Annotated in this window: 56 protein-coding genes, 1 tRNA gene and 1 riboswitch (2 of these 58 cut by a window edge); of the genes, 19 read left to right on the top strand and 38 right to left on the bottom strand. The window is 64.8% G+C overall.

The window, feature by feature from the left end:
* The 3 genes from ACED67_RS08375 to ACED67_RS08365 all read right to left on the bottom strand — a co-directional run.
* A protein-coding gene (locus tag ACED67_RS08375; protein WP_395541114.1) for a hypothetical protein crosses the window boundary here: on the bottom strand, positions 1-149 show its 5' end (the start). The gene continues 202 nt to the left of window position 1, outside the view; the window shows 149 of its 351 coding nt (coding positions 1-149); it begins with the start codon at positions 147-149; its stop codon lies off the left edge, out of view.
* A 125-nt stretch (positions 150-274) separates the two neighbouring features.
* Positions 275-1147, bottom strand: a complete 873-nt coding sequence (locus ACED67_RS08370) for a 50S ribosomal protein L11 methyltransferase (protein WP_395541113.1) — start codon at positions 1145-1147, stop codon at positions 275-277.
* Between the two features lie 253 nt (positions 1148-1400).
* Positions 1401-3590, bottom strand: a complete 2190-nt coding sequence (locus ACED67_RS08365; protein ID WP_395541112.1) for a primosomal protein N' — start codon at positions 3588-3590, stop codon at positions 1401-1403.
* Between the two features lie 112 nt (positions 3591-3702).
* Here ACED67_RS08365 and fsa point away from each other — a divergent pair, with 112 nt between their 5' ends.
* Positions 3703-4356, top strand: coding sequence for a fructose-6-phosphate aldolase (gene fsa, locus ACED67_RS08360; RefSeq protein ID WP_395541111.1), 654 nt, complete (start codon positions 3703-3705; stop codon positions 4354-4356).
* A gap of 382 nt (positions 4357-4738) precedes the next feature.
* On the opposite strand, the gene ACED67_RS08355 is transcribed toward fsa, so the two are convergent.
* Positions 4739-5845 (bottom strand): hypothetical protein, encoded by a 1107-nt coding sequence (locus ACED67_RS08355; RefSeq protein WP_395541110.1) that lies wholly within the window; start codon positions 5843-5845, stop codon positions 4739-4741.
* Positions 5846-6017: 172 nt separating this feature from the next.
* Complete coding sequence (locus ACED67_RS08350; RefSeq protein WP_395541109.1) at positions 6018-6152, bottom strand: hypothetical protein; 135 nt, start codon at positions 6150-6152, stop codon at positions 6018-6020.
* A 323-nt stretch (positions 6153-6475) separates the two neighbouring features.
* Here ACED67_RS08350 and ACED67_RS08345 point away from each other — a divergent pair, with 323 nt between their 5' ends.
* The 3 genes from ACED67_RS08345 to ACED67_RS08335 all read left to right on the top strand — a co-directional run bounded on the left by ACED67_RS08345 (position 6476) and on the right by ACED67_RS08335 (position 8970).
* Positions 6476-7168 carry a DUF484 family protein gene (locus tag ACED67_RS08345; protein WP_395541108.1) on the top strand — a complete coding sequence of 231 codons (693 nt, stop codon included), beginning with the start codon at positions 6476-6478 and terminating at the stop codon, positions 7166-7168.
* Positions 7165-8088, top strand: coding sequence for a tyrosine recombinase XerC (locus tag ACED67_RS08340; RefSeq protein ID WP_395541107.1), 924 nt, complete (start codon positions 7165-7167; stop codon positions 8086-8088). Before ACED67_RS08345 ends, ACED67_RS08340 begins: the two co-directional genes overlap by 4 nt.
* Before the next feature lie 177 nt (positions 8089-8265).
* Positions 8266-8970, top strand: coding sequence for a CDP-alcohol phosphatidyltransferase family protein (locus ACED67_RS08335; RefSeq protein ID WP_395541106.1), 705 nt, complete (start codon positions 8266-8268; stop codon positions 8968-8970).
* Positions 8971-9004: 34 nt separating this feature from the next.
* Here the strand turns inward: ACED67_RS08335 and ACED67_RS08330 are convergent, their stop codons facing one another.
* The 3 genes from ACED67_RS08330 to ACED67_RS08320 form a co-directional block, all read right to left on the bottom strand.
* Positions 9005-9841, bottom strand: a complete 837-nt coding sequence (locus ACED67_RS08330) for an EamA family transporter (RefSeq protein WP_395541105.1) — start codon at positions 9839-9841, stop codon at positions 9005-9007.
* 103 nt (positions 9842-9944) lie between these two features.
* Entirely contained in the window at positions 9945-10385 is a 441-nt protein-coding gene (locus tag ACED67_RS08325) for a methylated-DNA--[protein]-cysteine S-methyltransferase (protein ID WP_395541104.1), read from the bottom strand.
* A complete protein-coding gene (locus ACED67_RS08320; RefSeq protein ID WP_395541103.1) occupies positions 10382-11278 on the bottom strand; it encodes a LysR family transcriptional regulator in 897 nt (298 codons plus the stop codon). Before ACED67_RS08320 ends, ACED67_RS08325 begins: the two co-directional genes overlap by 4 nt.
* Before the next feature lie 100 nt (positions 11279-11378).
* Here ACED67_RS08320 and ACED67_RS08315 point away from each other — a divergent pair, with 100 nt between their 5' ends.
* Positions 11379-11573, top strand: a complete 195-nt coding sequence (locus ACED67_RS08315) for a DUF1127 domain-containing protein (protein ID WP_395541102.1) — start codon at positions 11379-11381, stop codon at positions 11571-11573.
* A gap of 50 nt (positions 11574-11623) precedes the next feature.
* On the opposite strand, the gene ileS is transcribed toward ACED67_RS08315, so the two are convergent.
* Entirely contained in the window at positions 11624-14527 is a 2904-nt protein-coding gene (gene ileS / locus ACED67_RS08310) for an isoleucine--tRNA ligase (protein ID WP_395541101.1), read from the bottom strand.
* 228 nt (positions 14528-14755) lie between these two features.
* Here ileS and ACED67_RS08305 point away from each other — a divergent pair, with 228 nt between their 5' ends.
* From ACED67_RS08305 to ACED67_RS08295, 3 genes are all read left to right on the top strand, one after another.
* A complete protein-coding gene (locus ACED67_RS08305) occupies positions 14756-15595 on the top strand; it encodes a hypothetical protein (protein WP_395541100.1) in 840 nt (279 codons plus the stop codon).
* 48 nt (positions 15596-15643) lie between these two features.
* Positions 15644-16024, top strand: a complete 381-nt coding sequence (locus ACED67_RS08300; protein ID WP_395541099.1) for a DUF2237 family protein — start codon at positions 15644-15646, stop codon at positions 16022-16024.
* An 84-nt stretch (positions 16025-16108) separates the two neighbouring features.
* Positions 16109-16516 carry a group III truncated hemoglobin gene (locus ACED67_RS08295; protein ID WP_395541098.1) on the top strand — a complete coding sequence of 136 codons (408 nt, stop codon included), beginning with the start codon at positions 16109-16111 and terminating at the stop codon, positions 16514-16516.
* On the opposite strand, the gene ACED67_RS08290 is transcribed toward ACED67_RS08295, so the two are convergent.
* The 4 genes from ACED67_RS08290 to trpB form a co-directional block, all read right to left on the bottom strand.
* Positions 16424-17023 (bottom strand): helix-turn-helix transcriptional regulator, encoded by a 600-nt coding sequence (locus ACED67_RS08290; RefSeq protein ID WP_395541097.1) that lies wholly within the window; start codon positions 17021-17023, stop codon positions 16424-16426. The genes ACED67_RS08295 and ACED67_RS08290 overlap by 93 nt on opposite strands.
* Positions 17024-17071: 48 nt before the next feature.
* Positions 17072-17452 carry a hypothetical protein gene (locus tag ACED67_RS08285; RefSeq protein WP_395541096.1) on the bottom strand — a complete coding sequence of 127 codons (381 nt, stop codon included), beginning with the start codon at positions 17450-17452 and terminating at the stop codon, positions 17072-17074.
* Positions 17453-17580: 128 nt separating this feature from the next.
* Positions 17581-18054 carry a PepSY domain-containing protein gene (locus ACED67_RS08280; RefSeq protein WP_395541095.1) on the bottom strand — a complete coding sequence of 158 codons (474 nt, stop codon included), beginning with the start codon at positions 18052-18054 and terminating at the stop codon, positions 17581-17583.
* Between the two features lie 172 nt (positions 18055-18226).
* On the bottom strand, positions 18227-19459 hold the full coding sequence (trpB, locus tag ACED67_RS08275; RefSeq protein ID WP_395541094.1) for a tryptophan synthase subunit beta: 1233 nt from the start codon (positions 19457-19459) through the stop codon (positions 18227-18229).
* A 176-nt stretch (positions 19460-19635) separates the two neighbouring features.
* On the opposite strand from trpB, the gene ACED67_RS08270 reads away from it, so the two are divergent.
* Positions 19636-20412 (top strand): DUF4394 domain-containing protein, encoded by a 777-nt coding sequence (locus ACED67_RS08270; protein WP_395541093.1) that lies wholly within the window; start codon positions 19636-19638, stop codon positions 20410-20412.
* 95 nt (positions 20413-20507) lie between these two features.
* Here ACED67_RS08270 and ACED67_RS08265 read toward each other — a convergent pair whose 3' ends face one another.
* From ACED67_RS08265 to ACED67_RS08230, 8 genes are all read right to left on the bottom strand, one after another.
* A complete protein-coding gene (locus tag ACED67_RS08265) occupies positions 20508-20951 on the bottom strand; it encodes a GNAT family N-acetyltransferase (RefSeq protein ID WP_395541153.1) in 444 nt (147 codons plus the stop codon).
* Between the two features lie 2 nt (positions 20952-20953).
* Positions 20954-21625, bottom strand: a complete 672-nt coding sequence (locus ACED67_RS08260) for a phosphoribosylanthranilate isomerase (RefSeq protein ID WP_395541092.1) — start codon at positions 21623-21625, stop codon at positions 20954-20956.
* The gene (locus tag ACED67_RS08255; RefSeq protein ID WP_395541091.1) at positions 21625-21987 is read right to left on the bottom strand and encodes a LapA family protein; all 363 of its coding nucleotides are present in this window, start codon (positions 21985-21987) and stop codon (positions 21625-21627) included. Before ACED67_RS08255 ends, ACED67_RS08260 begins: the two co-directional genes overlap by 1 nt.
* A gap of 84 nt (positions 21988-22071) precedes the next feature.
* Positions 22072-22353: an integration host factor subunit beta gene (gene ihfB / locus ACED67_RS08250; RefSeq protein ID WP_395541090.1), complete on the bottom strand. Its 282-nt coding sequence runs from the start codon at positions 22351-22353 to the stop codon at positions 22072-22074.
* 187 nt (positions 22354-22540) lie between these two features.
* Positions 22541-24319 carry a 30S ribosomal protein S1 gene (rpsA, locus tag ACED67_RS08245; RefSeq protein WP_395541089.1) on the bottom strand — a complete coding sequence of 593 codons (1779 nt, stop codon included), beginning with the start codon at positions 24317-24319 and terminating at the stop codon, positions 22541-22543.
* 158 nt (positions 24320-24477) lie between these two features.
* Positions 24478-25107, bottom strand: a complete 630-nt coding sequence (locus ACED67_RS08240) for an NAD(P)H-dependent oxidoreductase (RefSeq protein WP_395541088.1) — start codon at positions 25105-25107, stop codon at positions 24478-24480.
* 191 nt (positions 25108-25298) lie between these two features.
* Positions 25299-27371, bottom strand: coding sequence for a CHAT domain-containing protein (locus ACED67_RS08235; RefSeq protein WP_395541087.1), 2073 nt, complete (start codon positions 27369-27371; stop codon positions 25299-25301).
* A gap of 56 nt (positions 27372-27427) precedes the next feature.
* Positions 27428-28021, bottom strand: a complete 594-nt coding sequence (locus ACED67_RS08230; protein ID WP_395541086.1) for a (d)CMP kinase — start codon at positions 28019-28021, stop codon at positions 27428-27430.
* Positions 28022-28119: 98 nt separating this feature from the next.
* On the opposite strand from ACED67_RS08230, the gene bchE reads away from it, so the two are divergent.
* Entirely contained in the window at positions 28120-29769 is a 1650-nt protein-coding gene (gene bchE / locus ACED67_RS08225) for a magnesium-protoporphyrin IX monomethyl ester anaerobic oxidative cyclase (protein ID WP_395541085.1), read from the top strand.
* A gap of 43 nt (positions 29770-29812) precedes the next feature.
* On the opposite strand, the gene aroA is transcribed toward bchE, so the two are convergent.
* Together aroA and trmB are read right to left on the bottom strand one after the other, a co-directional pair.
* Positions 29813-31159: a 3-phosphoshikimate 1-carboxyvinyltransferase gene (gene aroA / locus ACED67_RS08220; protein WP_395541084.1), complete on the bottom strand. Its 1347-nt coding sequence runs from the start codon at positions 31157-31159 to the stop codon at positions 29813-29815.
* 54 nt (positions 31160-31213) lie between these two features.
* Entirely contained in the window at positions 31214-31924 is a 711-nt protein-coding gene (trmB, locus tag ACED67_RS08215; protein WP_395541083.1) for a tRNA (guanine(46)-N(7))-methyltransferase TrmB, read from the bottom strand.
* A gap of 221 nt (positions 31925-32145) precedes the next feature.
* Between trmB and ACED67_RS08210 the strand changes: the two genes are divergently transcribed.
* A complete protein-coding gene (locus ACED67_RS08210; protein ID WP_395541082.1) occupies positions 32146-33318 on the top strand; it encodes an MFS transporter in 1173 nt (390 codons plus the stop codon).
* A gap of 102 nt (positions 33319-33420) precedes the next feature.
* Here ACED67_RS08210 and ACED67_RS08205 read toward each other — a convergent pair whose 3' ends face one another.
* The 11 genes from ACED67_RS08205 to miaB form a co-directional block, all read right to left on the bottom strand.
* A complete protein-coding gene (locus tag ACED67_RS08205; RefSeq protein WP_395541081.1) occupies positions 33421-33876 on the bottom strand; it encodes a VOC family protein in 456 nt (151 codons plus the stop codon).
* Positions 33876-34340, bottom strand: coding sequence for a preQ(1) synthase (gene queF, locus ACED67_RS08200; RefSeq protein WP_395541080.1), 465 nt, complete (start codon positions 34338-34340; stop codon positions 33876-33878). The genes ACED67_RS08205 and queF overlap by 1 nt, the downstream gene beginning before the upstream one ends.
* 78 nt (positions 34341-34418) lie before the next feature.
* On the bottom strand, positions 34419-34865 hold the full coding sequence (locus ACED67_RS08195) for a DMT family transporter (RefSeq protein WP_395541079.1): 447 nt from the start codon (positions 34863-34865) through the stop codon (positions 34419-34421).
* 19 nt (positions 34866-34884) lie between these two features.
* Positions 34885-36051: a methionine adenosyltransferase gene (gene metK / locus ACED67_RS08190; RefSeq protein ID WP_395541078.1), complete on the bottom strand. Its 1167-nt coding sequence runs from the start codon at positions 36049-36051 to the stop codon at positions 34885-34887.
* A 7-nt stretch (positions 36052-36058) separates the two neighbouring features.
* A riboswitch (SAM-SAH riboswitch) is annotated at positions 36059-36105 on the bottom strand.
* A gap of 39 nt (positions 36106-36144) precedes the next feature.
* Positions 36145-37629: an apolipoprotein N-acyltransferase gene (gene lnt, locus ACED67_RS08185; protein ID WP_395541077.1), complete on the bottom strand. Its 1485-nt coding sequence runs from the start codon at positions 37627-37629 to the stop codon at positions 36145-36147.
* Between the two features lie 2 nt (positions 37630-37631).
* Entirely contained in the window at positions 37632-38543 is a 912-nt protein-coding gene (locus ACED67_RS08180) for a transporter associated domain-containing protein (protein ID WP_395541076.1), read from the bottom strand.
* A 40-nt stretch (positions 38544-38583) separates the two neighbouring features.
* Positions 38584-39087, bottom strand: a complete 504-nt coding sequence (gene ybeY, locus ACED67_RS08175) for an rRNA maturation RNase YbeY (RefSeq protein ID WP_395541075.1) — start codon at positions 39085-39087, stop codon at positions 38584-38586.
* A 76-nt stretch (positions 39088-39163) separates the two neighbouring features.
* Positions 39164-40171 carry a PhoH family protein gene (locus ACED67_RS08170; protein ID WP_395541074.1) on the bottom strand — a complete coding sequence of 336 codons (1008 nt, stop codon included), beginning with the start codon at positions 40169-40171 and terminating at the stop codon, positions 39164-39166.
* A gap of 236 nt (positions 40172-40407) precedes the next feature.
* Positions 40408-40836 (bottom strand): hypothetical protein, encoded by a 429-nt coding sequence (locus tag ACED67_RS08165; RefSeq protein WP_395541073.1) that lies wholly within the window; start codon positions 40834-40836, stop codon positions 40408-40410.
* 5 nt (positions 40837-40841) lie between these two features.
* Positions 40842-41390, bottom strand: coding sequence for an OmpA family protein (locus ACED67_RS08160; RefSeq protein ID WP_395541072.1), 549 nt, complete (start codon positions 41388-41390; stop codon positions 40842-40844).
* 225 nt (positions 41391-41615) lie between these two features.
* Positions 41616-42926 carry a tRNA (N6-isopentenyl adenosine(37)-C2)-methylthiotransferase MiaB gene (gene miaB / locus ACED67_RS08155; protein ID WP_395541071.1) on the bottom strand — a complete coding sequence of 437 codons (1311 nt, stop codon included), beginning with the start codon at positions 42924-42926 and terminating at the stop codon, positions 41616-41618.
* Positions 42927-43060: 134 nt separating this feature from the next.
* Here miaB and ACED67_RS08150 point away from each other — a divergent pair, with 134 nt between their 5' ends.
* On the top strand, positions 43061-43930 hold the full coding sequence (locus ACED67_RS08150; RefSeq protein ID WP_395541070.1) for a glycosyltransferase family protein: 870 nt from the start codon (positions 43061-43063) through the stop codon (positions 43928-43930).
* Between the two features lie 94 nt (positions 43931-44024).
* Here the strand turns inward: ACED67_RS08150 and irrA are convergent, their stop codons facing one another.
* Positions 44025-44456, bottom strand: a complete 432-nt coding sequence (gene irrA, locus ACED67_RS08145; RefSeq protein WP_395541069.1) for an iron response transcriptional regulator IrrA — start codon at positions 44454-44456, stop codon at positions 44025-44027.
* A gap of 170 nt (positions 44457-44626) precedes the next feature.
* On the opposite strand from irrA, the gene fabA reads away from it, so the two are divergent.
* Positions 44627-45136, top strand: coding sequence for a bifunctional 3-hydroxydecanoyl-ACP dehydratase/trans-2-decenoyl-ACP isomerase (fabA, locus tag ACED67_RS08140; RefSeq protein WP_395541068.1), 510 nt, complete (start codon positions 44627-44629; stop codon positions 45134-45136).
* Between the two features lie 69 nt (positions 45137-45205).
* Here the strand turns inward: fabA and gdhA are convergent, their stop codons facing one another.
* Positions 45206-46561: an NADP-specific glutamate dehydrogenase gene (gene gdhA / locus ACED67_RS08135; RefSeq protein WP_395541067.1), complete on the bottom strand. Its 1356-nt coding sequence runs from the start codon at positions 46559-46561 to the stop codon at positions 45206-45208.
* Positions 46562-46831: 270 nt separating this feature from the next.
* On the opposite strand from gdhA, the gene fabB reads away from it, so the two are divergent.
* Both fabB and ACED67_RS08125 read left to right on the top strand, forming a co-directional pair.
* Positions 46832-48061 (top strand): beta-ketoacyl-ACP synthase I, encoded by a 1230-nt coding sequence (fabB, locus tag ACED67_RS08130; protein ID WP_395541066.1) that lies wholly within the window; start codon positions 46832-46834, stop codon positions 48059-48061.
* A gap of 25 nt (positions 48062-48086) precedes the next feature.
* A complete protein-coding gene (locus ACED67_RS08125) occupies positions 48087-48875 on the top strand; it encodes an enoyl-ACP reductase FabI (RefSeq protein WP_395541065.1) in 789 nt (262 codons plus the stop codon).
* A 270-nt stretch (positions 48876-49145) separates the two neighbouring features.
* Here the strand turns inward: ACED67_RS08125 and ACED67_RS08120 are convergent.
* Positions 49146-49219 (bottom strand) — tRNA-Gly (locus tag ACED67_RS08120).
* Positions 49220-49565: 346 nt separating this feature from the next.
* On the opposite strand from ACED67_RS08120, the gene ACED67_RS08115 reads away from it, so the two are divergent.
* From ACED67_RS08115 to ACED67_RS08105, 3 genes are read left to right on the top strand one after another with little or no spacing between them, the layout of a single operon-like run.
* Positions 49566-51251: an SIR2 family protein gene (locus ACED67_RS08115; RefSeq protein ID WP_395541064.1), complete on the top strand. Its 1686-nt coding sequence runs from the start codon at positions 49566-49568 to the stop codon at positions 51249-51251.
* A complete protein-coding gene (locus tag ACED67_RS08110; protein ID WP_395541063.1) occupies positions 51248-51835 on the top strand; it encodes a hypothetical protein in 588 nt (195 codons plus the stop codon). Before ACED67_RS08115 ends, ACED67_RS08110 begins: the two co-directional genes overlap by 4 nt.
* Positions 51832-54270 (top strand): AAA family ATPase, encoded by a 2439-nt coding sequence (locus ACED67_RS08105; protein ID WP_395541062.1) that lies wholly within the window; start codon positions 51832-51834, stop codon positions 54268-54270. Before ACED67_RS08110 ends, ACED67_RS08105 begins: the two co-directional genes overlap by 4 nt.
* A 138-nt stretch (positions 54271-54408) precedes the next feature.
* Here ACED67_RS08105 and ACED67_RS08100 read toward each other — a convergent pair whose 3' ends face one another.
* A complete protein-coding gene (locus ACED67_RS08100) occupies positions 54409-55122 on the bottom strand; it encodes a hypothetical protein (RefSeq protein WP_395541061.1) in 714 nt (237 codons plus the stop codon).
* A 114-nt stretch (positions 55123-55236) separates the two neighbouring features.
* Here ACED67_RS08100 and ACED67_RS08095 point away from each other — a divergent pair, with 114 nt between their 5' ends.
* Positions 55237-55690, top strand: partial view of a hypothetical protein gene (locus ACED67_RS08095; RefSeq protein WP_395541060.1) — the beginning only. It continues 563 nt past the right edge of the window; only the first 454 of its 1017 coding nucleotides appear in the window; its start codon is at positions 55237-55239; the stop codon falls past the right edge of the window.

Raw genomic sequence — 55690 nt, 5'->3', positions numbered from 1 at the left:
CGCAGCATGCGCCCCCAGGACCGCTCGCGCCGATAGGTGGCCGACCGGCCCAGCGTGCCCGCCGCCTCGAAACCATAGCCCTTGCGATGCAGACGCTCGATCCGCTTCACGCGGCCATAAAACTCATTGAGATTCGGGTCGGCCCACATCTCGTTCACCAATCATACTAAGGCCCCCGCCTTAAGGAATTGATGCGTCGAGATTGTGGCAAGAATGGGGCGAACGGCTTCGCAAGGCGATAAGCGCAAGGCATTTCCTGAGGATTTTCAGGCCCTTATTCTCGAACCAGAACCAATGCCGACCATTCCCCCAGATCGTTTCGATCCTGCAAACGGAAGCCCTCGGCCAGATAGGCGGCGATCACCGCCTCGGCCTGCACGACCAGCAGGCCAGAGAGAATCACATGCCCGCCCCTGGCGGCATGTTTTCCCATCGCCGGGGCCAGTTCGATCAGCGGCCCTTTCAGGATATTGGCGAAGATCAGGTCGAAAGGCGCCGCGTCGCCGATGCGGCGATGGGCAAAGCCCGCCGCCTCCAGGCAGACGATGCGGCCCTGAAGATCGTTGATCGCCACATTGGCCTCGGCCACATCCACCGCCACTCGATCGATGTCGCTGGCGATGATCTTTGCCTCGGGCAGAACCTTGGCCGCCGCCATGGCCAGAACCGCGGTGCCACAGCCGATATCGGCGATGTTCGTCGGGCGCAGCCCGTCGGTATAAAGCCGGTCGAAGGCCAGCAGACAGCCCAGCGTGGTGCCATGATGGCCGGTGCCGAAGGCCATGGTCGCCTCGACCTGCAGCGGGATGCGGCCCTCGGGCAGCTTGTCGGCATCATGGCTGCCATAGACGAAGAAGCGCCCGGCATCGACCGGGTGCAATTCGCGCTGCACCTTGGCCACCCAGTCGACCTCGGGCAATTCGCTGACCAGAAAGCTCTTGGCGCCAAAGGCGGTGGCCAGGATTTCCAGCACGATCTCGTCGGGCGCGTCGTGGAAATACCCGCCGACCTCCCAGATGCCCGACCCGTCCTCGACCTCGAAGACGCCGACGCCATAGGGCTCCGGATCCATGCGCTCCATCGCCTCGCCCAGAGCGCGCGCGGGCTCTTCGCCGGTCAGGGTGGTCAGGGCGGAATAGGTCGGCATGGCGGCGCTCCTTGGCTTATCCGGGCTTTAGGCCGTGGAAGCCTCATTCGCAAGCGCCGTGCCTTGCAGATCCCGCCGGGGCGCCGCCCCGGACCCCGGGATATTTGAGAACAGAAGAAGGGCGAAAGGCGTCTCGCCGCAAATCACCTGTTCCCAAATATCCCCGCCGGAGGCGCGGCCAAGCCGGCTGGCCGCGAGGCCAGAGGAGAGAGAAAAGACCCACGGCGAAGCCGCTCAATCTGACGCCGCGGCGTCAGTAGAAGCTCTGCGGGTCGATATCGACGGCAAGCCGGATCTGCGGCGGCACCCGCACCTGCCCGATCCAGGCCCGCAGCGCGGCCTGCAGCGGCACCGATTTCGCCGCCTTGACCAGAAGCCGCACCCGATGCCGCCCACGCACCCTTGCGATCGGCGCTGGGGCCGGGCCGAAAACCTGGGCGCCGGCCTCGCGCAGCGGCGCGTCGCGGCGGGCCAGCTCATTGCCCAGATCGAAGACCTGCGCCACATCCGGCCCCGACAGGATGATCCCCGCCATCCGGCCATAGGGCGGCACGCCCGCCGCCCGGCGTTCCGCCGCCTCGGCGCGCCAGAAGGCCTCATCCGCACCCGACAGGATCGCCTGGATCACCGGATGCTCGGGCTGGTGGGTCTGCAACCAGGCCTCGCCGCGCTTCTCCGCCCGCCCCGCGCGCCCGGCCACCTGGCGCATCAACTGGAAGGTCCGCTCCGCCGCCCGCAGATCGCTGCCCTGCAGCCCCAGATCGGCGTCGATCACCCCCACCAGCGTCAGCAGCGGGAAGTTGTGCCCTTTGGCCACGATCTGCGTGCCGATGACGATATCCGCCGCCCCCGCCGCGATCTCCTCGATCTGCGCCTTCAACGCCCGGGCCGAGCCGAACAGATCCGAGGACAGCACCGCCATCCGCGCCTCGGGAAAGCGCGCCGCCACTTCCTCGGCCAGCCGCTCCACCCCCGGGCCGACGGCATGCATCTTGCCCTCGACCTTGCAGGAAGGGCAGGCCTCGGGCACGGGCTTGGTCGCGCCGCATTGGTGGCAGACCAGCCGCTTGAGAAAGCGATGCTCGACCATCCGCGCATCGCAATGGTCGCAGCCGACCTGCCCGCCGCAGGCGCGGCACACCGTCACCGGCGCATAGCCGCGGCGGTTGAGGAAGAGAAGGCTCTGCTCCCCCGCCTGCAGCCGCGCCTCCACCCCCCGCGCCAGGGTCTCCGACAGCCAGCGCCCCGCCGGCAGGCTTTCCGCCCGCATGTCGATCGCCCGCATCGCCGGCATCTCGGCCACGCCGAAACGCGAAGTCAGGTCAAGCCGCGTATACTTGCCGCTTTCCGCATTCACCCAGCTTTCCAGACAGGGCGTGGCCGAGGACAAGACCACCGGACAGCCCAGGATCGAGGCGCGCAGCACCGCCATGTCGCGCGCATTGTACAAGACCCCCTCCTCCTGCTTGTAGGAGGTGTCATGTTCCTCATCGACAACGATCAGCCCCAGATCGCGGAACGGCAGGAACAGCGCCGAACGCGCGCCCACCACCAGCCCGACCTCGCCCTCCGCCGCCATCTTCCACAGCCGCCGCCGTTCCGTCTGCGTCACGCCGGAATGCCATTCCCCCGGCCGCGCCCCGAACCGCGCCTCGACGCGGGCCAGGAAATCCGCCGTCAGCGCGATTTCCGGCAGCAGCACCAGCGCCTGCCGCCCGCGCCGCAGGGCCTCGGCCACCGCTTCCAGATAGACCTCGGTCTTGCCCGACCCGGTCACGCCCTTCAGCAGAAAGGTCTGATAGGCCTCCGCCGCCACCGCATGGACCAGCGCATCCCCCGCCGCCTGCTGATCGCCCTCCAGCCGCATCAGCCCCGCAGGCTCCAGCCGCGGATAGGGCAGGTCTTTCGGCGCCTCCTCCTCGGCCAGAACCCCCAGCTTCACCAGCCCCTTGACCACGCCCGTCCCGCAGGCCGCCGCCTCGGCCAGTTCCCCCAGCGTCACCGCCGCCCCGCCATAGGCCCGCAAGGCCTCGATCACCCGATGCCGCGCCTCGGTCAACTGGTTCGGCACCGGCCCCGCCAGCCGATAGACCCGCCGTGTCGACGGCGCCTCGCCCAGACCCGGCGCCCGCGTCGCCAGCCGCAGCATCGCGGACAGCGGCGTCAGCGTGTAATCCGCCGCCCGCGCCAAAAGCAGCCGCAGCTCCTCGCGCATCGGCCGCGCGTCAAGCACCCGGTTCACCGGCCTTACTTTGGCCGGATCCCAGCCCCCCGCGCCCGGGCCCCAGACCAAGCCCAGCACCCGGCGCGGCCCCAGGGGCACCTCGACGAAATCCCCCGTGCCGCAACCGCCCTCGGGCGCCTTGTAGTCCAGCACCCGCCCCAGCGGCTCGGTCGTCAGAACCCCGACCAACTCGCCTTCGCTGAAGACCCGCTCGACCACTGTTAGCGCTCACATCTTTCGCCCGGCCCATCTTTCGCCGCGCTCCATTCTGGGGTAATACCCGCCCCACCCCTGCATCTCCACCCCTGCCATTCCCCGAAAGGACCCGGCCATGAAATTCTTCGTCGACACCGCCGATGTCGAGGCGATCCGCGAGCTGAACGATCTGGGCATGGTGGATGGCGTCACCACCAACCCCTCCTTGATCCTGAAATCCGGCCGCGACATCCTGGAAGTCACCAAGGAAATCTGCTCCATCGTCGCGGGCCCGGTTTCCGCCGAGGTCGTGGCGCTCAAGGCCGATGAGATGATCGCCGAGGGCCGCAAACTGGCCGAGATCGCGCCGAACATCACCGTCAAGGTGCCGCTGACCTGGGACGGGCTGAAAGCCTGCAAGACCCTGTCGGGCGAAGGCAAGATGGTCAACGTCACCCTCTGCTTCTCGGTCAACCAGGCCCTTCTGGCCGCCAAGGCCGGCGCCACCTTCATCTCGCCCTTCATCGGGCGGCTTGACGACATCAACCTCGACGGGCTGGAGCTGATCTCCGACATCCGCCAAGTCTATGACAATTACGCCTTCGAGACCCAGATCCTCGCAGCCTCGGTCCGCACCCTGAACCACGCCTCGCAATCCGCCCTGATCGGCGCCGATGTGATGACCGCGCCGCCGAACGTGATCAAGGCCATGGCGGGCCATGTCCTGACCGACAAGGGGCTGGAGCAGTTCATGAAGGACTGGGCGAAGACCGGGCAGAAGATTCTTTAAGCAATCGCCGCGCCTCCCCCCCATCGCCTCCCCTCCCCCTTGTGGGGAGGGGCTGGGGGAGGGGGGCGACACCGCCCGTAGGATGCGCATTCATTGCGCACCATCCCTGGCGCTTCCCCTCCGTCAGATTTGCCAAAGCAAATCTGACCGCGCCCGACCCGCCCCCCGGGGGCGGGCGCGGTCAGACTTGCGCGACGGCGGGCGAGGATGGAGCAGAAGTGTCTCTGACGCCCCCGAGATCCCGCGCCTCCCTTTTTGTCGGATTTGTCCAAAGCCCAGCTGACCGCGCCTGCCACCCGAGGTTTGCCCGCGGTCCACATTTGCGTGGTCAGACGCCAGATGGCAGTAAGATTGCCAATGCAGGAGGCCAACGCCAGAATGGCTATTTCGACTGCGGAGTCAGGATCGCAGCAATACCTTTTAGCGCTTCAAGGATGGCCTGATCCCGCGCCTGCTGCAGCCTCAGTAACTGTTCGATTGATTGTAGCAACGTGGAACTGGTGTCGCCACTCGACTGAACCGCATCCACGACGGCCACGGAAACACTTTGTAATGCGGCTTGCGAACTGCCTAGATCGCTTCCCAATGCCGTTTGGAGTTCATCTATCTCGCCTCTGATACTGGCAAGCGCAGCGTCCATGGCCACAGTATCTTGCGGCACTCGCCAATATTCGGTATATGCGATTTGCGCAATCGAGAAGACAATTGCGAAAATACCAACGAGGATGGCTTTGTTTGCGGCCTTGCTGTTCTTATCTGCTTCTGTCGAGAAATTATCAAGAAACTCCGCCGTCGCAATCTGCAGGCCATTCATTATCTTAAGCGCGTTTTCTCCGAAGCCAACGAGGTTTTCGAGCCTTTCGGTCACGTCGCCCAAGCGTTCATTGGTTTCGTGGATCGGGTTCGGAGGGAGGTCTATTGGTCTGAAGCTCGTCGGATCCCAATTCAAAGAGCTTATTTTGGGGGCGCGTTTTGAGCCGTAGAAGCTCTCCAGCCCTTCGTTCTGTTTTAGAAGTGCTTCGCTGACGTTTCTGATACCGGCATTTTGACTTCCAAGAAGTCCGCCAAGAGTGTCCTTGAAAGTGGCAAAAGTCTCGCGCAACCTCGCGCTCGTCCTATTATTCTCATCTTCTAGCACTCTCAACAAAAAATCCGAATCTGACTGATCTTCTCTTTTAATGATTTCCGGGTTCCGGTCGAATGATTTGTCATTCGCGAGAAATTCGCGCGAGAATCTATCGACATCTTCGCCTGAGAATGCGATGATTTCGGCTTCTGTTGGCTCGCGCGGCTTGTCGCCGTCTTGACCATCAACGCGGCTCTTGAGCATCAAGCCCATAATCTTTCGGATTGCCTCTATTGAGTTCTGAGTCTCACTCTTTAGGTGCTTCTCGATGGCGATGGCCGCGTTAACAGAATAGAAGTATACGTCCCAGTCGCCCACGGTATCTGAATGAAATACCCATTGGGGTTTGGTGATCTTAGACAAGTCCATTCGTTTGCTTCGCCTCTGGTTACTGGTGGTACCTACCGCCTTCCTATAGCTTACTTCACGTTTTGGGCTTGAAAAGCAACGAATACCGCTTTGACCTAACTATTGTCGCGTCCAAAGCCGCCAGCCCTCGCGAGCGCCAACCCCGGCATCTGGCGTCTAGCCCCCCTCACCTCAGCCAAGGCTCCCCCTTCTCCCCCGCCGGCACGCCCTTCGCCCCGAACTTCCGCTGCATCAACTCCTGCAGCTTCGCCCGCGCGTTCTGCTCCAGCCCCGGCCCCTCGTCGGCCCAGGCCTCGCCCATCTCCCGCGCCAGATCGCCAAAACCCGGCTTCGGCCCGTCATGGCTCTCCTCCCGCTTGCGGTAATACGCGATGGTTTCGGCCCTGCGGCTCCCCCCTGCCGACCCCTTGGAAGGCGCCGTGCAACACGTCGATGATCGGCGGCGCACATGCCCCCACCCGGAAGACGTTCGGAAGACGTTGGGAAGACCTTCGGAAGACATCCCCTTCCGCCGCGCTTGCGGCCGCCGAAATCCCCCGCCTGTTGCGCTCAGGCCCTACCGCCCCTTGGCCTTTTCCGCCTATACTGCGGCGCGAACCACAAGAAGAACCGGGCCGAGTTTCCATGATCGAACCAGACCTCCGCGACCGCATCCTGTCCGAGCCGGAAACCCTGCTGGAAGATCGCGACGTGATGAATGCCCTTGTCGCTGCGAATGAAAGAGCCATGGGAAACAACGTGGTAGACCTGCGCGGCATCGCGATGCAGCGGCTGGAAACCCGGCTGGAACGGCTGGAAGACACCCACCGTTCCGTCATCGCCGCGGCCTACGAAAACCTCGCCGGCACCAACCTCGTCCACCGCGCCATCCTGCAGATGCTCGACCCGCTGAGCTTCGAGGATTTCCTGAAAACCCTGGCCACCGATGTCGCCGCCACCCTGCGCGTCGATTGCGCCCGCCTCGTGCTGGAATCCAAGGTCGAAGGCGACGATCCCGCCCTTCGCCGCCTGGGCGATGTGCTGTATGTGGCGGAGCCGGGTTTCATCTCCCGCTATATCTCGGGGGGGCGCAATGTGCCGCTGCGCCCGGTCACCCTGCGCCAGACCATGCCCGAGGGCGACGCGCTCTATGGCGACCGCGCCGGTTTCATCCGCTCAGAGGCCCTTTTGCGGCTTGATTTCGGCCAGCGCCGCCTGCCCGGAATGCTGGTTCTGGGCGCCGAGGATCCGCATCATTTCAAACCCACTCAGGGCAGCGATCTGCTCGCCTTCTTCGCCGGGGTGTTCGAGCGCACGATGCGGCGCTGGCTGGCGTGAGCCTCGCCCTCTCTCCGCAAGTCTCTGCCGCCCTTGCGGAATGGCTTGCCCATCTCAAGGCACTGAAAGGTGCCTCGCGCCACACGCTGGCAGCCTATTCCCACGACGTGTCTGGTTTTCTTGGCTTTTTGGCCCACCATCATGGCGGCCCCCTGGCGCTGCGCGACGTGCTGGCCACGCCGCAGACCGACTTGCGCGCCTGGATGGCCTTCTGCCGGTCCGAGGGGCTGGGTTCCCGCTCGCTGGCCCGCGCCCTGTCGGCGGTGAAAGGCTTCACCGCCTGGGCAGCCGAGCGCGAAGACCTTGAAGCCACAGTCATTCTTTCGGCCCGTGGCCCGAAATACCGCCGCAAGCTGCCGCGCCCCCTGAGCATCGAGGGCGCGGAAGAGATGCTGGAAGTTGCCGGCCAGCAATCGCGCGGCGACTGGCAGCAGGCCCGCGATGCCGCCGTGGTGACGCTGCTTTACGGCTGCGGTTTGCGGATCTCCGAGGCGCTGGGGCTGACAGGCGCGGATCACCCCCTGCCGCCGGTGCTGCGCATCACCGGCAAGGGCGGCAAGACGCGGCTTGTGCCGGTGCTGCCGCAGGCAGCGCAGGCGGTGGCCGATTATGTCGCGCTTCTGCCCCATCCACCCGATCCCGCGGGACCGTTGTTCCGCGGTGCGCGGGGCGGCCCCCTCAGTCCGCGCATCATCCAGCTTGCCATGGAAAAGGCCCGCAACCAGCTGGGCCTTCCGGCCACCGCAACACCCCATGCGCTCCGCCACAGCTTCGCCACCCATCTGCTTTCCGCCGGGGGCGATCTGCGCGCGATCCAGGAATTGCTGGGCCATGCCTCGCTGTCCACAACCCAGGCCTATACCGCCGTCGATGCGGCGCGGCTGATGGAGGTCTACGACAAGGCGCATCCCCGCGCCTGACAGACCACCGCCAGCCGGCCGACGCAGGACGCGACGGAGCCACTTGCCGCGCAGGGCGCGCATTGCGGCAAATGAACCGGGCCACCGCCGCAGATCGACGGCAGGTAGGCCCTTCCTGCCCCTGCCCCCCGCGCTGCGGCATTGAAATGCCCGGCCATTTGCGGCAACAAGTGCACCATGTCACCGCGCCTCAAGGCCCTTTCTGTCCATTTGTTGACCGCCACGGGCGCGGTCCTGTCGATGTTTGCCATGCTGGCGGCTGTCGAAGGCAAGTGGAGTCTGATGTTCCTCTGGCTCGTCGTCGCGCTCATCGTCGACGGGATCGACGGCCCGCTGGCCCGTCGCTACGACACCCAGAAGAACTGGCCGACCTATGACGGCGTCCTGATGGACCTGATCGTCGACTATCTGACCTATGTCTTCATCCCCGCCTTCGCGCTGTTCAAATCGGGCCTGCTGCCTGGCTGGACCGGATGGCTGGCGATCATCGTGATCTGCTACGGCTCGGTGGTCTATTTCGCCGACACGCGGATGAAGACCAAGGACAAGAGCTTTGCCGGCTTCCCCGCCTGCTGGAACATGGTCGTGCTGGTGCTTTTCGCCGTGGATCCCGAGCCCTGGATCACCCTTTTCGTCACCGTGGGCCTGACATTGGCGATGTTCACCAATCTCAAGTTCATCCATCCCACCCGCACCCCGCGCTGGCATCTGATGAATCTCTGGGTCTGCATCGCCTGGATCGGTTTCGCGGCCTGGGCGGCGTGGGTCGACTTCGCCGAAGGCAGCTTCGCGCATTGGAGCCTGATCCTGACCTCGCTTTATCTGGCGCTTGCGGGCATAGCGCAGCAGATCCTTCCCGAAGGTATCCGCCGTCTGCGCTGAGGCAACCCGCGCTTTCGTCGGGAATTTGCCGCGGCTAAATCCGGGTCAGCAACACGCCGCAGACAATGACCAATGCGGCGACCGCCTTGCCGCTGCCCATACGCTCGCCAAAGACCAGCCAGCCGATCAGCACGGCAAAGAGGATCGAGGTCTCGCGCAGCGCCGCCACCAGCGCGATGGGCGCCAGGGTCATCGCCCAGATCGCCACCGCATAGGAGCCGAAAGAGGCGGCGGCTGCAAACGCCCCCATGCCCCAGGCGCGCGGCTCACGCGGCAGGATCGCGCGGCCACGCAGCGCCAGCATCCCCAACGAGAAGATCAGCCCATCCGCCACGAAGACCCAGGACACATAGGCCACGGCCGAGCCGGAAATCCGCGCCCCTATCCCGTCAAACAGCGTATAGGCCGCCGTCGCCGCCGCCGATCCCAGCGCGAAGGGCAGAAGCCGCCGGTCTTCGCCCGCCGCGAAGACGCCCCGCGCCATCAGAAGGATGCCCAGGGCCAGAATCGCGATGGCCAGATATTGTCGCCCGCTCAGCGCATCCGCCAGAACGAAGGCGCCGACCAACGCCACGATCATCGGCGCCGCACCGCGCGCGATGGGATAGACCCGGCTCAGGTCGCCCTTGTCATAAGCCGTCGACAGGAAAAACTTGTATCCGAAATGCGTGCAGCCGGCGGCGATGATCCAGGGGATCGAGTCCAGCGACACAGGCGGCAGGAAGGCCACCAGAACCAGGCCGATCGGCACTTCGAAAATCGACATGATCACCATGGCCCCCAGCTTCGAGGTGCCAAGTTTGATCAGCGCATTCCACAGCGCATGAAGGAAGGCCGCCGCAAGGACCGCCAGAAAGACGCCAAGGCTCAATCGGGCCGCCCATCGCCAGAAGGTGTCACAGAACTGTCGCGCAACCGTTACCGTTGCAGCAGGACGGGCGCAAGATCAGCCCTGCAGAGGCCGGCACGGATCATCAGATCAGCAGCCCCGCCGCGCCCTCGTGGCGCAGGAGCGCCACCTTGGTCTCGACCCCGCCGGGCGCCGAGAAGCCGCCCAGGGTTTTCGCGCCAAGAACCCGGTGGCAGGGAATGATGATCGGGATCGGGTTCGCGCCGCAGGCCTGGCCCACCGCCTGCGCCGGAGCGCCGACAAGCCTTGAGATCTCGCCATAGGTGCGGGTTTCGCCAAAGGGGATCGCCGCCATCGCCCGGCGCACCGCGCCGTTCAGCCCCTCGCCCCAATCCAGCGGCAGGTCGAAGACGTGCCGCTGCCCCGCGAAATATTCGGCAAGCTGGCGCAGCCCGTCCTGCACCGGTGCGCCCTCGTCGCCATCGCGCCCCCAGATCAGCGCGCTGATCCGGCCCTCGCGCAGCCGCAGGGCGACCGGGCCGAAGGGGGTGTCCAGAACCCTCATTCCGCCGCCCGCCGGGCCGGGCTGGGCAAGGCGCCCGCCAAGGGGGCAAAGGCCTCGCGCAGCAGCGCAGCCATGCCCTCAACCGCCGGGGACGTGCCGCGCGGGTTGCGCCGCAGCACCACGCGTGCGCTGTCGACGATCGGGAAGCCGTCGGCCGCCGTCAGCTCGCGGCAGCCCGCCGGAATGGTCGAACGCGACAGGGGCGCGATGCCCATCCCGTTCACTACGGCGATGCGAAAGCCGCTGGACAGATCGCAGGACCAGGCGACGCGCCAGTCAATCCCTTGCCGGTTCAGCGAGCCTTCGGCGAATTCCCGGCACCAGTCCGACCGGAAATAGGTACAAACCGGCACCGGCTTGCGCAGATGCTGGGCATGGGTGATCGAGGTTGCCCAGACGGTAGGATCGACGCAAAGGATCTCGCCTTCATCGACATATGACCAGTCATAGATCACGGCGAGGTCCAGTTCATCGGCGGCGAGCGCGCGCATCTGGCTTTCCGAATGGTCGACACGCACGGTCACCTGCACGCCCTCATGCCGCTCGTCGAAAGCGGCCAGCGCGCGCGGCAGGATGGTGCCGGAATATTCGTCGGGGATTCCCACCCGCACCGGCCCGACCAGGGGCTTTTCCCGCAACGCAAGCGCCGCTTCGTCCAAAAGCACCACCACGCGGCGCGCATAGGGCACAAGCTGTTCGCCCCGCGGTGTCAGAACCACCCCGCGCGCCTGGCGTTGGAACAGCGGCTGGCCAAGGCTTTCCTCAAGCCGTTTGATCTGCAGGCTGACGGCCGATTGCGTGCGCGCCAGCCGCGCGGCGGCGCTTGTGACCGACCCGGTATCGGCCACGGCCAGAAAGCTGCGCATCAGATCGCTGTCGAGCGGTGCGGCCACGGCAAACTCATGAGTTTTACAAATGATGCCCATTAGAGCTATTCGTTTGTGAAATGTCAAACCACATGAGACAAAAGGACATCATCCGAAGGAGGTTCTCATGTTCGCCCGTCTCGTCACCCTGCTGCAGCTGCGCCGTTCGACCGCGTTCCTGCTGGAACGGGCCGACGACCGGCTGCTCGAGGATATCGGTCTGACCCGTGCCGATCTGGAAGCTCTGCATCGTGGTCAGGGCATCGCGGCCGTCGCGCCGCAGGCATCGACGACTGGCCTCACACTCCCTGTGGCAGGCTAGCGGACTGGTCGCGGGGGGCCTTGGCCCTCCGCGACATTTTCCTTTTCAGATCAGCCCAATGCTGCGTTGCACCGAGCACAGGTACCCGGATGGGAATGCGTACCCACATCCGGCAGGACCTTCCAGCAGCGTTGGCATTTCTCGCCCGGCGCGCGCTCGAAAACCACACCCACACCCGGTACTTCCGGCAGACGGAACGCCTCCTGCGGCTCGGGATCGGCGGTGAGTTGCAGCCCGCTGGTGATGCAGAGATCGGCGAAATCCACCGATTTCAGCGCCGCCAGAATGGCCGTATCCGCCACATGCACCACGGGCGCGGCTTCCAGCGATGCCCCGATCACCTTGGCCGTGCGCTGAATCTCCAGCGCCCCGGTGACAACGCGGCGCACCGCACGGATGCCGTCCCATTTCGCCGCCAGCGCGTCATCGCGCCAGGAGATCGGGGTTTCCGGGAAGTCCAGAAGATGAACCGAGGAGTCGTCGCCCGGATTCCGGCACAGCCAGATCTCTTCCATGGTGAAGGTCAGGATCGGCGCCAGCCAGGTGGTCAGCCGCTGATAGAGAAGGTCCAGCACCGTCCGGCAGGCCCGCCGCGTGCGCGAGGAGGGCGCGTCGCAATAGAGCGAATCCTTGCGGATGTCGAAATAGACGGCGGAAAGATCGGTGGTGCAGAAGGTGAAGAGATCCTGGAACACGCCCTGGAAGTCGTAGCTGGCGTAACCCTCGCGCACACGCGCATCCAGAACCGCCAGACGATGCAGCACCCAGCGTTCCAGTTCCGGCATCTCCTCCGGGCTGACCCGCTCCGCCTCGGTGAAGCCGGCCAGGTTGCCCAGGATGAAGCGCATGGAATTGCGCAGGCGGCGGTAGCTGTCGGCCACGCCTTTCAGGATTTCCTTCCCGATGCGCAGGTCGACCGTGTAATCCGCCAGCGCGACCCAAAGCCTAAGGATATCAGCGCCATATTCGTCGATCACCTCTTGCGGCGCGACGGTGTTGCCCAGAGATTTGGACATTTTCATGCCCTTCTCGTCCAAGGTGAAACCATGGGTCAGCACACCGCGATAGGGCGCGCGGCCCTTGGTGCCGCAGGCCTGAAGCATTGAGGAATGGAACCAGCCGCGATGCTGGTCGGTGCCTTCCAGATACAGGTCGGCAATGCCATCCGCCGCGCCATCGGCGCGGTCGCGCAGAACGAAGGCATGGGTCGAGCCGGAGTCGAACCAGACATCCAGCACATCCATGACCTGCGCATAATCCTGCGGATCGACGATTCCTTCCAGCACTCTTTCCTTGAATCCTTGCACATACCAGACATCGGCGCCTTCTTTCTCGAAAGCGTCGATGATGCGGGCATTCACCTTCGGGTCCCGCAGCAGGAAATCGGCATCGGTCGGCTTGGCCCCCTTCTTCACAAAGCAGGTCAGCGGCACGCCCCAGGCGCGCTGGCGCGACAGAACCCAGTCGGGCCGGGCCTCGATCATCGAATGCAGCCGGTTGCGCCCGGTTGAGGGCGTCCATTCGACCAGCTGGTTGATCGAGGTCAGGGCGCGGCTGCGTATCGTGTCGCCATAGGTCGTCATGCCATCGTCAAGTTTCTTGTCGATGGCAACAAACCATTGCGGCGTGTTGCGATAGATCACCGGCGCCTTGGACCGCCAGCTGTGCGGATAGGAATGCCGCAGCTTGCCCTTGGCGAACAGCGCGCCCGCATAGGCCAATTGCTTGATCACAGAGACATTCGCCGGGCCTTCCTTGCCATCGGGCAGGATGATGTGCTGGCCGCCGAACAGCGGAAGATCGGCGCGATACGACCCGTCCGGCTCGACATTATAGGTCATCGGCAGGCCGAATTTGAGGCCCAGCTGATAGTCGTCATCGCCATGGCTTGGCGCGGTATGGACAAAGCCCGTGCCCGCATCGTCGGTCACATGCTCGCCCGGCAGGAGCGGCACGTCATAGTCCCACTCGCCCTTGCCGCCTTCGACGCGCCGGAACGGATGCGCCAGGAACAGTCCCCGCAGCTCGTCCGCCGGCACATCGCGCAGGCGCTTTACCGCGCCGTCTTCGATCTTGGCAGCGGCAAAAACACCTGCCGCCAGCTTGTCGGCGACAAGATAGAAGCCCGGCGCTTCCCCCGAAACCTCGTACAGCCCGTAGGCGATAGCCGGGTTGAAGGCGACCGCGCGGTTCTGCGGGATGGTCCAGGGCGTCGTGGTCCAGATCACGACCTTGGCCTTTTGTGCCGCCAGTTCACCGCCACCCGAGGCCCCGGCCAGAACCGGGAAACCGACCCAAACCTGATGGCTCGTATGGTCGTGATACTCCACCTCGGCCTCGGCCAGGGCGGTCTTTTCCACCGGCGACCACATGACCGGCTTCGAGCCCTGATAGAGCGAGCCGTTCATCAGGAACTTCAGGAACTCGCCCGCGATCACCGCCTCGGCGTGGTAGTCCATGGTCAGATAGGGCCGGTCCCAGGCCCCGGTCACGCCCAGGCGCTTGAATTCCTCGCGCTGGATGTCGATCCAGCCCTCGGCGAATTTGCGGCATTCCTGACGGAAGGCGACAGTGTCGACATCGTCCTTGTTCAGGCCCTTGGCGCGGTATTGCTCTTCGATCTTCCATTCGATCGGCAGGCCATGGCAATCCCAGCCCGGCACATAGCGCGCATCGCGGCCCATCATCTGCTGGCTGCGCACGACCATGTCTTTCAAGACCTTGTTCAGCGCGTGACCGATATGCAGATGGCCGTTGGCATAGGGCGGACCGTCATGCAGCACGAAGGGCGCCCGGCCCGTCTGCGCCCGCAGACGGTCATAGACGCCGATCCTTTCCCAGCGCGCCAACCAGCCCGGCTCGCGCTGCGGCAGGCCCGCGCGCATCGGGAATTCGGTTTCGGGCAGGAAAACGCTGTCGCGGTAATCGGGCGTCGGGGCGGTATCGGCGGGCATGTCTAGCCTCTGTCTGGAAATCTGTTGCGGCCTGGGGGGAATCACAAAAACCCGGCGGCTGACAGGGTCAGACCGCCGGGCCGCTAATTCGACGAAAGGCGGGCCCGCAGCACATGGCGCGCCTTATAGAAGCTTGGCCCGGCAGGGTCCAGTGGGCCAGCGGGCAAACCCGACTGGACAGGCGGCAGGCAAAGGCGAACATGTTCAGGATTGCCCCGGAGACGATTCATGCCTGCAAGATCCCCTGTCGCCGCCCTTTTCCTTGGCCTTCTCGCCCTGCCCGCCGCCGCGGCCGGCCCCCATGTCGCCTCTCAGGTGCCGGGGCTTCAGGTGCTGCGGCTGGACCACCTGAACCCCGCCCCGGCGGCCGGCCCCGACCGCGCCGCCTGCGAACATCTCCTCCTGCCCGAGCCGCAGACGCCCGCGGGCAAGCGCCTCGCGCAACTGGGCTGGGGCGTTACATCCGAGGAAACGATTGGCGCCTGGACCGCGGTCAGTTTCGTGTCGGGCTATTCCGCGGCGACCAGCGGCACTTGCGAGCTGGTCGACGGCAATGTCGGCTTGTTCACCGGCGACAAGCTTGAGATCGTCGTCTATGCGACCGACGAACCTGCAGTGATGATCGGCCAGATCGACCGGTTCGGCGCGGCGGGCCTGCGCATCTACAGCGGCGATCTGGTGCCGCAGCCGGTGGCCGACTTGCAAGCGGTGGGCGCGGATGGGCTGGTCGTCACGCCCCCCGCCCTGAGCGAGCCGGTCTGCAACGGCGCGGCACAGGTGCCCTATATCTATGGCCTGCCCATCGATATGGCGCGGCAGATGCTGGCCTTGGCGGGCTGGCAACCCGCGCCGCCGGAAGCGGTCGAGGAATTCGGCATCGCGCCCGACCTTGCCGCAGCGGGCGTGCCCGAGGTCGAGTCCTGCGCAGGCACCGGCTTTGGCTTCTGTGCCTTCACCTATGCGGGTCCGGCGGGCCGCCTATCGGTGACGACCGTGGGCGAGATCGCCGAAGATGGCAGCCTGCCGCCGGTGGTGGGCTATGGCGCCAGCTGCGGCACAACACCGTGATGCGGGCCGCGATGGACAGGTGCACGGCGCCGCGCCATGATACCGGGCATGAAGGAACCTTCGATCAATGTCCTCGGCGGGGCGCTTGAGCCCTGCTCGACAGCGCCGCTGACCGGTTTTTTCCGCGACGGCTGCTGCAACACCGGCCCGCAGGATCGCGGGCTGCATACGGTCTGCGCGGTGATGACGGCGGAATTCCTGGCCATGTCGAAATACCTTGGCAATGACCTGTCGACGCCGCGCCCCGAATACGGCTTTGCGGGGTTGAAACCGGGCGACCGCTGGTGCCTTTGCGCCGAGCGCTTCCTGCAAGCTCATCACGAAGGTGCCGCGCCGCAGGTGAACCTCGCCGCCACCCATGCCAATACCCTGCACATCGTGCCGCTCGAGGTGCTGCGGCACTACGCCGCCGATGCCGAGGGCGGCTGAGGCACGCTTCGCGATGGACATCACCCGCGCCAAGGGCCATCACGGTCCAAGAAGTGCGCAGGACAGGCGATGACGAGCCAAGCGATGACCCTTCCGCCCCGTTTCCCGATCACCCAGGCCCAGATCGCCGCTGTCGTGGCCGAATTCTATGCCTGTATCCGCCAGCATCCGGGCCTTGGCCCGGTCTTTGCCGCCCATGTCACCGACTGGCCCGCGCATGAGGCCAAGATCGCCGGTTTCTGGGCCAATGCGATCCTGCACAGCCGCAGCTATGATGGCAATCCGCTGGCCGTGCACCGCGCGGCGGGGAATGTCAGGCCGGGCATGTTCGAACCCTGGCTTGGTCTGTTCGACTCGGTTCTGAAACGCGAATTGCCGCCCGAAACCGCTGCCGCCTGGTCAGCCCTTGCCCATCGCATCGGTGCGGGGCTGCGCTATGGTCTGATAGACCGGCCCCTGGCCCATCCCGGCGGCCCGCCCATCCTGCGCTGACGCCTCGGGCATGGGTCTGATCGCGCCATCATCGCGCATCAGATCCTCAATGAATAGCGACAGCAGCTGCGGCCGCCCGCTGACCCCTGCCTTGCGATAGATCGCATTGGTCTGCGCCTTGACCGTGCCTTCGCTGGTGTTGCGCAGGGCCGCAATCTCGGCGGTGCTCATCCCCTTGATCGAGAACAGGGCAACGTCCCGTTCCGCCGCCGTAAGACCCCATTCGGCAAAACGCTCTTCCAACAGGGACATGAAGGCCCCCGAGGCACGGCGCAACCGCTCCTCGGCATGATGCCTTCCCTTCAGCGCGCGCAAAAGCGCAAGCCCGCCCAGCACAAGGCCGGTGATCAGCCCCAGCGCGGCGCCCAGTTCCATCAGCTCGCGATATTCCCAGGGCATGGGCGAGACCGCGATGCCGAGAACCGAGGTCAGGATGTCCGAGACGAAAAAGAAGGCGCAGAAGAATTGCGCCAGGAACAGCAAAGCCAGCAGCCAGCGCCCTGTCACGGCTGGCCTCGTGATGGTGCCCGCGGGCGCGGATCACGCAAATCCGCCCTAGTCATCATCGCCTCCGTCATCGTCGCCGCCACCATGGTCGCCGCCACCCTCGCCGCTGCCACCACCTTCGCCGTCTTTGTCGTCTCCGCCGTCATCGTCATCGTCGTCATCGTCGTCGACGTCGCCCTTGCCCTTCCCCGAATTGCCGTTTTCTCCGCCCAGAATGTCCTCTGTCGCGCCGCTTGTCCGCAGATCGCGCAGAATCTCGCCGGTCGCAGGATTGACAATGATCTCGCGGCTGCCGCGCGCGTTTTCAGCGGTGATGCGCATCCGGCCCAGCATCGTGCGGGACACCTGGATCTTGCGATAACCCTGGTCCTTGAGCTCGCGCACGATCTCTTCCACGAAATCGCGCGACGCAAGCGCCGGTCCGGCCATCAGACCCGCGAAAGACCCTATCAGAAATGCGCGTCGTTGCATCCGTGCCATCCCGTCCCGGCCAAGGGCCCCGGTGTCGCGACTATCGCGCAGCACCAGGGCCGGGGCAATCCTTCTGTCCTTACGGATCAGTTGTCGTCGTCACCATGGTCATCGTCACCACCGTCGTGATCGCCGCCATGATCGTCATCGCCATCATCACCGCCATCGTCGCCACCGTGATCGTCGCCGCCGTGATCGTCATCGCCATCGTCGTCGCCGTTGTCGTCAACGCCATCTTCGTCATCGTCGCCGGGTTCGACAAAGTCCTCCTTGCGCGTGCGGATCTCGACGCCGCTCCGGCCCTGGTCTTCAGCCGAGGCCTGCTCGGTCTCTTGCTTGAGAACCGCGCCCGTTTCCATGTCGATCACCACCTCGACCTTTTCGCTGCCCTTCACGGCCTCGACCTTGATCTGGGTGGGTCCCTGCTTCACCTCGATATAGCTGTAGCCTTGCGCCTTATAGGTCTCGACGACCTGATCGGTCGTCACCGCGGCCATGGCCATCGGCCCGGCGAAGATCAGCGCGGAAGCAAGCAGAATGGCGCGGGTTGTCGATGTCATGGTCTGTCCTCTCGTCTTTGGGTTGCTGTCGTCATGCGACCGCGAAGGTCGTCGACGATGGCACAGTCGGGCCACAGGACGGGCCGGACTGCCATTGGACAAGAGTTTAGAACCACGTCTCCTTGCCCACGGTTTAGCGGCATAAACCGTGGTTTATCGGCTGAGGATGCCGTCAGCCCTTCATCTCGACACCCAGATGGCGGGCGACGGTGAAGATGTCCTTGTCGCCCCGGCCGCACATGTTCATCACGATGATATGCTCTCTGGGCAGGGTCGGGGCGATCTTCATCACATGGGCCAGCGCGTGGCTCGGCTCCAATGCGGGGATGATGCCCTCGAGGCGGCAGGAGAGTTGAAAAGCCTCCAATGCCTCGGCATCCGTGATGCTGACATATTCGGCACGACCGATATCATGCAGCCAGGCATGTTCCGGCCCGATACCCGGATAGTCGAGGCCGGCCGAAATCGAGAAGCCTTCCAGGATCTGCCCGTCCGGGTCCTGCAACAGATAGGTGCGGTTGCCATGCAGCACGCCGGGGCGCCCGCCGGTCAGGCTGGCGCAATGCTGCATCCGGTCGTCCACGCCCTTGCCACCAGCCTCGACGCCGATGATGCGGACCGAAGGATCGTCGAGGAACGGAAAGAACAGACCCATGGCATTCGACCCGCCACCGATCGCAGCGATCACCGTATCGGGCAGACGGCCCTCGCCCTCTTGCTCGGCCAGCTGCCAGCGCACTTCCTTGCCGATGATCGACTGGAAATCGCGCACCATCGCCGGATAGGGATGCGGCCCGGCCACCGTGCCGATGCAATAGAACGTGTCGCGCACATTGGTGACCCAGTCCCGCAGCGCGTCGTTCATCGCATCCTTCAGCGTACCCCGGCCCGAGGTCACCGGAATCACCTCGGCCCCCAGAAGCTTCATGCGGAAGACGTTCGGCGCCTGGCGTTCCACATCATGCGCGCCCATATAGACCACGCATTTCAGCCCGAACTTGGCACAGACCGTGGCCGTCGCCACGCCATGCTGGCCCGCCCCGGTTTCCGCGATGATGCGCGTCTTGCCCATACGGCGGGCAAGGATGATCTGCCCCAGCACATTGTTGATCTTATGCGCGCCGGTATGGTTCAGCTCGTCACGCTTCATATAGATCTTCGCACCGCCAAGATGCTCGGTCAGGCGGCTGGCGTGATACAAGGGTGAGGGGCGGCCGACATAGTGCTTCCACAGGTCGTCCATCTCGGCCCAGAAGCTGGGATCGGTCTTGGCGTGTTCGTAGCGCGCCTCAAGCTCAAGGATCAGCGGCATCAGCGTTTCCGACACGAAACGCCCGCCGAAGATGCCGAAACGGCCCTGCTCATCGGGGCCTGTCATGAAGCTGTTCACACCGTCGTCGGCCATGTCACCCATCCCTGCTGTTCCGCCCGATGTAGCGCCAATGCGGGGGGCGGTAAAGCCGCTGGCCTCGCGCCGCCTGACGGTTTCGTGATCCCGCCCCGCCGTCCGGTGTGAAACTCGCCCGGCCACGCTTCGTAACTGCGGGTTCACCTGTAGCAATCCCAAGGGGACCCAAGACGATGAAGACATTCGCCCTCACCGCCCTGCTGGCCACCACCGCCGCCCTTCCCGCCGCCGCCCAGACCGTGGTGGCCCTGACCGGCGACAAGACGCTGCTCTGGATCGACACCGCAACCGCCACCGTGACCGGCCAGGCCGAGACACAGGGCGTCGACAGCCTGCTCGGCATCGATCTGCGCCCCTCGGATGGCAAGGTCTATGGCGTCACCGCCGACCACAAGATCGTCACCATCGACCCGACGACCGGCGCGACAACCGAAGTGGCGACGATGGACACGATGCTGCCCTTGGCCGACACGCCGGTCGTGGTCGATTTCAACCCCGCCGCCGACAAGCTGCGCTTCATGACCGGGACCACCAACCACCGAGTCGATCCTGACAGCGGCGCGGTCACGGTGGATGGAAACCTGGCCTTCGAAGAGGGCGACATGCATGCGGGCGAGGCGCCGATGATCGTGGCCGCCGCCTATACCAACAGCCATGGCAAGCCGGAAAAGACCGCGATGTTCAACATCGACGCCACCATCGGCGGGCTGATCCAGCAGACCAAGCCCAATGACGGCACGCTGAAGGCGATCGGCAAGCTCGGGGTCGATGCGGCCGAAACCTATGCCTTCGACATCGCCACCACGCCCGAGGGCGCCAATACCGCCTGGCTGGTCGCCGGGTCGAACCTGCACACGGTCGATCTGGAAACCGGAGCGGTCAGCGGCAGCTGGGCGCTGACCGGCACCGACCAGCCGATCCGCGACATCACTGTTCTGCCCGCGATGTAAGGGTTCTGCGGCAGGTCCGGGCCCGCGCCGTTTCGCTCCTCGGCGGCGCGGGCCCGGAAGTCGCAAAGGCCCGCGCACAGGCCCTCGGCCGCGGCTCAGAGCGCCTTCTTCATGCCCAGGTGGCTGGCCTCGTAGCCCAGCCGTTCATAGAAGCGATGCGCCGCCGCCCGGGCGCGGTCCGTGGTCAGCTGGATCATTGCGCAACCCGCCTTGCGCGCCCGCGCCTCGCATTCCGCCATCAGCAACGCTCCGATTCCATGGCCGCGATCTGTGCTGGCCACGCGCACCGCCTCGACCAGCGCCCGCCGGGCGCCCTGGCGCGACAGGCCCGACAGGATGGTAAGCTGGCAGGTCGCCACGACCCGGCCGCCGCTTTCGCCGACGATCAGCTGATGGCAGGGATTGGCCGCGATCTCGTCAAAGGCCGCCAGATAGGGGGCTGGATCGTCAGTCTCGCGTCCCTGGCCAAGCAGATCGTCGCGCAGCATGTCCACAAGGGCGGGAACATCCGCCCGCGTCGCATCCCTGAACACAACCACCGTCATCGCAGGATCGGCACCCCGGCCTCGGTGCGGCGATGGGCGGCGGCGGTGAAGGCCGCGATCTTCGCCGCATCCTTGACCCCCGGCGCGCTTTCGACGCCCGACGAGACATCGACCTGCCGCGCGCCGGTCAGCCTGATCGCCTCGGCCACATTCTCCGGGGTCAGCCCGCCCGCCAGCATCCAGGGCCGGATCCAGCGCCGCTGCGCCACCAGCCGCCAGTCGAAGGCCACGCCATTGCCGCCCGGCAGAGCCGCGCCCTTCGGCGCCTTGGCGTCGATCAGGATCTGGTCGGCGGCCAGCGCATGTTCCAGCAACCCCGCCAGATCGCCCTCATCCGCGACACCCACTGCCTTCATCACCGGCAGGCCATAGCGCGCCCGCACCTCGGCCACCCGATCCGGCGTTTCCGAACCATGAAGTTGCAGCATGTCCAGCGGCACCGCCTCGACCAGAGCATCCAACGCGGCATCGTCGGCATTGACCACCAGCCCGACCTTGCACAGCCCCTCGGGCGCGGCATGCGCCAGGGCGCGGGCCTCGGCCTGGGTCACGAAACGAGGAGATTTCGCGAAAAAATTCAACCCGACATAGGCCGCCCCCGCCGCCGCCACGGCGCGCAGCTCGGCCTCGGTCCTTACGCCGCAGATCTTGACGCGCACACCCGCCATCAGCGCCGTCCCGGCTCGAGAAGGGCAAGCACGTCATCCTCAGGCGCCGGGGTCGAGGTCACATCCTTGAGGACCGCAAGCTCGCGCTCCAGCCGCGTCACTTCCTTGGCCCGCGCCCGCGCATCGCCGCGGATGCGCCGCTCGCGGAACCATTCCCAGACGAAGCCGATCAGCACCCCCGCCGCCACCGCCATCAGGATCACCAGGAACAGCGGCATCTGATAGACCATGCCCAGGCCCATCAGCGAATCCAGCTCGCCCGGCAGCAGATGCACCTCGACCTGGGCACGGTTGGCCAGCGCCAGGACGAGCAGCACCAGCGCAGTCAGGCCAAGAAAGACGAAACGAAGATAGCGGACCATGGCAGGCTCTCCGGCGGCGGGTCAGGACTGAGCCGGACTATCCGACGCCAGCGCCGCCGCCGCAAGCCTTGGACTGCGGCCGGGCTATTTGCCGTTCAGCCGATCACGCAACAGTTTGCCGGTCTTGAAGAAGGGAACCTTCTTGTCATCGACCTGCACCGACTCGCCCGTGCGCGGATTGCGCCCCAGCCTTGCGTCACGCTCCTTCACCGAGAACGCACCGAAGCCGCGCAGCTCGACCCGGTCGCCGCGCGACAGGGCCTCGATGATCTCTTCGAAGACGGTGTTCACGATGCGCTCGACATGGCGCTGTGTCAGATGTGGGTTGGCGTCTGCGATCTTCTGGATCAGCTCAGACCGGATCATCCCTATGTCCCCCCTGTGGTTCGGCCCTTCTGGCAGCGGCCGCCACGCTGTTCTTGTGCAGGGACTATAGAGGCAAGTTTTGTCGGCTGACAAATGAAAATCGGGGCTGAACAAGGTCTTGGCCCGCAAAGACAAGGGGCCCCGCCATTGGCGGAGCCCCCGGTAAGGTCACAATCGCGCTGAAAACTCAGCCACGGTCCTTGAGCGCGGCGCCCAGGATATCGCCCAGCGAGGCGCCCGAATCGGACGAGCCATACTGTTCGACGGCTTCCTTCTCTTCGGCGATCTCGCGCGCCTTGATCGACAGGCCCAGCTTGCGGGTCTTGGGGTCGACATTGACGACGCGGGCGTCGACCTTGTCACCGACCTGGAAGCGCTCGGGGCGCTGGTCGGCGCGGTCGCGCGCCAGGTCCGAACGGCGGATGAACGACTTGGCGCCGTTGTATTCCACCTCGATGCCGCCGTCTTCGACCGCGGTCACGGCCACGGTGATCACCGCGCCACGCTTCACGCCGTCAACAGCGCCCGAGAAAGTGTCATCCGACAGCGCCTTGATCGAGAGCGAGATACGCTCTTTCTCGATGTCGACTTCCGAGACGACCGCCTGGACGGTGTCGCCCTTGCGATATTCCTGGATGGCTTCCTCGCCGCGCTTGTCCCACGAGATGTCGGACAGGTGCACCATGCCGTCGATGTCGTTGTCGAGGCCGACGAACAGACCGAATTCGGTGATGTTCTTGACTTCGCCTTCGATGGCCGAGCCGACCGGGTGGGTTTCCGCGAAGACTTCCCACGGATTGCGCATGGTCTGCTTCAGGCCCAGCGAGACGCGGCGCTTGGCGCTGTCGATCTCAAGGACCATGACGTCCACCTCTTGCGAGGTCGAGACGATCTTGCCGGGATGCACGTTCTTCTTGGTCCAGGACATTTCCGAAACGTGGACCAGACCTTCGACACCGGCTTCCAGCTCCACGAAGGCGCCGTAATCGGTGATGTTGGTGACGCGGCCCTTGTGGACCGAACCGATCGGATAGGCCTTCTCGACCGCATCCCACGGATCCGACTGGAGCTGCTTCATGCCCAGCGAGATACGGTGGGTTTCCTTGTTGATCTTGATGACCTGAACCTTGATGGTCTCGCCGATCGACAGGATTTCCGACGGGTGGTTGACGCGGCGCCAGGCCATGTCGGTGACGTGCAGCAGGCCGTCAACGCCGCCCAGGTCAACGAAGGCACCGTACTCGGTGATGTTCTTGACCACGCCGTCGACCACTTGGCCTTCCGACAGGTTGCCGATGACTTCGGCGCGCTGTTCGGCACGCGATTCTTCCAGGATGGCGCGGCGCGACACGACGATATTGCCGCGGCGACGGTCCATCTTCAGGATCTGGAACGGCTGCTTCATGCCCATCAGAGGGCCGGCATCGCGCACGGGGCGCACATCGACTTGGCTGCCCGGCAGGAACGCGACAGCGCCGCCCAGATCGACGGTGAAGCCACCCTTGACGCGGCCGAAGATCGCGCCATCGACGCGCTGCTCGGAGGCATAGGCCTTTTCCAGACGGTCCCAGGCTTCTTCACGACGGGCCTTCTCGCGCGAGATGACCGCTTCACCACGGGCGTTCTCGACGCGGTCCAGATAGACCTCGACAGTGTCACCCACGTTGATGTTCGGCTGCTCGCCCGGATTGGCGAATTCCTTAAGGTCGACGCGGCCTTCCATCTTGTAGCCGACGTCGATGATGGCCTGGCCCGCCTCGATGGCGATGACCTTGCCCTTGACGACCGAACCCTCTTCGGGGGTATCGATCTCGAAGCTCTCCTTCAGAAGGGCTTCAAATTCATCCATTGCGTTTTTGGCGCACATGCGAGTTTCATCCTTTTCACGGTTTTTCTGGCCATGCGGTTGGCTCCGCCGGTCTTTGGTGGCCCCGGAACGCCAAGGCCCCGCCGCGCGAAACGGCAAGGCACTGTCACCTTCGGGATGCGGCCCTATAGACCCTTTGCCCTGCCCCGGCAAGCAAAAGCGCCCGCAAGCTGCAGGCGCCTTTGTCCATTGTCTGTCCGAAAATATCCCGGCGACAAAGCGGCAGCGCCGCCGGGACCAAGCACCCGCGCAACGGCTCAGGCGGCGCGAACCAGCTCATTCATCGGCTTGCGCACCTTCTTCAGCCCGGCCAGCCAATCGCCCTCGGCATCGCGATAGCCGATCGGCATCAGCGTGACCGCGCGCAGCCCGCGGGCGCGCAGACCCAGGATCTCGTCGACCTTGGCCGGATCGAAGCCTTCCATCGGTGTCGCATCGACGCCCTCGAAAGCCGCGGCCGTCAGGGCAAGGCCAAAGGCGATATAGGCCTGGCGGGCGGCGTGCTGGTAATTCTCTTCCGCGGTACGGGGCAGATACATGCCCTTCAGCCGCTCATAATAGGGGCCAACCGCATCGCGACCGCCGCCCCGCTGGGCCACGATCTCATCCACCACCGCGTCAATGCGCTCGGCGGTGTAATTGTCCCAGGCCGCGAAGACCAGAAGATGCGAGGCCTCGGTAAGCTGCGGCTGGTCAAATCCCGCTTCGCGGATCTGCGTCCGCAGCTCGGGGCTTTCCACAAGGATCACTTCAAAAGGTTGCAGGCCCGAAGAAGTCGGAGCGAGCTGCACCGCCTTGAGGATCGCGTCCAGCTTGTCCTGCGGCACCTTGCGCGCCGCGTCGAATTTCTTGGTGGCATAGCGCCAGTTCAGCTTGTCCTGCAACATCGGCCGCTCCTTTGCGGGTCCTGCGCTTCCGGGTCGGAAGCCCTGTGATTTCGTTCCGCGCCATAGATAAGACAGCCGGTCCGCACCGCAAGAAGGCACATGCCCCCGCAAAAATCACAGGCACCTCACAAAAAATGCACAGTGAGACCCCCTGCCCTTTCCAGAACCTCTGATGTAGGCGCGCGGTTTCTCTAGGGAGAGCCCATCAGGGAAAAGGCCGACCAATAGGCCGGATCGGCCTTGGCGCCACCCTGGCCGATGATTTCGACAAGAGTCTGCTGCAAGGCGCGTGCGGGGTCGGCGAATTGCGGGTCGCGGCGCGACATGCCCGTCACGATCTCTACCGCGGCGGCCGAATTGATCGGCCAATGCGTGCCCAGCACCCGCTCTGCCCCTGCGGCCAGAAATGAGGTGCCAAGCCCCTGCAAGGCATCCTGATCCCCATCGATCACGCCGGTGCTACAGGCCGACAGGATCACCAGCCTCGCCCTGAGCTTGAGCTGGCGAATTTCTCCGGCCTCCAGCGCCCCGTCCGGTCGCGGTAAATCGATCGTGCCCAGTTCAAACCGCGCCGGCTGCGCCAGATCCAGAAGCGGCGTCAGCGCCAGCAGCGGCTCGCCCACATCGGGGTGATCGCCATGGACAAGGCCATGGGTCGCGAAATGCAGCACCGAGAACCTGCCGAGCGTCCCCGCCTCGCTCAGCTCTTCGATCAGATACTCGCTGGCATCCGCCCCGGTCACAGCCATGCCCTTGCCCTCGCCGAAGGCCGCGGCCACCTGGCGCACTTCCTCGGCGGCATCGGGCAGCGGGCGCAGCTGCGCCAAAAGCCGCGTCGCCCAGTTCGACCGGCCGCGCGTCGAGGGCAGCGCATAATCCGGCCCGCCGAACCCGGCATACCAGATTTCGGCCTCGGGCAGACGACCGGGGAAATCGCGCTGCCATAACAGATCAACCGACGGCACCTGCGTCACCGCCTGACGCTTGACCAGCCAGTCCAGCTCGGCATTGGCCGCCCCGGCTGGGGCAGGACTGGTCAGAAACATCTCGAAAGGCAGGTTCAGCCCGACCTGAACCGTTGCGACCACAAGCAGCCGCCCGCGATCCCGGATCAAAGAGTCCAGCGGTTCCAGCAGCGCCTGATAGGCCAGATAGGCCTCGTCGCGCAGCGCAGCATCGCGGGTCGGCCGCGCCGCCGCGCCTGCGATGGGAATCGCCGATCGGTCGCTTGCCCAGCCCACCGCCTGCCGTAACCGCTGTGCCTGATCCATCAACTGCACGGGATCGGCCCCCGCGCGCCGCATGACAAAGCCGTCCTGCGTCAGCGCAAACAGCAGGACATGCGCCCCCGCCGGGGCGATCAGGACCAGCGCCTCGTCGGGCCGCAGTGCCCGTTGCGCATCGCCTACGGTCCGCAGCCAGGGAAACAACGCATCCGCCACGTCCGCCCGCTCGGCAATCAGCGCCTGCATCTCGGCCTGTGCCTTCTCAATCCCCGCCCAGATCGAGGCTTCGGTCCGCTCGGGATCGGGAAAGGCGAACCCCTGTGCGATCAGCATGTTCAGATGGTTCAACTGGGCCACGAGACGGCGCAGATCCTGAACGCGCGAGATTTCCGCGGCCTCGACGAAAGCCACGGCCTCGCGTCGGCGCGGTGCCAGCGTCGCCATTGCCGTCTCGCCGGTAAAGGCCGCCTGCGCGAACCAGAACGCCGCCGCCTCGGACCGCGTCGGCGATGGCGCCCCGCGCCCGCGTTCGATCTCGGCCTCGAAATCCAGATAGGTCAACACATCCTCGACCGCGCGCGTCTTGACCCCCTGCACCGGAGCCTCGATCGTTCCGGGAAAGAACTCGGCCAGCACTACGGCATTGGCCGACAACTGCCGCTCGATCGCGACCGCGCGGGCCGCGTCCTGCCACATGGCGTCCCAGCCCTGCGCCATCTGTCGATACAGCAGCGTCCGCGCCAGAAACTCGGCCATGCCGCGGCTCGACGGCCCCATCGCCGCCGCCGCCTCGGCATCGGCCTTGTCGATCGCGGCGGACAGGCGCTGTTGCGCGCGGCCAAGCGCGCCGCGCGACGGCGGATCGAACACGGCGCGCGCCTCGTGCTCCAGGCGGCGTGCCAGATCAAATGTCAGATCGCTCTGGGCCTGCGACAGGTCTCTCTCGGGCAGCCCTAGCGTAAACTCTATAAGCCCGCTCTCCGCCCGCAGCGGTCCGGCAAGCATGACGACCAGCCAGATTCCATGAAGTCCCCGCATCCCGCACCACCGGATGACAGCCGCATGCCAAAGGGAGCCACAGCCCCGTATAGCTGTCAAGGCACCGGCGGAAGCCGGTCCTCGACCGCCGCGATGGCCCTGGCCACCGCCTCATCGGCGCCCATCTCGCTTGTGTCGATCACCAGCGCGTCGACGGCGGGTTTCAGCGGCGCATCGTCCCGTCCCATGTCTCGGGCATCGCGCTCGATCACTTCGGCCAGAACCCGGGCCGCATCGCCGCCGACCTCCAGCCAGCGTCGATGCGCCCGCACCTCGGCGCTGGCCGTGACATACAGCTTCACCTCGGCCTCGGGGCAGATCACCGTACCGATGTCGCGCCCATCCAGCACCGCGCCACCGGGCGCCCGCGCAAAGCGGCGCTGGAACGCGACCAGGGCTGCCCGCACCTCGGGGATCACCGCGACGCGGCTGGCGGCCTGCCCCGCCTCAAGCGTGCGCAATCCGTCGCGCTGCAAATCGCTGGCCGACAGGGCCCGCGCCGCCGCGACCGGATCGCCGCCCATCGCCCCCACGGCCCGGTACAGAAGCCCGGTGTCAAGATGGGCAAAGCCGAAGCGTTCCGCCACGGCGCGCGCGATCGTGCCCTTGCCCGCCGCCGCCGGCCCATCGATCGCCACCGTAAAGATCATCCGCCGCCCCCTCGCCTGCACCATTGGCAGTCGCGATCTGCATAGGGGCTGCACGAAGGGGCGTCAAATCTGGCCCCGTTCAGCAATCAAGGACCGCCATGCGTCTCACCCTTCTCAACCCGCCGCATACGGCCATCGGCAGCCGTGTCCCACGCGAGCATCTGCCGCCGCTCGGCCTTCTGGCCATCGGCGGCCCCCTGATCGACGCGGGTCATCAGGTGACGCTTCTGAACGCCGATCCCGGCAATCTGCCCGATGCGGAAATCCTGCGCCGTCTTGCCGCGCAGGCGCCCGAGGCCGTGCTGATCGGCCATTCCGGCTCGACCTCGGCCCATCCCACGATCCTGCGCCTCTCCCGGCTGATCCGCGCGGCCCTGCCCACCGCAAGGATCGTCGTCGGCGGGGTCTATCCCAGCTATCACTGGGCCGAGACGCTGCGCGAGGCGCCCGAAATCGACGTGATCATCAGGGGCGAGGGCGAGATCACCGCCCCCCGCCTGATCGCCGCACTTGCGGTGGGCGCAGCCCTTGACGCCATTCCCGGCCTTGCCTTCCACGGCCCACAAGGCCCGAAGGCCACGCCCCCCGCGCCCATGCTGCAAGATCTCGAGAGCGCCCGCATCGGCTGGGAACTGATCGACTTTGCCGCCCATTCCTATTGGGGCGGCAAACGCGCCGTGGTGATGCAATTCTCGCGCGGATGCCCGCATCTGTGCACCTATTGCGGCCAGCGCGGCTTCTGGACGCGCTGGCGCCACCGCGACCCTGTGCGCTTCGCCGCCGAGATCGCCCGCCTGCATCGCGACCACGGCGTCGAGCTCGTGAATCTCGCCGACGAAAACCCCACCTCGTCGCGCAAAGCCTGGACAGCGTTTCTTCAGGCGATGATCGCCGAGAACGTGCCGGTGCAGATCATCGGCTCCACCCGCGCCGATGACATCGTCCGCGATGCCGATCTTCTGCCGCTGTATAAACGCGCCGGATGCCTGCGCTTTCTTCTGGGCCTTGAGGGGACAGATGAGGCGACACTCGCCACGGTGCAGAAGGGCGGCTCGCGGCGAAAGGATCGCCAGGCGATCCAGCTTCTGCGCCAGCACGGCATGATCGGCCTGTGCACCTTCGCCGTGGGGTTCGAAGAAGAGACCGATGCCGATTACTGGCGCCTCTTGCGCCACCTCCTGGCCTATGACCCCGACCAGATCATGTCGGTCTTCGCCACGCCGCATCGTTGGACGCCCTTCTTCGCCCAAAGCGCCCATCGCCGCGTCCTGTCCACCGATCTGCGGCGCTGGGACTACAAGCATCAGGTGCTGGAAACCCCTTATGTCCCAGCCTGGCGGGTGTTCCTCTGGGTCAAGCTGATCGAGGCCGCGCTGCAATTGCGCCCCCGCGCGCTGTGGCGGGTCTGGCGGCATCCCGATCTCGAGATTCGTCATGCGATGCGCTGGTATACGCAGATGGGTCGCGGCGTCTGGCTGCGCGAATGGGCCGATTTCCTGACCCGCCGCCCCCGCCCCGGCCCGACGGTCGCCGATTTCCTCGGCCCCACCGCACTTCCCGAACAGGCGCTTGCCCTGCCGCCGCGCCGACCGGCTGCCGGCGCGCCCGCCAGGGCTATGCCAGACCTTGGCGTCCCGCCTTCACCTTGGCCGCACCAACTCCCGGCGGAGGCCCCGCCCAACCAAAGGCGCCCCGACGGGCAGGGAGAATTCTTAACAATGCGTGAATCTCAATCTGCAAGCCCTTGAAGACATTGGATTCACCCGGTGTCTCACCGTGGGACAGGGGCAATCAGCCCCGCCGCACCGCCGCGCCCAACCCGTTCATCAGCCCCTCGAAGATCGGGAAGGAGGTGACGATGGGCGAGCCGTCATCGACCGCGATCTCGGCCTTCGCTGCCATTCCGGCGACGAGGAAGCTCATGGCGATGCGGTGATCCAGATGGGTGGCGCAGGTCGCCCCGCCCGGCATGCCGCCCGGCCCCATGCCCTGAACGATCAGCACGTCCTCTTCCTCTTCGACCGTGACGCCGCAGGCCTCAAGCCCGCGCGCCATGGCGTCGATCCGGTCGCTTTCCTTGACGCGCAACTCCTTGACGCCGCGCATCACCGTGCGGCCCGATGCGAAAGAGGCGACGACCGAAAGGATCGGGTATTCGTCGATCATGCTGGGCGCGCGTTCGGGCGGCACTTCGATGCCCTTCATGTCGGGGCTGAAGCGGACGCGCAGGTCGGCCACCGGCTCGCCCCCTTCTTCGCGGGGGTTCTGGAACTCGATCAGCGCCCCCATCTCGACCAGCGTCAGATAAAGGCCGTTGCGCGTCAGGTTCTGGCTGACGCCCGGCACGGTGATATCGGACCCCGGCACGATCAGCGCGGCGCAGACGGGGAAGGCGGCGCTGGACGGGTCACGCGGCACCGCCACGCTCTGCGGCCGCAGCTCGGGTCGGCCGGTCAGGGTGATGACATGGCCCTCGCGGCCCTTCTCGACGTGAAGCTGGGCGCCAAAGCCCAGCAGCATCCGTTCGGAATGGTCGCGGGTCGGCTCTTTCTCGATCACCACCGTCTCGCCCGGCGCGTTCAGCCCGGCCAAGAGGACGGCCGACTTCACCTGCGCACTGGCGACCGGCAGGGCATAGCGCACCGGCACCGGATCGGCGGCGCCGACCACGGTCATCGGCAGGCGCCCGCCCTTGCGGCCATAGGCCTGGGTGCCGAACAGCGACAGGGGATCGGTCACCCGCCCCATCGGGCGCTTGCGCAAGGACGCATCGCCAGTGAAGGTCGCGGTGATCGGGGTCGTCGCCATGGTCCCCATGATCAGCCGCACGCCGGTGCCGGAATTGCCGCAGTCGATCACGTCGGCCGGTTCCGAGAACCCGCCCACACCGACGCCATGCACGCTCCAGGCGCCCTCGCCATGGCGCGTCACCTGCGCACCGAAGGCGCGCATGGCCGAGGCCGTGTCCAGCACGTCCTGGCCTTCCAGAAGCCCCGTGATCCTGGTCTCGCCCACCGCCATGGCACCGAAGATCAGCGCGCGGTGGCTGATCGACTTGTCGCCCGGCACTTCGGCCGTGCCTGTCAGCGGCCCGCAGGCGGCCGAGATCATCGGTTGAGCTTCACCATGGCCGGACATCTGTCGTCTCCCCTCGCGCACCCGCCGCCTGATAGCGCAAGCAGGGCGGGGCTTCTAGAGGCGGCGGAAGGTCAGGTAGTGCGGCAAACGGCCCTCGCGCAGGGCCTTCTGTTCATAGCGGGTCGAGAGCCAGTCCTGCCAGGCCCCGCCCTGGCCCGCCTGACGCTCCAGCACGAAGCCCGCCTGCGGCACCTCTTCCAGGGTCTGACGGACATAGTCGGGAATGTCGGTCGCCACCCGGAACTCGGCGCCCGGCGCGGTCACCCGGGCCAGCGCCTGAAGGTAGTCCGGCGTCACGAAGCGACGGCGGTGGTGGCGGGCCTTGGGCCAGGGGTCGGGATAGTTGAGGAAGACCCTTTGCAGGCTGGCCGGGGGCAGCACGTCGAAGAGGTCGCGCACGTCGCCGGGGTGGAGGGCCAGGTTCGCGACCCCCGCCGCCCGGATCTTGCCCAGAAGCATGGCGATGCCATTGACGAAGGGCTCGGCCCCGATCAGGGCCACATCCGGGTAGCGGGCGGCCATATGGACCAGATGCTCGCCGCCGCCGAAGCCGACCTCGAGCCAGAGGGGCTTGCCCGCGGCGAAGGACAGGTCGGGGGTCACCCGCGCGGGGTTCTCCTCGGCGGTCACGCCCTTGAGGCGCAGGGGTTCCAGATCCTCGGCCAGATAGGATTTCTGGCTGGCCCGCAGGGTCTTGCCATGGATGCGGCCATAGAAGTTCCGGCGCGGGCTGGCGGGCGTGTTGGGGGGGGCGGCGTCGCTCATGGGCCGCGCCCCTAGCCCCGCTTCGGGAAGGGGTCAAGATGTCTCACGGTGGGACAAGATACGACTCAAACAATATCAATCGCTTACGAATCCCATTTTACCCTTTGTTAACGCCTGCCTCCCGTGGCGGGTACCTGTGAGAGCGGTTGCCACGGATGCAAGATCGCGCTGGACGGCACAGGCTTTGCCCGGCAGTCTCGCCCGGTCAGCCAGGACCCCAGATGCGCAATACCTTTTTCCCCGCCTATGGCCTGTGGCATTGCGGCGAGGGTTTCCAGACCGTGCTCCTCATGTGGTACATGGCCTTCCATGCCCGCCTGTCACCGGCCGAGATCGGCTTTTACCAGTCGCTGCAACTGATCCCCTTCCTGCTCTTCACCGCGCTTGGCGGCAGCGTGACCGACCGGGTCGGCGCGCGGACAAGTTTCGCGGCTTCGACCGGGCTTTTCGCGCTGTCGCTGGGTCTTTACGGGCTGACCGACCCGGCCTTTGGTTTCAACGGCCCGCTCTTCGCCGCCTATTGCCTGCTTTCGGGCTTTCTGAGCGCCATCGCCAACCCGGCCATCGACACGTTCATCCCCGAGGCGACCCCGGCGCCTGCCACGAAGAACGCGCTTCTGGCCGCGACCGTGCACAATGTCGCGAAGCTGAGCGGTAATGCGGCGACGCTGGCCCTGCCCGTGCTGTCGGCCATGGGCGGGTTCATCGCCAATGGCCTGCTGATGGCGGCGAGCGCGCTGTTGCTCTTGCGCCACCCGCGCGCGCCCCGCCCTGTGTCGCAACCAAGTGGGGCTGCCGCGCCGGGGCGGCTCGCGGCACATTTCCGGGCGCATCCCCGCAGCTTCGACATCCTTCTGTCCAGCGCCGTGCTGGGCCTATTCATGATCCCGGCTTTCTATGTCTTTCAGCCGCTGATGCTGCGGACCTGGTATCCGCAGCAGGAAGGACTGATCGGACTTGTGGGTGTCGTGGGCTGGATCGGGGCGATTGCCGCCTCGGCTACGGCCACGCGGCTGTCGCATCGCATCCGCCGCCCCGGCGCACTGGCGCTGGCGGTCTGGGCGGCGATGGCGCTGTTGTTCGCGGCCCTGCCCCTGATGCCGGGCTTTGCCGCCTATCTGCTTGCGCTTGGCGTGTTGGGGATGAACGGGCTGGGCAAGGCGCTGGTCTATGGCGCCTATCTGCGCGAGGCCCCGGCCCGGGACCGGGCGCTGCTGATCGGCATAGATCAGACCGCGATCTGGGGTCTGGCGACGCTGGGGACCATGGGACTGGGCCTTCTGGTCGAGGCCGCAGGGCTGGTGACGGCGCTTCTGGCCAATACGGGGGCACTGCTTCTGTGCCTGTCGGTCCTTGCTTTGCGCGGGCGGCTAACGGGCATGGGCAGCGCGTGATGGCCAAATCCTGCCGCGCGGCGCATGGCCAGACCTAAGAGGGTTCTTGCACGCCGCCGGACCGCCGGCAGAGTGTTCATGCCGGGGTGAAAACGGCCGGGGTCAGGCTGCGGGCAAGGGCCTTGTGCCAAGCCGTTCGGCCACCATGACCAGATACCCATCGGGATCCTGCACCAGAAATTCGCGCTGGCCGCCCAGGCAATCGCCCCAGTCGCGCCATTTCTCGCGCGGCTCGACATAAAAGGGCAGGCCCGCCGCTGTGACGCGCGCGGCGACCTTGGACATATCGTCGACAAAGACCTGCAACACCGCGCCGCGCCCGAAGGGGGCCTGCATCGGGGCCACCTCCCAATCGCCATCGCGTTCATACAGCATCATCTGCGCGCCATGCGGGGCGCCATGCGGATGGGTCAGATGCGCAAGCTTCTGTTCGGGACGCTGGAAGGTCGGCTCGAACCCCAACACTTCGGTCCAGAAGGCGAAGCTGCGGGGGAAATCCGTGACCATGATCTCATACAGCCCATTGGCCCAGGGCGCGGGGGCGTGACCCTTGCCCATCAGCCGCGCCCCCGATAGGTCGGCACGCCCTGATCGGGCAGCCAGAGCCCCTCGGGCGGCATGCCGGTCTGCCAGAAGACGTCGATCGGGATGCCGCCACGCGGATACCAATAGGCGCCGATGCGCAGCCAGACCGGGTCAAGAAGCGCCGTCAGACGCTTGCCGATGTCGAGCGTGCAATCCTCGTGGAAGGCGCCGTGATTGCGGAAGCTGTGAAGGTAGAGCTTGAGGGATTTCGATTCTACCAGCCAGTCGCGGGGCGCGTAGTCGATGACGATATGGGCGAAATCGGGCTGGCCGGTCATCGGGCAGAGCGAGGTGAATTCAGGCGCGGTGAAGCGGACAAGGTAAAGGCTGCCCGCATGGCCGGCGGGGACCTTTTCCAGCACGGCCGCCTCGGGCGAGGCGGGCAGTTCAGTCTTGCCGCCAAGCTGGGTCAGACCAGAGACATCGGTTGCGGTCATGGGGCGGCCTCGGCTGTACCTGCGCCGCTATGCTAGGCCCGGCGGCGCGCCGCGGCAAGGCGGCAGCGCAGCCCCCGGTCAGCCGAGCTGGATCAGAGCGAGGCCGACGACCATCGCCGCGATGCCAAGGCCGCGGGACAGGGTGATCGGGTGGATCTGCGCGCCGAACAGGCCGAAATGGTCGATCAGCGCGGCGGCGAACATCTGGCCCAGCAGAACGCAGAACACGGCATTGCCGACACCGAAGCGGGGGGCGACCCAGGTGACGGACAGAACGTAGAAGGCGACGAACAGCCCGCCGAGGAAAAGATACCAGGGTTGGCCCACCATGCGGGCAAAGCCATAGGCCTGGCCGGACAGGAGCAGCGTGACGCAAGCAACCGTCAGCGCGACGAGGAAAAGCGTCACCGCCGCCGCGACCGGCGCGCCGATCCGGGCGCCGAGCTGGCTGTTGAGGACGGCGAGGATCGGGATTCCGATCCCCGCCATGAGCATGATCGCGGCATCCCGCAACGTCGTGGACATGGCCTTCCCCGGCTGAGGATCAGACCGCCTTCTTCAGCGCCTCGACCAGATCGGTCTTCTCCCAGGAGAAGCCGCCATCTTCGGTCGGCGCGCGGCCGAAATGGCCATAGGCGGCGGTGCGGGCATAGATCGGCTTGGTGAGGTTCAGATGGGTGCGGATCCCGCGCGGGGTCAGGTCCATGCATTCCATCGCGGCGCGTTCGATCTGCGCCGCATCGACCTTGCCGGTGCCATGAGTGTCGACATAGATCGACAGCGGCTTGGCCACGCCAATGGCGTAGGAGACCTGGAGGGTGCAGCGGTCGGCCAAGCCCGCCGCGACGACGTTCTTGGCAAGGTAGCGCGCGGCATAGGCGGCGGAACGGTCGACCTTGGTGGGATCCTTGCCCGAGAAGGCGCCGCCGCCATGCGGAGCGGCACCACCATAGGTGTCGACGATGATCTTTCGGCCCGTGAGGCCCGCGTCGCCATCCGGCCCGCCGATGACGAATCTGCCGGTCGGGTTGACCCACCATTCGGTCTTGTCGGAGATCCAGCCCGAGGGCAGGATCTCGCGGATATAGGGTTCGACGATGGCGCGGATGTCATCCGAGGTCTGGCTTTCGTCGAGATGCTGGTGCGAGAGCACGATCGAGGTCACTTCGACCGGCTTGCCATCTTCATAGCGCAGGGAAAGCTGCGACTTGGCGTCGGGACCGAGGGTCTTTTCCTTGCCCGACTTCCGGGCCTCGGCCAGACGGCGCAGGATCGCGTGCGCATATTGGATCGGGGCGGGCATGAGCTCGGGCGTTTCGCGGCAGGCATAGCCGAACATGATGCCCTGGTCGCCTGCGCCGTCCTTATCCACGCCTTGCGCGATATGCGCCGATTGCTTGTGCAGATAGTTCTGCACTTTCAGCGTCTTCCAGTGGAATTCGTCCTGCTCGTAGCCGATATCCTTGACGCAATGGCGGACGATGTCTTCGACCTTGTCCATCATGTGCTTGAGCGCCTTCTTGTCGCTCAGCCCCACTTCGCCGCCAACAACGACGCGGCCGGTGGTGGCGAAGGTCTCGCAGGCGACGCGGGCATTGGCCTCTTCGGTCAGAAACGCGTCCAGCACAGCGTCCGACACGCGGTCGCACAGCTTGTCGGGATGCCCCTCCGAAACGGATTCGGAGGTGAAGACATAGTTGTTCCGGCTCATGGGTATTTGCTCCGTTGATAAACCCGTCACGCCAGGAAGCCGTTGTGACGGTTGCGCCACGGGCTTACGCGGCGGGGGCGGAACAGGCAAGGCCTATCGCGGCGCGCGCGCCCGCCAGGCGAGAAGGCCGAGCCCGGCCAGCAACAGGAAGAGGAGCGGCGCATCCCCCGTCTTCGCGTAGGGCGGCGCAGGAAGCGCGCCGGGCAAGGCTGCGTCAAGCGTGGCGCGAACGCCCAGCGGCAAGAGAAGGGCGGCCCCAGCCGCATCGCGGGCGATGCGGCCCCGTGCATCCACCACGGCCGAGATGCCGGTATTGGCAACGCGCACCAGCGGTAGTCCCTGCTCAACCGCGCGCAGGCGGGTGATGGCGAAATGCTGGTAAGGGCCTGTCAGGGTGCCGAACCAGGCATCATTTGTGACCTGCAGCATCCAGCCCGGGCGCGGTCCGGGGCTGGCGACCTCGCCGGGGAAGATCGCCTCATAGCAGATCAGCACCCGCGCAAGGCCAAGGCCCGGGCCGAAATCCACGGGATGGACCCGGGTTCCCGCCGAATAGGTCGCCCCGGCGCGGGCGGAAAACTCTGTCACATCGAAAATGTCCAGCGCGGCTTCGCCCAGAGGGACATATTCGCCAAAGGGGACGAGGTGGGTCTTGTCATAGGTCGCCTGGAACCTGCCATCCGGGCCGAAGAGGACAAGGCTGTTCCAGGCCAGCGGCCCTTCAACCCGCTGCGCCCCGGCGGCCACGGGCGCGCCGATCGTGTCGGCGATCGCCACCGCGGCGCTGTTGCCGGGTTCCACCGTGTAGGGCACGGCGGTTTCGGGCCAGATCACCAGATCGGGCGGCGGTCCGGACAGGCTGAGGCGGATCAAGGTGCCAAAATTGTCGCGGGCGCGGTCCGGGTCCCATTTCAGCGCCTGGTCGATGGCAGGCTGGACCATGCGGAACGTGCCACCGGGGGCTGCAGGTTCAGGCAGCGACAGGCGGTGCCAGGACCAGCCACACGCGGCCAGCGCCAGAAGCGACGCCAGCACAAGCCCCCGACGGCCAAGCGCGACGGGAAGGGCCGCCGCCAGAACCGTCAGCGCGGTCAAGCCATAGCCCCCGACCAACGCGCCCATCTGGATCAGCGGTGTGTCCAGCCAGATATGGCCAGGCAAGGCCCAGGGAAAGCCGGTCAGCGCATGGCCGCGCGCCAGTTCCGCCAGCGGCAGCGTGATGGCAAGGCCCAGCGCCCCGCCCCGCAGCCGGGCCGTCACCCAGGCAGCGGCGGCCCAGAACAGCGCCAGACCAAAGCCCAGCATCGGCAGGGCAAAGGGGGCCATCCAGCCGGTCGCCGCAGCATCGACCAGAAAGGGCTGCACGATCCAGGACAGCGCCAGACAGAAATGCCCGCCACCGAAGACCAGCGCGCGCCCTGCGGCCCGCAGGGGCGTGGGGGCGGATGAGATGCGGGCAAGGCCAAGCGCCAGCGCCACCAGCGCGACCGGCCAGAGGCCAAGCGGCGCCTGCCCCAGCGCAAGCACCGCCCCCAGCGCGAAATCGCGGGCGAGGCCGCGCCAGTCAGGTCGCCGCATCGTCAGCCGGCCGTGCTGCCGGCGTCAGGGTCTTCGGCCGGGGCGGGAAGCACACCCGGCAGGCGCACGCGCAGCCGCTTGATCCGCCGGGCATCGGCATCGACGATCTCGATTTCCGCGCCGCTTTCATGGCTGACCACCTCGCCCCGCGCGGGCACCCGGCCCGTGCGCAGGAAGACAAGCCCGCCCAGCGTATCGATTTCCTCATCTTCCTCGCCGGTGCGCAGGCGCAGGCCAAGCGCCTGTTCCAGCTCTTCCAGCGGCGCGCGCGACTGGGCAAGGATCACACCGGGCTTTTCCTCTTTCCACAGCGCGCCTTCGTCTTCGTCATGCTCGTCCTCGATCTCGCCGATGACGGTCTCGATCAGGTCCTCGATGGTGACAAGCCCGTCGACCCCGCCATATTCGTCGATCACCAGCGCCATATGCGCCCGCTCTTTCTGCATCTTTTGCAGCAGAACGCCCGTCGGCATCGACGGGGGCGCGTAAAGGATCGGGCGGAGAAGGCGCTTAAGGCTGAACCGGCCCGACGCGCCGAAGCCATGGGTGAGGGCAAGATCTTTCAGCAACACCAGGCCCTGCGGGTGATCCAGCGTGCCCTTGTAGACCGGGACGCGGCTGAAACCATGTTTGCGGAAGACTTCGACCAGATCGTCTTTGCCGATGTCGGTGGGCACGGCCACGATTTCGGTCTTAGGGATGGCCACGTCATCAACCCGCAGGCGGCGCAGCGCACCCAGACTTGGTGCAGCGGCAGTCGGCGCCGTCGCGGGGGCCGCTTGCTCATCATTGGTCGGCGTGAAGGCGGAGAGTAGCCGCCCGAAGAACCCGCGTCCGGCGGGTTCGCTAGACTCGTCTTCCGCATCGGCCGACGCGGATTGCGTCATGGCCGGACTGTCGCTCGTACTGCCCATTGGTCCTTTGCCCAAAACACCCCTGTCGCGCAGAGGCCCCCTAATATGGGTCAGAAAGACCCAGCGAGGCAAGTATCGCCACTTCGTGGCCTTCCATGAGCGCGGCATCCGCCTCGGTCTCATGGTCATAGCCCAGAAGATGCAAACAGCCATGAACGATCAGATGCGTGACATGGTCGCGCATCGGCTTGGCCTGCTCTTCCGCCTCGCGCGCGCAGGTTTCCCAGGCGATGGCGATATCGCCCAGGGGTTCGGGGTCATCCGCGGTGCCGGTTTCGGGGTCTTCGGGCTGACCGCCCGGCATTTCCGGCGAAAGGTCCCAGGCGGGCCAGGACAGCACATTGGTGGGCTTGGGCTTGGCCCGGAATTCGCCGTTCAAGACCGCGATTCGCGCGTCGTCGCAGCCAAGAAGCGAGATTTCCAGGCACGTCGCAGGGTGGCCCAGATGCGCAAGCGCGGCCCGCGCTGCGGTTTCGGCCAGGGCCGCGAGGCCGAAGCCTTCCCAGCGCTCCTCCTCGATCACGGTATCGACAAGCATCTGCATGGCGCGGCCCTACAGGTCGGACGAGAAAGGGGCAAGGCCAAGCCCTGCCCCTGTCGATCTCGGCATGCCGGGCGTGTCAGCCCTGCGCCTCGTCGGCTTCATAGGCCTCGATGATGCGGCCGACCAGCGGATGGCGGACCACGTCCTTCGAGGTGAAATAGTTGAAGCTGACGCCCTTGACGTTTTTGAGGATGCGCTCGGCCTCGGCCAGACCCGAAGCGGTGCCGCGCGGCAGGTCGACCTGCGTGCGGTCGCCGGTGATGACCATGCGGCTGCCCTCGCCCAGACGGGTGAGGAACATCTTCATCTGCATCGAAGTGGCATTCTGCGCCTCGTCCAGCACGACAAAGGCGTTCGACAGGGTGCGGCCGCGCATGAAGGCCAGAGGCGCGATCTCGATGCGCTTTTCCTGGATCAGCTTTTCAACCTGCTTGGCCGGCAGGAAGTCGTTCAGCGCGTCATAAAGCGGCTGCATATAGGGATCGACCTTTTCCTTCATGTCGCCGGGCAGGAAGCCCAGACGTTCGCCCGCCTCGACGGCGGGGCGGGAGAGGACGATCTTCTCGACCGCGCCCGAGATGAACATGGTCACGCCCACGGCGACGGCGAGATAGGTCTTGCCGGTGCCGGCGGGGCCGATGCCGAAGCCCAACTCGTTCTGGAACAGGTTCGCCACATAGGCTTTCTGGGCCTCGGTGCGCGGTTCAATCGGCTTTTTGCGGGTGCGCAACTCCATGCCAGAGGTGAACAGTTCGATCTGTTCGCCCTCGGCTGCCGGGCTGACCGGGCGCCCCATGCGCAACGCGCCATCCACATCGCCTGCCGCCACGCTGCGGCCTCCTTCCAGTTTCGCGTAAAGCGAACGCAACACCGCCGCTGCCTGATCCCTGCCCGCCTTTTCGCCGATCACCGCCAGACGGTTGCCCCGCCGCAGGATATGGACGCCGACCTGATGCTCGATCTGGGCGAGGTTGCGGTCAAATTCGCCGCACAGCTCGATCAGAAGCCGGTTGTCGGGAAATTCGAGGATGGTTTCGATCATGTCCTCGGGCTTGGTCGGGGGGGTCAGCGCGCTGATGCCCAAGAGGGTCTCCTTCTGTGGCAGGGCCTATATGGGATGGTGCGACCGCCGGTTCAATCTGGCAAGCGATTTCATCCCTGACACCATATCTTGCGGGGGACTGCGCAGGAATTGTGACATTTTGCGGCAAATCTGCAAAATCCCCTAAGAAAGCGCGAAAGGGCCACGGTTTCTCCGCGGCCCTTTCGGCGCAACCCATGGGCAGGAAACGCATATAAGACGGCCGGGTTCCGGCGGCATCAGCCCGGAACGCAGATACCCTCGACGGAATGGGTGCCCGAGGGGCAGGATTTGACCACGACGGTCTTGATGCCATGGCCCGACACCCGGTCGGAAACGCCTTCGTCGCCGGTCTGGTAGTCCCGCAGCACGGTGCCCGGCGGATATTTGTCGTTGCAGACAGGAAGGCCCGAAGCCGGATCGTAGCGCGGGGTGGAATAGCCTTCGAGCCCGTCATCCATGATCCAGTTCTGGCAGCCATCGGGATCATAGGCGATGGCCGCGCGCCCATTGACGAGTACGCCTTCGTCCTTGCCCTGGTCCTGGCCGGTGGCGATGACCGACTCGGCACCTTTGTACCGCTCTGCCCCTTCGAAACTTTCGGTTACGCACCCCGCAAGAAGAAGCGACCCGACCAGGCCGAAGCCGATGTTCCCGATGCTTTTCATGGCGTTCACCACTGGTAACAAACGATTTCGACGCGGCGGTTCTTGGCCATGCCAGCCGCCGTGCTGTTCGAGGCGATCGGCTGGCGTTCACCAAAACCCAGTTCACGCTCGACCGAGGCTCCGACCGACCGGGCCACCTCGGCCACGGCATGGGCGCGGCGCTTCGAGAGGCTCATGTTATACTCATCCGAGGCGCGGCTGTCGGTGTGGCCGTAGATGGCATAGCCAAAAGCCCCCGACTGGCTGAAGAACTTGCGAAGGCGCTCGCGTCCCGCGCCAGTCAGCTTGGCGCTGTCGGTGGCAAACAGCGTGTCGGTGTTCTCGACCAGGCAGGTATTCTTCTTCAGACAGACCGGCTTGCCGGTCTTGGGGTTGCGGCGGGGGACCATATAGCCCTCATGTCCGCCATCGGCCCACCAATGCATGCAGCCGTCATCGTCGACCCAGACGCCCCATTCAATCTGGCCGACGACCTCGGGCTGGGTTTGCGCCGGGGCGGCATGGGCGACAAACAATCCGGTCGCGAGGACGACCCCTGCCGCAAGAATACGCATAGCGCGTGAAAATCCGCTCACAGCGAGAGCCCCCTTCACCAAACTTTGATAACTACTATCGCAGGATTGCCGTCGCCGACCCGGGAAGTAAAGCGGATTCGACTGGGCGGCGGCCAAGCTAAGGCATTCATATAGCGTATGGTTTTTCCGAACCACACGGTTCGGCAGGACATTCGGCCTTGTCCCTGCCGCAGAAACTCGCTGGGGTTGCAGGCCTGGCGCGGTTCAGCCGGGCAAGCGCCGCGCAGAAAGCGAATTCGGCGCCGCGGCCAATACGCGGGCCCGTACCAGATCGCCCACGCGGCCCTGCGCATCGTCAAGGAAGACCGCCATCAGATGTTCGGACTTGCCCACCATCTGCCCCGGCATCCGGCCCGGCTTTTCATAGAGCACGGAAATCTCACGCCCGACCATCGCCGCCTGCGCGGCGCGCTGCTGTTCGGTGATCAACGCCTGAAGCGCCTGCAACCGCGCATCTGCCACAGCCTCGTCCACCGGGGCCTTCTCGGCGGCGGGCGTGCCCGGCCGGGCGGAATATTTGAAGCTGAAGGCCGCGCCATAGCCGACGGCGCGCACCAGGGCCATCGTCGCCTCGAAATCGGCATCGGTCTCGCCGGGGAAGCCCACGATGAAATCCGAGGTCAGCAGGATGTCGGGACGCGCGGCGCGGATGCGGGCGACAAGGTCGAGATACTGCGCCGCGGTGTGCTTGCGGTTCATCGCCATGAGGATGCGGTCGCTGCCCGACTGCACCGGAAGATGCAGATAGGGCATCAATTGCGGCACCTCGCCATGCGCCGAGATCAGGTCATCGGCCATGTCATTGGGATGGCTGGTGGTATAGCGGATGCGGTCAAGCCCCGGGATCGCCGCCAGCGCGCGGATCAGATCGCCCAGGCCGCGCGGCCCCGGCCCCTCGCCATGCCAGGCATTGACGTTCTGGCCCAGCAGCGTGATCTCGCGCACGCCACGCTCTACCAGATCGCGCGCCTCGGCCAGAAGCCGCGCCGCCGGGCGGCTGACCTCGGCCCCGCGTGTATAGGGCACCACGCAAAAGGCGCAGAATTTGTCGCAGCCCTCTTGCACCGTCAGGAAGGCGGTCGGGCCGCGTTTGCCCTTGCGCTGCGGCAGGTGGTCGAACTTGTCCTCGGCCGGAAACTCGGTATCGACGCTTTGCCCCTGTCTGCGCACCATCTCGGGCAGGCGATGATAGGCCTGCGGCCCGACGACCAGATCGACCAACGGCATCCGGCGCAGGATCTCGTCGCCCTCGGCCTGGGCCACGCAGCCGGCGACGCCGATCTTGAGATCGGGCTTGCCGGCCTTGAGCGGCTTGAGGCGGCCCAGGTCGGAATAGAGCTTTTCGGAGGCCTTCTCGCGGATATGGCAGGTGTTCAAAAGCACCATATCGGCCTCTTCCAGCACCTCGGTGGTGACATAGCCCTCGGCGCCCATGGCTTCGGCCATGCGCTCGCTGTCATAGACATTCATCTGACAGCCATAGGTCTTGAGGTAGAGCTTCTTCACGTCAGCCATGCGTGCCTCCTGAGGCGGGCCTTCTACACCCGCCCGCCCGGTGGGGCAATGGCAGCGCGCCGACAACCGCCCCCTTGCCTTGCACGGATGATTGACCGAATCTGCGCAACAATCGCCGCGGGGCAGAGGGCAGCATGATCCACCCAGACCTTGAGACATTTCTCGCCAAGGGCAAGGCGGCGCTGACCAAGGGACCGCTTGCCGTGATCATGGCCGAAGACGAGGTCGAGGTCGCCTCCACCCTGCGCCACCACCTTCAAGCCGGCTTTCGGGACGTGCTGCTGCTTGCGCCCGAGGGTCTGGCCCTGCCGACGGACCTGGCCGAGCTGATCCATATCACCTGGCATGATGTCCATGCCGAAGCGGCCCTGACGCAGGCCGTGACCCGCATCGCCGAGGCCGCGCCGGGCATCTGGATGTATTACTGCTACAATGCCGAATACCTGTTCTTCCCCTTCTGCGAGACGCGCAGCTTCCGCGACCTGGTGGCCTTTCATGCCGAGGAACGCCGCGAGGCGATGCTGACCTATGTCATCGACCTTTATGCCGGCGACCTTGACCGCTTCGGCAATGCGGTCTCGCTGGACGATGCCCATCTCGACCGGTCGGGCTATTATGCGCTCGCGCGGAAGGACGAGGCCAAGGGCTGGGCACCGCGCGAGCGGCAGCTTGATTTCTTTGGCGGGTTGCGCTGGCGATTCGAGGAACATGTCCCCTGGACCAAACGCAAGATCGACCGGGTCGCAATCTTCAAGGCGAAGAAGGGGCTGAAGCTGCGGCCCGATTTCACCTTCAGCGAGGAAGAGCTGAACACCTTCGCCTGCCCCTGGCACAACAACCTGACCGCCGCCGTCTGCTCGTTCCGCACCGCCAAGGCCCTGCGCAGCAACCCCGGCTCGCGCTTCGACATCCAGAATTTCCGCTGGCACAATTCGATCCCGTTCGACTGGCACAGCCAGCAATTGATGGATCTGGGCCTGATGGAACCGGGGCAGTGGTTCTGACCGGCAAAGCGCCTCTGGCTGGCGGCAGATGCCACGGGCAGGAATAGCCGCAAGACAGAAATGACAGGCCGCGCAGCTTCGCGCGCCCCTGTGATCAGCGCGGCTGACGGCGCAGGCGGATGACCACCTCGACGCGGGCGATCTCGGTGCCCGGGGGGGCTTCGGGCAGGCCCGCGATCTTCAGTTCTTCCTTGGGCGCATCGGTCAGGGTGGCCGTGTCTTCCCAGTAGAAATGCGGATGGTCGTCCATGCGGGTGTCGAAATAGCTTTTCGAACCGTCGACCACGACTTCGTTCATCAGCCCCGCGCCGCAAAAGGCGCGCAGGGTGTTATAGACCGTCGCCAGGCTGACCTTCTCGCCCGCCCGTCCCACCATCTCATACAGGCCCTCGGCGGTGACATGGCGGTTCTCGCCATCGCCCACGAGCATCGCCGCAAGCGCAAGCCGCTGCCGCGTCGGGCGCAAGCCCCCGCGATCCAGCCAGGTCGCCGCCCGGTCTTCTGCCGACAGATCCGATCCGCGCATTCCTGCCCGCGCCTTTTCCTGCATCCTAAACGCAGTATAAGGCGCGCTGGCCCGTGCTTTCAAGCCGCAGGCGCCAATTGCCCCGATTCTCCCCCTGCCCTTGCCCTGCAATCCATGCCTCTGTTACAGGGAAGGCAACAATTTCTGCGAACAGGGAGGAACCGGGGCAGATGGGGCAATACCCTAAGACATTCGACCGCGAGGCGCTTCTGGCCTGTGCCAGGGGAGAGCTTTTCGGCCCCGGCAATGCCCAGCTTCCCGAACCGCCCATGCTGATGATGGACCGCATCACCGACATATCGGAAGATGGCGGCGAACATGGCAAAGGGCATGTGGTCGCCGAATTCGACATCACCCCCGACCTGTGGTTCTTTTCCTGCCATTTCCCCGGCAACCCGATCATGCCGGGCTGCCTTGGGCTTGATGGCCTGTGGCAGCTTACCGGGTTCAACCTGGGCTGGCGCGGCTGGCAGGGGCGCGGCTATGCGCTGGGCGTGGGCGAGGTCAAGCTGACCGGCATGGTGCGGCCCGACCGCAAGAAGCTGACCTATTACGTCGATTTCACCAAGGCTGTGCAGACCCGCCGCCTGACCATGGGCGTGGCCGATGGCCGGGTCGAAGCCGATGGCGAAACGATCTATCTGGTCAAGGACATGAAGGTCGCGCTGTCCGAGGCGTAAACGCCGCATCTCGACAGGCGAAGTGCAAAGCGGGGCCCGAAGGCCCCGCTTTTCTGTCTGACGATCGGCTCAGATCACGCCCAGCATCCGCATCGCCTCGGCCACGCGGACGAAGCCGGCGATATTGGCCCCCAGCACGTAATCGCCGGGCGCGCCATACTCTTCGGCGGTGGCCGCGCAGGTGTCGTGGATGCCGCGCATGATCGTGGCAAGGCGCGCCTCGGTCTGATCGAAAGTCCAGCTGTCGCGGCTGGCATTCTGTTGCATCTCCAGCGCCGAGGTCGCGACGCCGCCCGCATTCGCGGCCTTGCCCGGAGCGAAGAGTACGCCGGCCTCCTGGAAGATACGGACGGCTTCGGGCGTGCAGGGCATGTTCGCCCCCTCGCCCACCGCGATCACACCGTTCTTGACCAGCGCGCGCGCATCCTTGCCCGACAGCTCGTTCTGCGTGGCCGACGGCATCGCGACATCGCAGGCGACATCCCAGACCGAGCCCCTGTCGGCAGGAATGAAATGCACGCCAGCGCCGCGGCGACGGGCATATTCCGAAATCCGCTCGCGCCGCACGTCCTTGATTTCCTTCAGCAAGGCAAGGTCGATCCCAGCCTCGTCCAGCACATAGCCGCTGGAATCCGAACAGGCGACGACCTTGCCGCCGAAGCTTTGCACCTTCTCGATCGTGTAGGTCGCCACATTGCCGGACCCTGATACCACCACGGTCTTGCCGTCGAACGAGGTGCCCTTCGTGGCCAGCATGGCCTGGACGAAATAGGTATTGCCGTATCCGGTCGCCTCGGTCCGCGCGCGCGATCCGCCATAGGCCAGCGCCTTGCCGGTGAAGACCCCTGCCTCATACTTGTTGTTCAGCCGCTTGTACTGGCCGAACATATAGCCGATCTCGCGCCCGCCGACGCCGATATCGCCTGCCGGAACGTCGGTCTGCTCGCCCAGATGGCGATGAAGTTCGGTCATCAGCGACTGGCAGAAGCGCATGATCTCGCCATCGGATTTGCCCTTGGGATCAAAATCCGACCCGCCCTTGCCGCCGCCGATCGGCATTCCGGTCAGCGCGTTCTTGAACGTCTGCTCGAAGCCAAGGAACTTGATGATCCCCACATTCACCGAGGGATGGAAGCGCATACCGCCTTTGTAGGGACCAAGCGCAGAGTTGAACTGTACCCGGAAACCGCGATTGATCTGGACCCGGCCCTTGTCATCAACCCAGGGGATACGGAAGATGATCTGCCGCTCCGGCTCGCAGATCCGCTCGATCAGGGCAAGGTCCAGGTATTGCGGATGTTTCGCCACCACGCGGCCAAGGCTTTCCAGGACTTCGTGCACGGCCTGGTGGAATTCCGGTTCGCCTGCATTGCGCCGGGTCACTTCGGCCAGGATCGGCTGAAGCTTTTCGTCAATCGCATTCATCGGGGCACTTTCGAAAACAGATGATCTGGCTCCGGGCCCAGCCCGGCTTTTTCGCCGTAGATTAGTTTTTGGGCAGATTGAATGCTTATTTCCCATTATTTATGCAGAAAAACGATGAGAGCCGCCGAAATGCCCGCCCGTAGCGGCCAGACAGGCGCCCCACCAATCCGCCATTTCCGAAGGCGACCCATGCGCCCTGCGACCGCCAAGCGCCTTGCCCCCTCCCCCCCCTCTGCCCTAAACAGTCCTCACGCCACGAAGGGAGGCCCCATGCGCCGCGTCGTCATCACCGGGATCGGGATTGTCTCGTCCATCGGCAACAATGCAGCCGAGGTGGAAGCCAGTCTCCGCGCCGGGAAATCCGGCATCGTCTTCGCCCCGGATTATGCCGAGCATGGGTTCCGCTGCCGGGTGCACGGGGCACCGAACATCGTGCTGGAAGATCTGATCGACAAGCGTGACCTGCGCTTCATGGGCGATGGCGCGGCCTATACGTTCATCGCCATGCGCGACGCGATCAAGGATTCCGGTCTGACCGAGGCCGAGGTCTCGAACGACCGCGCCGGGATCATCGTCGGTTCGGGCGGGCCTTCGACCAAATCCTTCTTCAAGGCCCATAACATCGTGCGCGAAACCGGCAGCCCCAAGCGGATCGGGCCCTTCGGCGTAACCAAGGGCATGTCCTCCACCACTTCGGCCTGCCTGGCGACGCCCTTCAAGATCAAGGGCGTGAACTATTCGATCACCTCGGCCTGCTCGACCAGCGCCCATTGCATCGGCAACGGCACCGAGCTGATCCAGATGGGCAAGCAGGACGTGGTCTTCGCCGGTGGCGGCGAGGAGCTGGACTGGACGCTGTCCTGCCTGTTCGATGCGATGGGCGCAATGTCGTCCAAGTACAACGATACGCCCGAACGCGCCTCGCGCACCTATGACGCCAATCGCGACGGCTTTGTCATCGCGGGCGGCGGCGGGGTCGTGGTGCTGGAAGAGCTGGAGCATGCCCTGGCGCGCGGCGCGAAGATCTATGCCGAGGTCACCGGCTATGGCGCCACCTCGGACGGCTATGACATGGTCGCCCCGTCGGGCGAAGGTGGCGAACGCGCGATGCGCCTTGCCCTTGGCACCCTGCCGCAAGGCCGCAGGATCGACTATATCAACAGCCATGGCACCTCCACCGCGGTCGGCGACGTGACCGAGGTCGAGGCGATCCGCCGTGTCTTCGGCCAGGGCAAAACCCCGCCCATCGCCTCGACCAAATCGCTGACCGGGCATTGCCTGGGCGGCGCGGGCGTCTGGGAGGCGATCTATTCGATCCTGATGATGAACGGCAACTTCATCGCCGCTTCGGCCAATGTCGAAACGCTGGACCCGGCGCTGGACCCGGCCGAAATCGTCACCAGCTTGCGCGAGAATGTGGCGATCGACTCGGTTCTTTCGAATTCCTTCGGCTTCGGCGGCACCAATGCGACCTTGGTGATGTCGAAATATCTTGCCTGATCCGAACAAAGCATAGGATGCCAGAATGGCCGATTTGATGAAGGGGAAGCGCGGGCTCGTCATGGGCGTCGCGAATGACCGTTCGATTGCCTGGGGCATCGCCAGCGCCTTGGCCGCCGAAGGGGCCGAACTGGCCTTCTCCTATCAGGGCGAGGCCTTCGGCAAGCGGCTGGCGCCGCTGGCCGCGTCGGTCGGGTCGGAGGTGATGGTTGATGTCGATGTGACGAACGAGGCCTCGCTGGATGCCTGTTTCGCCCAATTGGCGGAAACCTGGGGCAGCCTGGACTTCCTGGTCCATGCCATCGCCTATTCCGACAAGACCGAATTGACCGGCCGCTTCGTCAACACGACGCGCGGCAATTTTCTCAATTCTCTGAACATCTCGTGCTTTTCCTTCATCGATGTGGCGCGGCGCGCCGAGGCGCTGATGCCGAATGGCGGCAGCCTGGTCACCCTGACCTTCCAGGGCTCGAACAAGGTTGCGCCGAATTACAATGTGATGGGCGTGGCCAAGGCGGCGCTGGAATCGGCGACGCGCTATCTGGCCAATGACCTTGGCCCGCAGAAGATCCGCGTCAATGCGATCTCGCCCGGCCCGATGAAAACCTTGGCCGGTTCGGCCATCGGCGGCGCGCGGGCGACCTTCCGCCATACCGAAGAAAACACCCCCCTGCGCGCCAATGCGACGCTCGAGGCGATCGGCGGCACGGCGGTCTGGCTCTGTTCGGATTATGGCGCCGCGACGACGGGCGAGATCGTCCATGTCGATGGCGGCTATCACGTCCTGGGCTTTCCGCAGCCTGACAACCTGTGACGCCGCGAGCGGCAGCGCCGCCCGCCCCGCGCCCCTCAGAACAGACCGGATCCGTTTCTCGCAGCGATGTACCACGCTCTGCGCCGCGGGTCTGATGCTGCGCGGTGGGGCTGGGAAGGCAGGCATGGGAAACTGGAGCGGGCGGCGGGAATCGAACCCGCGTCTCCTGCTTGGAAGGCTTGCGCTATATCGCCATATTATCGTTTAACAACAAATACTTGTACACAACGCGTTCGATTTTTTGTCGGCGATTTGTCGGGAGACGATTCTTGGAGCGGGCGGCGGGAATCGAACCCGCGTCTCCTGCTTGGAAGGCAGGGGTCTTACCATTACACAACGCCCGCGTAGGTTCCGCGTAGCTAAGCTGACAACCGACCGGCGTCAAGATGCCTGTTGGAATGGAGTCGGGGCTAGCGGCTCCGAACGATGTATTGCTGTCGTTTGGCGCACATCTCTAACGGACGCAATGGGGCGGAAAGCCGACGGACGGCGGTGCAGCATAGTCATCGCGGAAAGCCAGCTGAGCGGTCGTTCATGTGTGTTGCAGCGAATCTTCCGCCCTGCTCCCTGAGGCAGCAGATCGTTGGTTCGCGGCAAAGTATCGATTGAATTCGGCGATTTCTGATCATCGAAAAGATACTTGTAGAAATTGCAACTCCATAACGCTAACGCATTTTTAGGGGGTGCAGTTTGCCGACAGCGACAACAATCACCATCGCGGAGACGCTCGACCTGCTCGACGGTCCGCTGAGCGGCTTTTCCAAAGGCTTCCAGACCGGTCTTTACGCCCTCTGGTTGGGATCGGGCATCTCGCGTGAGCGCGTGGTGGGCCTTGACGGAGTGCTTGCCAAGCTGCTCGAGAACCTGCGGCTGCGCATCACCGGAGTCGATTGCGATCACCATCGCGCCCTTGAAAAGATCCTTGATCTTGCCGACCTGTCTGCCGTTCAAAAGGCGCAGATCGACCTCGGTCAGCCTGTTGCTTCCTGGCCGGTCCATAACGAACTCATTAACCGGCTCTGGAATAAGTACTCAAAAGTGTTGGGCATCGAGGTCAATGGCCAGCGCCTCGATTACCTTCTCTGGGACGTCCTTGACTTTCCAACCACTTTCGCTGCGCAGAAAGCTGATGCCGAGCACCTAGCAATCGCGATGCTGGTTCTCGAGGGTGTGGTGTCGGACCTCGCAACAGCCAATTGGGATGGCCTTCTGGAAGCGGCTATGCAGGATCTCGGTCGACAAAACGAAACATTTCGTGTTGCAGTTACCGGGGGCGACCTCCAGGGACCGCCAGGCATCGGGACACTGTATAAATTTCACGGATGCGCGAACCGGGCGATTGTGAATGAAAACGAGTACCGACCACTGCTCGTAGCTAGGGAAGCGGCTATCACGCATTGGGGGCAGAACCCACGCTTCACGCAGATGCGGGAACAGCTCAGGGCACTCATTGCTCGTTCAAGAACCCTGATGATTGGCCTGTCCGGACAGGATACAAACATCCAACAGCTATTCAGCGCAAACAAATTGCCTTGGAGTTCCGATCCCGCTCCGATCATTTTCTCGGCTCAGGAGCTGTCGGACGGACAAAAATCTATCCTTGAGGGTGCATACCAAGGCGACTATGAGGCCAATCGCGACACGATCCAGGCGGGTGCTACCTTGCCCGCTTTTGGAAAATCACTGCTACTGGCGCTCCTATTAAGCACAGTGTTTGGCAAGCTTGCCGCCCTCGTTTGCCTGGTGACGTCGCCAGTCTTAGGTGTTGCGGGCAAGCAGAGCCTCATCGAGGGGCTGAGAGCACTCGAGCGTGTCGCGGCGAACGCCGGGAGCGCTAACCGGTATGATTACGTCCGAGCCATCGCTGCGTTGATGGGCAGGGTCTCCGAGCAGTTTCTTGGGGGGCCGGGTGGCCCCGGCCGCCGCCCCTACATGCCGCTGAGTGCGCAGCCGGCGCATCTGATGCAGCAAGACCCGGGGGTAGGGTTCTCTGGCAAGCCGGAAGCCGCTGCCGCACTGGGGCTAATCGGCCAAGGGCTTGTCGCCAACCGTTGGTCGATTGCGGTCGACGACCCGGAGCAGCCGACGAGTGGGGCGCTACGGCTGATCGCTCCGGCGGCCGCGGCCCGCGTGTTTCTCGCCGCCAATGACGACAACATTAACCAGCTCGTCGCGTCTGGGGCTTTCGACGAGGCAGACGGCGACGTGGTAGTCATCTGTTCGCGCAAGGTCACGCCCCGGCAGCAGCGAAGCCCATCCAAGTCCTGGCGGACAGGCAAGGCACTGCCGCGCTATGTTAGCGTCAGCGACCTGCTCGAGGGCCCTGCATCGTTTGATGAGATCCAGAGCAGGTTCAACTTTGAGGTCGGTCTATGACGACAGCGGAAACAGTCTTTGAAATCCTGACCAAGGAGGGTGGCTATCGGCCGCTCGGCAAGCCGATTAGGATCGGTTCGCAGACTTTCAGTTTCCCCCATGTGCTGGTAGCCGGCGAACGGGCCAACGACCTTGTCATCGTGATCGAGCTCACCGGCGCGTCTGAAGACGCACAGGTCACGCGGTCGGTCCTCGCCTTTACCCGTGCACTCGATGTGCTGGGCTCGAAGCGATCGGTAACCGCCGTTCTGACTTCGGGTCAGGCGGATAATGATCTGGTGAACTCGATCAATCGCGTCTGCCGAGTACTGCCGGTCGGCGCCCCGACCGGGCCGATGGCGGAAAAAATGGTACGGGATTGGCTGGCGGTGCTTCTGCCGCTGAAGGGCCCGCCGCCGGTCGAGCACTTGGCCGACTGGAAGGCCAGCCTAGAAAAGCAGCTGGAAGGCACCGATGACGAACCGGTTGTCGGCTGGTTCGTGCAGCTGGCCGAAAGGGGCAAGGAGGCCGTGGAGGCGGCGCTTGCCCTAGAGATTTCGACGCTTGCCGACAAGGTGCTCGAGGACGGAGCGGAGCAGTCATGAACCCGCGCCTAAAGTCGCTCTCGATCCACAATTTTCGTTCCATACACGGATCGGTGGTCATTCCGCTCGATGCGCAAGTGGTGCTGGTTCACGGCACCAACGGCATGGGCAAGACCAGCTTGATGTCGGCCATCGAGCTTGGCCTTACCGGCTCCATCGCTCACCTCGAAGACCAGTCGAAGTACCACGAATTTCTCACCCATATCAATACGGCGGGTGGTTCGATCCAGCTTGCCGTCGAAGGGATGGATGGTCGCTCGACCGGGGCGGGCAAGGTCTCGTTCGGTCCGGGTTCATTCGACGCGGCACCGGCGCTCAATGCCAGCGATGCCAGCTTCTTTTCAGAGCGCTGCTACTTGCCACAGGCCGTACTGGGTCGCCTGCTGGACATCTACGATCAAAAGAAGACCACGAACTCGCGGCTGACGGAGTTCGTGAAGGAATTGCTGCGGCTCGACGCGCTCGACGCCTTGGTAGACGGCCTCGACCATGCGTTCAACGTTACCCGGATCCGCAAGCTTGCCCCGGTCTACAAGCAGCTCGAAGAGGCTCGCGATCTACTCGACAAGCAACTCGAGCGCGAACGGTCGAGCGTCGAGTCCGCTCGGCAGGCGACGACTCAGCGCATCTCCCGTCTCAACGACTTGCTAGCCGTGTTGGACCCTACCGCAGTGCCGGTCGGTGCTGGTTTCGATGTAGCCGCGCTGCGTGCCCGGGCCGAATACCGGGACAGGGACCAAGCAGAACTCGCCAGTGTCACCCAGCAGAGCTCGGAGGTGAGCTCGTTGCTGAGCCGTCTGGAACAGACCTCGGCAGAAAGTCCCGACGCCGAGATCGCGGCGCTGGAGCGCGATGCTGCCGCAATTGGATCGCGGTACGAGACGTGGCTGAACGGTCAGGGAGCGCAGATCACTCAGGGGCTGGACGCCCTCAGAGAGTTCCATTCGGAGCTGTCGCCACTCGATGGCGCCCGCGTCGCGGATCAGGTCCGGGATGCACTGAACTGGTGCATCGACGAGGTTGATCGCTGCCAGCGATTGCTGGACCAGCACGGCACCGCGAACCAGCAGCTGACGGCGGCTAGAACGACAATCCAGAGGACGACGACCCGCATTAGTGAGATCAACCAGGCGCTCGAAACGGGTGCCAAGGATGCGCGAACCTTGGCCGCTGCCCTTGCAGGTATAGCGCCGCATGTCGAAGGGGATTTGTGCCCGGTCTGCAACCGCGAATACGCGGAGATCGACAGTGGCTCCCTGACCGCGCACATTGCGGCCACGATAGCGAACCTCACGTCGGAGGCAGGGCGGCTGCAGGCGTTCTCGACAGAGCGTGCGTCGGAGAGCGAGCGATTGACGACGGCCCGGCGGGACGAGGCGACTGCCGAGCGGCTGGTGCTGCAGCCCGACGCGCTCGTCGATCTCCGTCAACGCCAGTCCATGATTGCGTCGATCAGGTCAAGGCTTGAACCGCTACAGGGGGACGCCGCTCACGGGCAGAGCCTCTTTGTCCGCCTCGACAGTGCTCGCCGGAGCCTTGCGGCCACGAGACGGGCAAGGCTGCAGTCGGCGTCCTTGCTTCCAGAGATCAATGCCGCCGTGGAACGGGCGACGGGCCAGCCGACGACGAGCTTTTCGGGCCTACGCGAGGCTCTCGAGGCGGCTACTGGAGCGCTTTCGGGCCGTCTCAGAGCCGTCCAAGCGGCTCTTTCGTCGCGCGTCGCTGTCGAGACCGAACTCGAGCAATATGCCCGCGAGGCCCAGTTGCTCTCGGACCGCGTGGCTCGAACTACCGAACTCGAAGAGCGCCTTGCGACGATGAAGGGGGCCTTTTCGTCGATTGGCCAGGTCCGGGAGCGGGCGAAGACCATCGCGACCGCAGCAATCCAGGTCCGTTCCGGGATCGTCCGTGACGTCTTCAGCGGGTCGCTCAACACGGTTTGGCGCGACCTGTTCGTGCGGCTTGCTCCGAACGAGCAGTTTGTTCCACAGTTCCGCCTTCCCGATCGGGGGGATGGCAAGGTGGAGGCGGTACTCGAGACCTTTCATCGGTCGGGTCAAGCCTCCGGTCCTCCGGGAGCCATGCTCAGCCAAGGCAACCTGAACACCGCGGCCCTGACACTGTTCCTCGCGTTGAATTTGTCGGTGCCTTCGCAGTTGCCATGGTTGGTGCTCGACGATCCCGTGCAGTCGATGGATGACGTTCACATCACGCAATTCGCGGCATTGTTACGGACCTTCTCCAAGGGACTTGGAAAACAGGTGGTGATTGCAGTGCACGAGCGTGCCTTGTTCGAGTACCTCACGCTCGAACTAAGCCCGGCGTTCGCTGGCGATACCTTGATAGCTGTCGAAATTAGCCGGAACTTCGTCGGCGATGCCGTGGCGGATCCGCACTTCTATGTCTTTGAGGACGATAAGGCTGTAGCTGCCTGAGTTCGAAAGCCGCACAAATGGCAAGCGCGCGCCAATTGGCTCCGCTCCCAAGTTAACGCCGCATCAGGTACAGAGGAGGTGCTGAGGCCGGAGTGCAAGTCAAATCGGACACCTAAGTCATGCCGGTTTATGCCACCCTCAAATTGCTCCATTGCCTTGGGCCATTCGCCAAAAGTCCGCGCTATGATTGTTCAACTGGCCGTCGTAGCCCGAGATGGCTTGGAACTCGTTGGGAATGCTTGCGCCATCGCCGCCATTGCGGAAAAATTCTTGTAGGGCGAACTGCGTCAAATGATACAAATGTTGCCAAACGGCGAAAAGATCACTCTGCCGATCCTCATCGATCTTCCAAGCACTTGGTTTTCTCTGCGGCCGCGGGATCCCGTCGTAGACGCGCAGCTTGGTGTATCGATGTCGAACCGTTATCCCGCCGTAGGACCAATCCTCGTCGATGGAACGTCTCCACTTGAAAGCAACCCGAACCATCAGATTCTCTGTAAGCGTTCCTGGCGGGAAGTGGATATCATCGACGTAGAAGTGCTCTCCTTCCTTGGTTTCGCGCTCCATCCTGTCCTTCATCTGCGAGACCGCAAAGGACAGGTCGCGACCAGCCTTTTCAACTGCATACAGCGTTCGCTTGCGTTTTTCGACAGACTTCGAATTTCGGTAGTCCGTCATCCTGGATTCGAATGTTCTGAGATGCTGCATGACGTAGGGACCGCATGCATGGAAATCGATCTTATCCCAGGTGCCCACCCGCTCGCACCGGATGGCCCTATCTATCTGGGCGTGAAGTTCACACAGATCTATGGACGCAAGGCCAACCTTTTCTGAATCGGTTAGATTGAGCATGTCGTTCTCCAGCTCGCGATTGCAGCGGCGCGGCACATCGATGATCTTATGACGAGATGAAACGCTGAGAGAGCTTCGTCACCCTCAGTTTCAGGTTCTTTTGGAAGTTTACGAATGCTCTACAAGGATGTCATGTCGACCTTCGGCGCGTCGTTGGCGGGCAGGTCCGCACCAGGCGATGACCCTGTCTGGCATTTTGCCTGGTCTGAGGAGCTGCAGTGCAGTCGGGAAGGCACATTAGCCGCGCTCCAGCAGGCCAAGGTGTATCTGCTCGACCATCACGCTGCGGCCTATGCGGATACACTGCGCAATAGCGTGAACGAGAAGGCTGTTGAGGCTGGTGTCGCTGCGATGACGATCCTAGGTGAGATACAATTTCCTGCCCCGGTGACATGGGTGGAGTTCGACTATCGCGAGCTGGTGGTTGCCCGTTTCGAGAGGGGGTCACCTGCGACCGCGCATGACGATCGGCCCATCGGATCGGGTCATCGGGGCTTCCTGATTGATGGCCGACAGGATGACCATCTGATGATCACGATGTTCAGCCGGGAATCGGGCAGCAAGATCA

The organism is Neotabrizicola paludis (genome assembly GCF_044142105.1).
Classification (GTDB): Bacteria; Pseudomonadota; Alphaproteobacteria; order Rhodobacterales; family Rhodobacteraceae; genus Pseudogemmobacter.
The sequence above is the reverse complement of the archived record's forward strand: the minus strand, read 5'-3'. Positions and strand labels throughout refer to the sequence as shown.

Coding starts and splice junctions, on each gene's coding strand:
- ACED67_RS08370 (WP_395541113.1), bottom strand. CDS start 1,147: ATGCCGACCTATTCCGCCCTGACCACCCTGACCGGCGAAGAGCCCGCG.
- fsa (WP_395541111.1), top strand. CDS start 3,703: ATGAAATTCTTCGTCGACACCGCCGATGTCGAGGCGATCCGCGAGCTG.
- ACED67_RS08350 (WP_395541109.1), bottom strand. CDS start 6,152: ATGGGCGAGGCCTGGGCCGACGAGGGGCCGGGGCTGGAGCAGAACGCG.
- ACED67_RS08345 (WP_395541108.1), top strand. CDS start 6,476: ATGATCGAACCAGACCTCCGCGACCGCATCCTGTCCGAGCCGGAAACC.
- ACED67_RS08335 (WP_395541106.1), top strand. CDS start 8,266: ATGTCACCGCGCCTCAAGGCCCTTTCTGTCCATTTGTTGACCGCCACG.
- ACED67_RS08325 (WP_395541104.1), bottom strand. CDS start 10,385: ATGAGGGTTCTGGACACCCCCTTCGGCCCGGTCGCCCTGCGGCTGCGC.
- ACED67_RS08315 (WP_395541102.1), top strand. CDS start 11,379: ATGTTCGCCCGTCTCGTCACCCTGCTGCAGCTGCGCCGTTCGACCGCG.
- ileS (WP_395541101.1), bottom strand. CDS start 14,527: ATGCCCGCCGATACCGCCCCGACGCCCGATTACCGCGACAGCGTTTTC.
- ACED67_RS08305 (WP_395541100.1), top strand. CDS start 14,756: ATGCCTGCAAGATCCCCTGTCGCCGCCCTTTTCCTTGGCCTTCTCGCC.
- ACED67_RS08300 (WP_395541099.1), top strand. CDS start 15,644: ATGAAGGAACCTTCGATCAATGTCCTCGGCGGGGCGCTTGAGCCCTGC.
- ACED67_RS08295 (WP_395541098.1), top strand. CDS start 16,109: ATGACCCTTCCGCCCCGTTTCCCGATCACCCAGGCCCAGATCGCCGCT.
- ACED67_RS08285 (WP_395541096.1), bottom strand. CDS start 17,452: ATGGCCGGACCGGCGCTTGCGTCGCGCGATTTCGTGGAAGAGATCGTG.
- ACED67_RS08280 (WP_395541095.1), bottom strand. CDS start 18,054: ATGACATCGACAACCCGCGCCATTCTGCTTGCTTCCGCGCTGATCTTC.
- trpB (WP_395541094.1), bottom strand. CDS start 19,459: ATGGCCGACGACGGTGTGAACAGCTTCATGACAGGCCCCGATGAGCAG.
- ACED67_RS08270 (WP_395541093.1), top strand. CDS start 19,636: ATGAAGACATTCGCCCTCACCGCCCTGCTGGCCACCACCGCCGCCCTT.
- ACED67_RS08260 (WP_395541092.1), bottom strand. CDS start 21,625: ATGGCGGGTGTGCGCGTCAAGATCTGCGGCGTAAGGACCGAGGCCGAG.
- ACED67_RS08255 (WP_395541091.1), bottom strand. CDS start 21,987: ATGGTCCGCTATCTTCGTTTCGTCTTTCTTGGCCTGACTGCGCTGGTG.
- ihfB (WP_395541090.1), bottom strand. CDS start 22,353: ATGATCCGGTCTGAGCTGATCCAGAAGATCGCAGACGCCAACCCACAT.
- ACED67_RS08240 (WP_395541088.1), bottom strand. CDS start 25,107: ATGTTGCAGGACAAGCTGAACTGGCGCTATGCCACCAAGAAATTCGAC.
- ACED67_RS08235 (WP_395541087.1), bottom strand. CDS start 27,371: ATGCGGGGACTTCATGGAATCTGGCTGGTCGTCATGCTTGCCGGACCG.
- ACED67_RS08230 (WP_395541086.1), bottom strand. CDS start 28,021: ATGATCTTTACGGTGGCGATCGATGGGCCGGCGGCGGCGGGCAAGGGC.
- bchE (WP_395541085.1), top strand. CDS start 28,120: ATGCGTCTCACCCTTCTCAACCCGCCGCATACGGCCATCGGCAGCCGT.
- aroA (WP_395541084.1), bottom strand. CDS start 31,159: ATGTCCGGCCATGGTGAAGCTCAACCGATGATCTCGGCCGCCTGCGGG.
- trmB (WP_395541083.1), bottom strand. CDS start 31,924: ATGAGCGACGCCGCCCCCCCCAACACGCCCGCCAGCCCGCGCCGGAAC.
- ACED67_RS08210 (WP_395541082.1), top strand. CDS start 32,146: ATGCGCAATACCTTTTTCCCCGCCTATGGCCTGTGGCATTGCGGCGAG.
- ACED67_RS08205 (WP_395541081.1), bottom strand. CDS start 33,876: ATGGGCAAGGGTCACGCCCCCGCGCCCTGGGCCAATGGGCTGTATGAG.
- queF (WP_395541080.1), bottom strand. CDS start 34,340: ATGACCGCAACCGATGTCTCTGGTCTGACCCAGCTTGGCGGCAAGACT.
- ACED67_RS08195 (WP_395541079.1), bottom strand. CDS start 34,865: ATGTCCACGACGTTGCGGGATGCCGCGATCATGCTCATGGCGGGGATC.
- metK (WP_395541078.1), bottom strand. CDS start 36,051: ATGAGCCGGAACAACTATGTCTTCACCTCCGAATCCGTTTCGGAGGGG.
- lnt (WP_395541077.1), bottom strand. CDS start 37,629: ATGCGGCGACCTGACTGGCGCGGCCTCGCCCGCGATTTCGCGCTGGGG.
- ACED67_RS08180 (WP_395541076.1), bottom strand. CDS start 38,543: ATGGGCAGTACGAGCGACAGTCCGGCCATGACGCAATCCGCGTCGGCC.
- ybeY (WP_395541075.1), bottom strand. CDS start 39,087: ATGCAGATGCTTGTCGATACCGTGATCGAGGAGGAGCGCTGGGAAGGC.
- ACED67_RS08165 (WP_395541073.1), bottom strand. CDS start 40,836: ATGAAAAGCATCGGGAACATCGGCTTCGGCCTGGTCGGGTCGCTTCTT.
- ACED67_RS08160 (WP_395541072.1), bottom strand. CDS start 41,390: ATGCGTATTCTTGCGGCAGGGGTCGTCCTCGCGACCGGATTGTTTGTC.
- miaB (WP_395541071.1), bottom strand. CDS start 42,926: ATGGCTGACGTGAAGAAGCTCTACCTCAAGACCTATGGCTGTCAGATG.
- ACED67_RS08150 (WP_395541070.1), top strand. CDS start 43,061: ATGATCCACCCAGACCTTGAGACATTTCTCGCCAAGGGCAAGGCGGCG.
- irrA (WP_395541069.1), bottom strand. CDS start 44,456: ATGCGCGGATCGGATCTGTCGGCAGAAGACCGGGCGGCGACCTGGCTG.
- fabA (WP_395541068.1), top strand. CDS start 44,627: ATGGGGCAATACCCTAAGACATTCGACCGCGAGGCGCTTCTGGCCTGT.
- gdhA (WP_395541067.1), bottom strand. CDS start 46,561: ATGAATGCGATTGACGAAAAGCTTCAGCCGATCCTGGCCGAAGTGACC.
- fabB (WP_395541066.1), top strand. CDS start 46,832: ATGCGCCGCGTCGTCATCACCGGGATCGGGATTGTCTCGTCCATCGGC.
- ACED67_RS08125 (WP_395541065.1), top strand. CDS start 48,087: ATGGCCGATTTGATGAAGGGGAAGCGCGGGCTCGTCATGGGCGTCGCG.
- ACED67_RS08110 (WP_395541063.1), top strand. CDS start 51,248: ATGACGACAGCGGAAACAGTCTTTGAAATCCTGACCAAGGAGGGTGGC.
- ACED67_RS08105 (WP_395541062.1), top strand. CDS start 51,832: ATGAACCCGCGCCTAAAGTCGCTCTCGATCCACAATTTTCGTTCCATA.
- ACED67_RS08100 (WP_395541061.1), bottom strand. CDS start 55,122: ATGCTCAATCTAACCGATTCAGAAAAGGTTGGCCTTGCGTCCATAGAT.